General features: G+C 60.6%; 59 protein-coding genes and 1 tRNA gene (2 of these 60 running past the window's edge). 30 read left to right on the forward strand and 30 right to left on the reverse strand.

The genetic code is table 11. The features are described from left to right. Both G6K99_RS23270 and G6K99_RS23495 read right to left on the reverse strand, forming a co-directional pair. Window positions 1-234: the beginning of a glycosyltransferase gene (locus G6K99_RS23270; protein WP_174196229.1), read on the reverse strand. The gene continues 684 nt to the left of window position 1, outside the view; only the first 234 of its 918 coding nucleotides appear in the window; it begins with the start codon at window positions 232-234; the stop codon falls past the left edge of the window. After that, window positions 222-812, reverse strand: a complete 591-nt coding sequence (locus G6K99_RS23495; protein ID WP_174196230.1) for an acyltransferase — start codon at window positions 810-812, stop codon at window positions 222-224. The genes G6K99_RS23270 and G6K99_RS23495 overlap by 13 nt, the downstream gene beginning before the upstream one ends. A gap of 147 nt (window positions 813-959) precedes the next feature. Here G6K99_RS23495 and G6K99_RS07985 point away from each other — a divergent pair, with 147 nt between their 5' ends. From G6K99_RS07985 to G6K99_RS23280, 3 genes are read left to right on the forward strand one after another with little or no spacing between them, the layout of a single operon-like run. Then, window positions 960-1,997 carry a glycoside hydrolase family protein gene (locus tag G6K99_RS07985; protein WP_174196231.1) on the forward strand — a complete coding sequence of 346 codons (1,038 nt, stop codon included), beginning with the start codon at window positions 960-962 and terminating at the stop codon, window positions 1,995-1,997. Further along, on the forward strand, window positions 1,998-2,246 hold the full coding sequence (locus tag G6K99_RS07990; RefSeq protein WP_174196232.1) for a hypothetical protein: 249 nt from the start codon (window positions 1,998-2,000) through the stop codon (window positions 2,244-2,246). Next, window positions 2,164-2,373, forward strand: a complete 210-nt coding sequence (locus G6K99_RS23280; RefSeq protein WP_244631409.1) for a hypothetical protein — start codon at window positions 2,164-2,166, stop codon at window positions 2,371-2,373. The genes G6K99_RS07990 and G6K99_RS23280 overlap by 83 nt, the downstream gene beginning before the upstream one ends. A 526-nt stretch (window positions 2,374-2,899) precedes the next feature. Here G6K99_RS23280 and G6K99_RS07995 read toward each other — a convergent pair. The 3 genes from G6K99_RS07995 to G6K99_RS08005 are packed head-to-tail and all read right to left on the reverse strand — an operon-like array spanning window position 2,900 to window position 3,765. Beyond that, the gene (locus G6K99_RS07995) at window positions 2,900-3,205 is read right to left on the reverse strand and encodes a hypothetical protein (RefSeq protein ID WP_174196233.1); all 306 of its coding nucleotides are present in this window, start codon (window positions 3,203-3,205) and stop codon (window positions 2,900-2,902) included. Window positions 3,206-3,244: 39 nt separating this feature from the next. After that, a complete protein-coding gene (locus G6K99_RS08000; RefSeq protein WP_174196234.1) occupies window positions 3,245-3,448 on the reverse strand; it encodes a hypothetical protein in 204 nt (67 codons plus the stop codon). Beyond that, complete coding sequence (locus G6K99_RS08005) at window positions 3,445-3,765, reverse strand: hypothetical protein (protein ID WP_174196235.1); 321 nt, start codon at window positions 3,763-3,765, stop codon at window positions 3,445-3,447. Before G6K99_RS08005 ends, G6K99_RS08000 begins: the two co-directional genes overlap by 4 nt. A 128-nt stretch (window positions 3,766-3,893) precedes the next feature. On the opposite strand from G6K99_RS08005, the gene G6K99_RS08010 reads away from it, so the two are divergent. Continuing rightward, window positions 3,894-4,508: a hypothetical protein gene (locus G6K99_RS08010; protein WP_174196236.1), complete on the forward strand. Its 615-nt coding sequence runs from the start codon at window positions 3,894-3,896 to the stop codon at window positions 4,506-4,508. Between the two features lie 245 nt (window positions 4,509-4,753). Here G6K99_RS08010 and G6K99_RS08015 read toward each other — a convergent pair whose 3' ends face one another. From G6K99_RS08015 to G6K99_RS08025, 3 genes are all read right to left on the reverse strand, one after another. Then, entirely contained in the window at window positions 4,754-4,939 is a 186-nt protein-coding gene (locus G6K99_RS08015; RefSeq protein WP_062581247.1) for a Flp family type IVb pilin, read from the reverse strand. A 153-nt stretch (window positions 4,940-5,092) separates the two neighbouring features. Next, window positions 5,093-5,347: a hypothetical protein gene (locus tag G6K99_RS08020; RefSeq protein ID WP_244631410.1), complete on the reverse strand. Its 255-nt coding sequence runs from the start codon at window positions 5,345-5,347 to the stop codon at window positions 5,093-5,095. A 177-nt stretch (window positions 5,348-5,524) separates the two neighbouring features. Continuing rightward, on the reverse strand, window positions 5,525-5,959 hold the full coding sequence (locus G6K99_RS08025) for a thermonuclease family protein (RefSeq protein ID WP_174196237.1): 435 nt from the start codon (window positions 5,957-5,959) through the stop codon (window positions 5,525-5,527). A 626-nt stretch (window positions 5,960-6,585) separates the two neighbouring features. Between G6K99_RS08025 and G6K99_RS08030 the strand changes: the two genes are divergently transcribed. From G6K99_RS08030 to G6K99_RS08040, 3 genes are all read left to right on the forward strand, one after another. Beyond that, window positions 6,586-7,764, forward strand: a complete 1,179-nt coding sequence (locus G6K99_RS08030) for a phosphoserine transaminase (RefSeq protein ID WP_174196238.1) — start codon at window positions 6,586-6,588, stop codon at window positions 7,762-7,764. 91 nt (window positions 7,765-7,855) lie between these two features. After that, window positions 7,856-9,451 carry a phosphoglycerate dehydrogenase gene (gene serA / locus G6K99_RS08035; RefSeq protein ID WP_062460720.1) on the forward strand — a complete coding sequence of 532 codons (1,596 nt, stop codon included), beginning with the start codon at window positions 7,856-7,858 and terminating at the stop codon, window positions 9,449-9,451. A 244-nt stretch (window positions 9,452-9,695) separates the two neighbouring features. Continuing rightward, window positions 9,696-10,769, forward strand: a complete 1,074-nt coding sequence (locus tag G6K99_RS08040; RefSeq protein WP_062460715.1) for a Tim44 domain-containing protein — start codon at window positions 9,696-9,698, stop codon at window positions 10,767-10,769. Here G6K99_RS08040 and G6K99_RS08045 read toward each other — a convergent pair whose 3' ends face one another. Beyond that, window positions 10,770-11,210 carry a DUF1810 domain-containing protein gene (locus G6K99_RS08045; RefSeq protein ID WP_174196239.1) on the reverse strand — a complete coding sequence of 147 codons (441 nt, stop codon included), beginning with the start codon at window positions 11,208-11,210 and terminating at the stop codon, window positions 10,770-10,772. 106 nt (window positions 11,211-11,316) lie between these two features. Between G6K99_RS08045 and G6K99_RS08050 the strand changes: the two genes are divergently transcribed. The 3 genes from G6K99_RS08050 to G6K99_RS08060 all read left to right on the forward strand — a co-directional run bounded on the left by G6K99_RS08050 (window position 11,317) and on the right by G6K99_RS08060 (window position 14,058). Next, window positions 11,317-12,450: a mechanosensitive ion channel family protein gene (locus G6K99_RS08050; RefSeq protein WP_092659919.1), complete on the forward strand. Its 1,134-nt coding sequence runs from the start codon at window positions 11,317-11,319 to the stop codon at window positions 12,448-12,450. Between the two features lie 178 nt (window positions 12,451-12,628). After that, window positions 12,629-13,825 (forward strand): tRNA 2-thiouridine(34) synthase MnmA, encoded by a 1,197-nt coding sequence (gene mnmA / locus G6K99_RS08055; protein ID WP_062460702.1) that lies wholly within the window; start codon window positions 12,629-12,631, stop codon window positions 13,823-13,825. Window positions 13,826-13,981: 156 nt separating this feature from the next. Further along, window positions 13,982-14,058: transfer RNA gene (locus G6K99_RS08060), tRNA-Met, on the forward strand. A 141-nt stretch (window positions 14,059-14,199) separates the two neighbouring features. Here the strand turns inward: G6K99_RS08060 and G6K99_RS08065 are convergent. The 6 genes from G6K99_RS08065 to G6K99_RS08090 all read right to left on the reverse strand — a co-directional run bounded on the left by G6K99_RS08065 (window position 14,200) and on the right by G6K99_RS08090 (window position 20,045). Further along, window positions 14,200-14,445 (reverse strand): hypothetical protein, encoded by a 246-nt coding sequence (locus G6K99_RS08065; RefSeq protein ID WP_062460699.1) that lies wholly within the window; start codon window positions 14,443-14,445, stop codon window positions 14,200-14,202. 130 nt (window positions 14,446-14,575) lie between these two features. Next, entirely contained in the window at window positions 14,576-15,625 is a 1,050-nt protein-coding gene (locus tag G6K99_RS08070; RefSeq protein ID WP_174196240.1) for a sn-glycerol-3-phosphate import ATP-binding protein UgpC, read from the reverse strand. After that, window positions 15,625-16,473: a sn-glycerol-3-phosphate ABC transporter permease UgpE gene (gene ugpE, locus G6K99_RS08075; protein WP_062460693.1), complete on the reverse strand. Its 849-nt coding sequence runs from the start codon at window positions 16,471-16,473 to the stop codon at window positions 15,625-15,627. The genes G6K99_RS08070 and ugpE overlap by 1 nt, the downstream gene beginning before the upstream one ends. An 8-nt stretch (window positions 16,474-16,481) precedes the next feature. Continuing rightward, complete coding sequence (gene ugpA, locus G6K99_RS08080; protein WP_062460690.1) at window positions 16,482-17,363, reverse strand: sn-glycerol-3-phosphate ABC transporter permease UgpA; 882 nt, start codon at window positions 17,361-17,363, stop codon at window positions 16,482-16,484. Between the two features lie 68 nt (window positions 17,364-17,431). Then, window positions 17,432-18,736 (reverse strand): sn-glycerol-3-phosphate ABC transporter substrate-binding protein UgpB, encoded by a 1,305-nt coding sequence (gene ugpB / locus G6K99_RS08085; protein WP_062460687.1) that lies wholly within the window; start codon window positions 18,734-18,736, stop codon window positions 17,432-17,434. Window positions 18,737-18,920: 184 nt separating this feature from the next. Continuing rightward, window positions 18,921-20,045 carry a metallophosphoesterase gene (locus G6K99_RS08090; RefSeq protein WP_174196241.1) on the reverse strand — a complete coding sequence of 375 codons (1,125 nt, stop codon included), beginning with the start codon at window positions 20,043-20,045 and terminating at the stop codon, window positions 18,921-18,923. Between the two features lie 409 nt (window positions 20,046-20,454). On the opposite strand from G6K99_RS08090, the gene G6K99_RS08095 reads away from it, so the two are divergent. Continuing rightward, the gene (locus tag G6K99_RS08095) at window positions 20,455-21,900 is read left to right on the forward strand and encodes an aldehyde dehydrogenase (RefSeq protein ID WP_244631411.1); all 1,446 of its coding nucleotides are present in this window, start codon (window positions 20,455-20,457) and stop codon (window positions 21,898-21,900) included. A 50-nt stretch (window positions 21,901-21,950) separates the two neighbouring features. Here the strand turns inward: G6K99_RS08095 and G6K99_RS08100 are convergent, their stop codons facing one another. The 3 genes from G6K99_RS08100 to G6K99_RS08110 form a co-directional block, all read right to left on the reverse strand. Next, window positions 21,951-22,946 carry an MDR family oxidoreductase gene (locus G6K99_RS08100; protein WP_174196243.1) on the reverse strand — a complete coding sequence of 332 codons (996 nt, stop codon included), beginning with the start codon at window positions 22,944-22,946 and terminating at the stop codon, window positions 21,951-21,953. Window positions 22,947-23,061: 115 nt separating this feature from the next. After that, a complete protein-coding gene (locus G6K99_RS08105; protein WP_174196244.1) occupies window positions 23,062-25,008 on the reverse strand; it encodes an AI-2E family transporter in 1,947 nt (648 codons plus the stop codon). A gap of 195 nt (window positions 25,009-25,203) precedes the next feature. After that, window positions 25,204-25,668, reverse strand: coding sequence for a hypothetical protein (locus G6K99_RS08110; RefSeq protein WP_162728260.1), 465 nt, complete (start codon window positions 25,666-25,668; stop codon window positions 25,204-25,206). Window positions 25,669-26,074: 406 nt separating this feature from the next. On the opposite strand from G6K99_RS08110, the gene kdpF reads away from it, so the two are divergent. The 10 genes from kdpF to G6K99_RS08160 all read left to right on the forward strand — a co-directional run bounded on the left by kdpF (window position 26,075) and on the right by G6K99_RS08160 (window position 36,516). Continuing rightward, window positions 26,075-26,164, forward strand: a complete 90-nt coding sequence (gene kdpF, locus G6K99_RS08115) for a K(+)-transporting ATPase subunit F (protein ID WP_062460674.1) — start codon at window positions 26,075-26,077, stop codon at window positions 26,162-26,164. Window positions 26,165-26,197: 33 nt separating this feature from the next. Then, window positions 26,198-27,901 carry a potassium-transporting ATPase subunit KdpA gene (kdpA, locus tag G6K99_RS08120; RefSeq protein ID WP_174196245.1) on the forward strand — a complete coding sequence of 568 codons (1,704 nt, stop codon included), beginning with the start codon at window positions 26,198-26,200 and terminating at the stop codon, window positions 27,899-27,901. Between the two features lie 9 nt (window positions 27,902-27,910). Then, window positions 27,911-28,066: a hypothetical protein gene (locus tag G6K99_RS08125; RefSeq protein WP_156461899.1), complete on the forward strand. Its 156-nt coding sequence runs from the start codon at window positions 27,911-27,913 to the stop codon at window positions 28,064-28,066. A gap of 41 nt (window positions 28,067-28,107) precedes the next feature. Then, window positions 28,108-30,195, forward strand: a complete 2,088-nt coding sequence (gene kdpB, locus G6K99_RS08130; RefSeq protein ID WP_174196246.1) for a potassium-transporting ATPase subunit KdpB — start codon at window positions 28,108-28,110, stop codon at window positions 30,193-30,195. A gap of 12 nt (window positions 30,196-30,207) precedes the next feature. Then, window positions 30,208-30,774: a potassium-transporting ATPase subunit KdpC gene (kdpC, locus tag G6K99_RS08135; protein WP_174196247.1), complete on the forward strand. Its 567-nt coding sequence runs from the start codon at window positions 30,208-30,210 to the stop codon at window positions 30,772-30,774. Window positions 30,775-30,829: 55 nt separating this feature from the next. Then, the gene (locus G6K99_RS08140; RefSeq protein WP_174196248.1) at window positions 30,830-33,532 is read left to right on the forward strand and encodes a sensor histidine kinase KdpD; all 2,703 of its coding nucleotides are present in this window, start codon (window positions 30,830-30,832) and stop codon (window positions 33,530-33,532) included. Further along, entirely contained in the window at window positions 33,529-34,218 is a 690-nt protein-coding gene (locus G6K99_RS08145; protein WP_174196249.1) for a response regulator transcription factor, read from the forward strand. The genes G6K99_RS08140 and G6K99_RS08145 overlap by 4 nt, the downstream gene beginning before the upstream one ends. 75 nt (window positions 34,219-34,293) lie before the next feature. After that, on the forward strand, window positions 34,294-34,965 hold the full coding sequence (locus G6K99_RS08150; RefSeq protein ID WP_174196250.1) for a DUF2161 domain-containing phosphodiesterase: 672 nt from the start codon (window positions 34,294-34,296) through the stop codon (window positions 34,963-34,965). Window positions 34,966-35,172: 207 nt separating this feature from the next. Further along, on the forward strand, window positions 35,173-35,991 hold the full coding sequence (locus tag G6K99_RS08155) for a GGDEF domain-containing protein (protein ID WP_174196251.1): 819 nt from the start codon (window positions 35,173-35,175) through the stop codon (window positions 35,989-35,991). A gap of 99 nt (window positions 35,992-36,090) precedes the next feature. Beyond that, the gene (locus tag G6K99_RS08160; protein WP_062582465.1) at window positions 36,091-36,516 is read left to right on the forward strand and encodes a plastocyanin/azurin family copper-binding protein; all 426 of its coding nucleotides are present in this window, start codon (window positions 36,091-36,093) and stop codon (window positions 36,514-36,516) included. A 107-nt stretch (window positions 36,517-36,623) separates the two neighbouring features. Here the strand turns inward: G6K99_RS08160 and hydA are convergent, their stop codons facing one another. From hydA to G6K99_RS08185, 5 genes are all read right to left on the reverse strand, one after another. Further along, the gene (gene hydA, locus G6K99_RS08165; protein WP_174196252.1) at window positions 36,624-38,042 is read right to left on the reverse strand and encodes a dihydropyrimidinase; all 1,419 of its coding nucleotides are present in this window, start codon (window positions 38,040-38,042) and stop codon (window positions 36,624-36,626) included. Between the two features lie 14 nt (window positions 38,043-38,056). Further along, complete coding sequence (locus G6K99_RS08170; protein ID WP_174196253.1) at window positions 38,057-39,325, reverse strand: cysteine desulfurase-like protein; 1,269 nt, start codon at window positions 39,323-39,325, stop codon at window positions 38,057-38,059. A 26-nt stretch (window positions 39,326-39,351) separates the two neighbouring features. Further along, on the reverse strand, window positions 39,352-40,101 hold the full coding sequence (locus G6K99_RS08175) for an amino acid ABC transporter ATP-binding protein (RefSeq protein ID WP_062460642.1): 750 nt from the start codon (window positions 40,099-40,101) through the stop codon (window positions 39,352-39,354). Continuing rightward, window positions 40,101-40,772, reverse strand: a complete 672-nt coding sequence (locus tag G6K99_RS08180; RefSeq protein WP_174196254.1) for an amino acid ABC transporter permease — start codon at window positions 40,770-40,772, stop codon at window positions 40,101-40,103. Before G6K99_RS08180 ends, G6K99_RS08175 begins: the two co-directional genes overlap by 1 nt. Window positions 40,773-40,850: 78 nt before the next feature. Continuing rightward, window positions 40,851-41,648 (reverse strand): transporter substrate-binding domain-containing protein, encoded by a 798-nt coding sequence (locus G6K99_RS08185; RefSeq protein WP_062582473.1) that lies wholly within the window; start codon window positions 41,646-41,648, stop codon window positions 40,851-40,853. Window positions 41,649-41,805: 157 nt separating this feature from the next. Between G6K99_RS08185 and G6K99_RS08190 the strand changes: the two genes are divergently transcribed. Beyond that, a complete protein-coding gene (locus G6K99_RS08190; RefSeq protein ID WP_174196255.1) occupies window positions 41,806-42,516 on the forward strand; it encodes a FadR/GntR family transcriptional regulator in 711 nt (236 codons plus the stop codon). A gap of 156 nt (window positions 42,517-42,672) precedes the next feature. Continuing rightward, a complete protein-coding gene (locus tag G6K99_RS08195; protein ID WP_174196256.1) occupies window positions 42,673-43,974 on the forward strand; it encodes a sorbosone dehydrogenase family protein in 1,302 nt (433 codons plus the stop codon). A gap of 99 nt (window positions 43,975-44,073) precedes the next feature. On the opposite strand, the gene G6K99_RS08200 is transcribed toward G6K99_RS08195, so the two are convergent. Next, a complete protein-coding gene (locus tag G6K99_RS08200) occupies window positions 44,074-44,664 on the reverse strand; it encodes a TetR/AcrR family transcriptional regulator (protein WP_174196257.1) in 591 nt (196 codons plus the stop codon). A gap of 74 nt (window positions 44,665-44,738) precedes the next feature. On the opposite strand from G6K99_RS08200, the gene bdcA reads away from it, so the two are divergent. The 5 genes from bdcA to G6K99_RS08225 all read left to right on the forward strand — a co-directional run bounded on the left by bdcA (window position 44,739) and on the right by G6K99_RS08225 (window position 49,179). After that, window positions 44,739-45,452: an SDR family oxidoreductase gene (gene bdcA, locus G6K99_RS08205; protein ID WP_062460623.1), complete on the forward strand. Its 714-nt coding sequence runs from the start codon at window positions 44,739-44,741 to the stop codon at window positions 45,450-45,452. 165 nt (window positions 45,453-45,617) lie between these two features. Beyond that, a complete protein-coding gene (locus G6K99_RS08210) occupies window positions 45,618-46,418 on the forward strand; it encodes an alpha/beta hydrolase (protein WP_062460619.1) in 801 nt (266 codons plus the stop codon). A gap of 9 nt (window positions 46,419-46,427) precedes the next feature. Next, a complete protein-coding gene (locus tag G6K99_RS08215; protein WP_092659955.1) occupies window positions 46,428-46,799 on the forward strand; it encodes a hypothetical protein in 372 nt (123 codons plus the stop codon). A 204-nt stretch (window positions 46,800-47,003) separates the two neighbouring features. Further along, window positions 47,004-47,960, forward strand: coding sequence for an SDR family oxidoreductase (locus G6K99_RS08220; RefSeq protein ID WP_082476460.1), 957 nt, complete (start codon window positions 47,004-47,006; stop codon window positions 47,958-47,960). Between the two features lie 55 nt (window positions 47,961-48,015). Continuing rightward, on the forward strand, window positions 48,016-49,179 hold the full coding sequence (locus tag G6K99_RS08225; protein ID WP_062460610.1) for a zinc-dependent alcohol dehydrogenase: 1,164 nt from the start codon (window positions 48,016-48,018) through the stop codon (window positions 49,177-49,179). Window positions 49,180-49,281: 102 nt separating this feature from the next. Here G6K99_RS08225 and G6K99_RS08230 read toward each other — a convergent pair whose 3' ends face one another. Both G6K99_RS08230 and G6K99_RS08235 read right to left on the reverse strand, forming a co-directional pair. After that, entirely contained in the window at window positions 49,282-49,659 is a 378-nt protein-coding gene (locus G6K99_RS08230; protein WP_174196258.1) for a PH domain-containing protein, read from the reverse strand. A 31-nt stretch (window positions 49,660-49,690) separates the two neighbouring features. Further along, window positions 49,691-50,134, reverse strand: a complete 444-nt coding sequence (locus G6K99_RS08235; protein ID WP_113165507.1) for a hypothetical protein — start codon at window positions 50,132-50,134, stop codon at window positions 49,691-49,693. A gap of 160 nt (window positions 50,135-50,294) precedes the next feature. Between G6K99_RS08235 and msrA the strand changes: the two genes are divergently transcribed. After that, entirely contained in the window at window positions 50,295-50,798 is a 504-nt protein-coding gene (msrA, locus tag G6K99_RS08240) for a peptide-methionine (S)-S-oxide reductase MsrA (protein WP_174196259.1), read from the forward strand. Between the two features lie 95 nt (window positions 50,799-50,893). On the opposite strand, the gene G6K99_RS08245 is transcribed toward msrA, so the two are convergent. After that, the gene (locus G6K99_RS08245) at window positions 50,894-51,328 is read right to left on the reverse strand and encodes a pyridoxamine 5'-phosphate oxidase family protein (RefSeq protein ID WP_174196260.1); all 435 of its coding nucleotides are present in this window, start codon (window positions 51,326-51,328) and stop codon (window positions 50,894-50,896) included. Window positions 51,329-51,527: 199 nt separating this feature from the next. On the opposite strand from G6K99_RS08245, the gene G6K99_RS08250 reads away from it, so the two are divergent. Then, window positions 51,528-52,037: a sigma-70 family RNA polymerase sigma factor gene (locus G6K99_RS08250; RefSeq protein WP_062460596.1), complete on the forward strand. Its 510-nt coding sequence runs from the start codon at window positions 51,528-51,530 to the stop codon at window positions 52,035-52,037. A 21-nt stretch (window positions 52,038-52,058) separates the two neighbouring features. Here G6K99_RS08250 and G6K99_RS08255 read toward each other — a convergent pair whose 3' ends face one another. The 3 genes in view from G6K99_RS08255 to coxB are tightly spaced (each overlapping or abutting the next) and all read right to left on the reverse strand, a layout consistent with a single transcriptional unit that may run on beyond the window. Then, the gene (locus G6K99_RS08255; RefSeq protein WP_174196261.1) at window positions 52,059-52,403 is read right to left on the reverse strand and encodes a hypothetical protein; all 345 of its coding nucleotides are present in this window, start codon (window positions 52,401-52,403) and stop codon (window positions 52,059-52,061) included. Further along, the gene (ctaD, locus tag G6K99_RS08260) at window positions 52,404-54,911 is read right to left on the reverse strand and encodes a cytochrome c oxidase subunit I (protein WP_174196262.1); all 2,508 of its coding nucleotides are present in this window, start codon (window positions 54,909-54,911) and stop codon (window positions 52,404-52,406) included. It abuts the gene before it with no gap. After that, on the reverse strand, window positions 54,908-55,013 hold the end of the coding sequence (coxB, locus tag G6K99_RS08265) for a cytochrome c oxidase subunit II (RefSeq protein WP_371816179.1). It continues 635 nt past the right edge of the window; 106 of the gene's 741 nt are visible here — the last part of the coding sequence; its start codon lies beyond the right edge, outside the window; it ends in the stop codon at window positions 54,908-54,910. The genes ctaD and coxB overlap by 4 nt, the downstream gene beginning before the upstream one ends.

The following is a 55,013-nucleotide window of genomic DNA, read 5'->3' on the forward strand; positions in this document are numbered from 1 at the left end:
ACGGCGGATCAACGGAAGATAGGGCAAGTCAGAATCTCTCACCTCAACCCCATTCGCTTCGAGCCAGCGCGTGAAGTCGTTGCGCTCTCCCGTGTACATCATGATCGGTTGCAGCTTCGTATTCTGGGTAGCGGTTAGAACCGCAATCTTTGTGTGGAGCGCGATGTCGCCATGCGTTCCGCCCTCGTTCAGTGCAAAATATACTTTCATGATGCCTCGCTTCACGCTTCCCACGTGATGTTTTCTCTAACGACCCGCGCCGGCGTTCCAGCGATTACGCAGTTTTCCGGGAATTCCTTGCTGACAAAACTGCCATATCCGACAACTGAGCCATTTCCAACAGATGCCCCGCCCCACAACGAGACATTTGCTGCGACCCAGACGTGACTTCCGATTTTGATGTCGCCCGGTGGATTCACGCGTTCCTTCGTCTCCATGTCGTAGATCTTGTGGATCGTGCTGCAGGATAGGGTCACGTCGGAGGCAAACAAGCATCGTTCACCGATCGAGACCTTGGCGGGCTCGTGGATGTTTATTGATGACCGGACATTGAATGAACTGTGCTCCCCGATCCGGATGGAACTGGGGGCAAGCATGTGGAACGATTGCTGGTTGAGATAGCAAGTTTCCTCGATGGCTAGGGCGTTATCGCCAGTCATGAGGACGTGGATATGACCAATGAAGCCGGGCTTGGCGATGTTCAGGACATTCCCTCTACCCTTAAGTTCAATCAAACCGCTGCCCTGAGACAGGAAGTCGGGGTGGATGTCGATTATGTTCTGCCCTGGGTACTCTTCTCTCACTTCGATCACGTGAGCATTTCCTTCGCCCGTAAAGTTGCCGCGTATTTCGATATTCGACAGACCCGGCCGTAGCAACTGGAAAACACTCAGACTTTCTGCGGTCGTCTGCGCATCCGCGCTTGCAACCCGATACCCCACCCAACACCGGAGACCACCATGACCACGCTTCGCACCAGCGCTGCGGGCCGGAAGGCTATTGCGCAGCATGAAGGAACACGCCTGACCGCCTATCTCGATTCGGTTGGCGTTCTCACGATCGGGGTCGGGCACACCTCTGCTGCCGGCCCGCCTATCGTCAAGAAGGGCATGAAGATCACCGCAGCCGAATGCGATGAAATCCTGGCGCGCGATTTGGCTGCAGTCGAGACTGACGTCAACCGGCTCGTGAAGGTTCCGATCAGCCAGAACCAGTTCGACGCGCTGGTCTCGCTGGTGTTCAACATCGGGGGCACGGCCTTCCGGAAGTCCTCGCTGCTCAAGAAGCTGAATGCGGGTGACGTCTCTGGCGCCGGCGCTCAGTTCCTCGTCTGGAACAAGGGCACGGTCAACGGCAAGAAGGTCAAAATTCAGGGCCTCACCACGCGCCGGCAGGCTGAGCGGGCACTGTTCCTCTCCGGGGGCGCGAAAGCCGCTCCTGCACCAGCTGTGCCAGAACCAGCAGCATCCACAGCGAAGACCGTCACCGTCGAGATCGTGCAGCGCAAGCTCTATGACCTCGGCTATACCGAAGTCGGCAGCCGCAAGCCTGATGGTTCGTTCGACGGCAAGCTCGGCGGCATGACGCAGGCAGCGATCCTCATCTTCCGCGCGGACAATGGCCTGCCATCGGTTGGCACCATCGATCAAGATCTGCTGACCGCACTCGACACCGCACCGAAGCGCAAGCTTGCGCGCAACGATGCAACGGCGGGAGAGGTGCGCCAAAGCGTGCCCGAAGTGAAAAGTAATTGGCGCATCAAGATCGGCGCCATCGTCGCAGGCGGGTTCTCCGCGGCCGGCGCGCTGTTCGACGGCATCGTGTCAAACCTCGGCACAGCTCGGGGCTATCTCAGCGACATGTCTGAATATGTCGGTGATGTGCCTGGCTGGGTAAAGTTCGGCATGCTCGTCGCTCTCGCTGGCGGCGCCTACTACATCGCCCAGCGCGGCGAGCGGAAGGGTGTCGAGGCGTTCCAAGTAGGGGCACGTCGATAGATGTCCTCCACTCTCCGCATCATCATCATCTTCCTCTTCCTCACAGTCACCGCGATCATCGGCGCCGCGACATGGATCTACCATGCCGGCGGCGAGAGCAAACTCAACTCAATCGAAAGGCAGAACAATGAAGCAGGCAATCAGTCTGACCGGGCTCGCGGCGATTATGATGTGTGCATTGATGGCGGCCGGGTGTGGGACTTCGGCTCCGGCAAGTGCACCAGGCCTACGGCGCGTCGTGGGAACTGACCTGATCGGGGCGAGGGGTGCAACGCCGTCTGATCAACGAAAGATTGACCGAACAGCGGTCGGCCTGTGCAGTGGGGGCGTATGGACCTCTCAAGAGTGCGCCAAGCATGGGCAGGAAGTTGAATGAAATAGACTATTCATGACCGTATAAATATCTCCACGCATTCCTTGCAGATACTTTAAGATCTCTGAATTAGTTGCACAACTATATATCAGTGCTACGATGCGGCATCATGTTGGATGGGGGTCTACATGGCTGAGCTCGAAAGGATAATTGAATACCTTAAGTTTCTGATAGAGATGTCCAGTCGCGACCGTAGCAAAGACATGCTTTCGTACCTGATGTCGATGGCTTTGGTTGAGGCGGAAGACGAGCTTCGGAGGCGAATAGAGCGTTAGGACGAGACTTACAAATAACAGCCTCTAAGTTGTGGCTGCGCTATTTGACGACATTGCGTCTTCCCTGCGTGCCAAACAGTCCAGCTACAGCGACAACGGCGCTTGCTAGCAAGATCAGCCCGATCGCCAGTATCGTCAGCGCTATCCACCCGGCCCGCCGAGCCGCGGAGGACAGCCGCGCGAAAATAACGTTTCTCATGGTTGAACTTGGGATCAGCTATCGAGGAAGCATAAGAAGCGTATTCCTCGCCGATTTAAGCCGAGCTTGCAAGCTTCGTTAGAGGCCAGCCGCTTGGCGGTGGCGTGGCCCCTAGCTTTTCCGCACGCTGGTCCAGCTTCTCGGCAGCCTTTGCCCGCGCGTCTTCATATGAGTCGGCCGTCACGGTGACGATCCAACGACCGGCCCGAAAACGATAGGTGTTCTTCGGAGGATACATCCGGTGTCTGGATCCTGCTACAAATGCCATCCACGCCACGCGCCGATCGATCCCCTTCTTGGTTTCGTCTGAAAGCAAGTCCCACCAGGCATTGAAGCCTGCGCTTGTATCCGATTTCGCCATGATACTCTCGCTTACTCTGTTGGTCGTTATAGCCGGCATTCACCGCAGCACCTCTGCAATCTCGGCCGCTTCGCTGCGCGCCTGGTTCGGTTTGTGCGGGTAATGCTCCCAGCACCACCAATGCGGCTCTCCTCGACTGTTTGAGAAGCCAAAGCCGCCCCACTCCCGGCATGAGGGGATGCTGCACCAATGGATGTAGAGCTTCGTCGGCCCGTTTAAGGCAGTCCTGCTTTCGTCACTCATCGCCGGGGCTCCAGAAGGATGTGTGCCTTCAACAGGCAGGGGAACCTCGCCTGGCACTTCTCCGTCCCCGCATGCTCGCATCCCATGGCCAGCACGCGCCGGATCTGGACGAACTCGGCGTCCGCTCCGAATTTCTTGACCAGGCTTTTGTGGCTGAAAACGCCCTGACGGGCGCATGGGGTGCAGACCATATCGATTGTTTCCGAGCGATAGTCTTTCAAGGTGGGGAGGGGCATCTCAATCTCGGGCACAGTTTCGCAGCCGCGCCGAAGCGCGTTTGACCTGCGTTTAGGTTGGGTGTCGTTTTCTGTTCTCATATTGTTCTCATTGACGTGCTGGAGTCAACCACGTCTCGGGACATCTTTCGACAACCGGGTCGCCTTCGTGAGGCGGCCTTTTCTTGAATCGCATTGGAAGGGCATGGGGCGTGATGAATGGAGACGACATGAATAACGGCGGTCCGGACGTGAACCGCATCTACCAAGATGCAATGACAGCGCAGCTCGGGGAGCGGGTAACGAACTTGAACCGCCGGCAGTCCGATCTCGAAACGGAGATGCGTTCGGGGTTCAAACAGATCGAATCATCAATGTCGTCGATGTCGACCGAGATGCGCAGCGCCGTGTCCGCTCTGTCGTCGAACATCGCAGAGCGCAACAAGCCACAGTGGCAGGCGATCGCAGTCGCCCTGTCGTTTTGCACGATCGTCGGCGGGCTAGTCTACTGGCCGATCAAGGAAGACAATTCTGGGGTCAAGGCATCGATCCTTCTCATCACCGAGCGAATGGTGACGCAGAAGGAGCTGGAATGGCGAACGGCCCGCGGCGTTGAAGATCGCCAGCGAACAGAGGCTTCAGTTAAAGAGATCCGGGAAAGCTTGGTGCCCCGCGCCGAGCATGAGCGCGTCTGGCAGAACTACACCAACAAGGATGAAGATTTGCAGCGCCAGGTCGACGAACTGAAACAATCCCAGGGTAGCGTTTATGGGGCCCGAGATGTCATCCTCGACTTGAGGCAGCGCCTCGATCGCGTCGAACGTGAGCGGATCGGCCAGCCTTGATCGCGAGTGACCATGTTGAACGTGGACGGATCAGGCGGCCGCGCGTGAGCGGATCGGTCCGCCGTGATGGCAACAAAAAACCGAACAACGGAGATCCCATTGTTCGGCGAGTTGAGTGCTGGACGCTTGGATTGATGTCCAGTTTTTGACGTACGATCTGGACGTTAATCAGGAGTGAAGAGCTGACGCGAATACTTGAGTTTGCGCGCCTTCTTTCAGTCAGACCACGTCGCAGCCGCTATCGATTAGCAAGTGGTGGCGGCAGATCCACAGCTGAGCTTCTTCGAAAGGTTCGTGAACTGGTTATTCAGTGCGCCGCCGAGCGTGGTCGCCCCAGCGATCAGCGCAACTGAGATAAGAGCCGCGATGAGACCGTATTCGATCGCAGTAGCGCCCGACTCGTCCTTCATAAAGCGTGCAAAAACAGACATGCAATCCCCCGTAATTCGTGTCGTGGAACGGGTTGTCCCTACGTGTCATGTTTCTACCTAAAGAACACATCCGTTCCGTTAATACGATTGGTTAAATTGTAGTTGTGTCGCGATTTGACATGGCGCCTGTTTTCTGGTCGCCAGCCAACCTCCCTACTGACCATCCGGTGGCGGATAGCTCCTACCGATCGAAACAAGATACTCGGTGATCTCCTCAAGAAGGTGGTCACGCGTCCCGTAGGCTTCCGTGATCTGGGATAGCTTCGGCCTGACCTCTTCAAGCCGGTCATGAGGAAGGTCCGCATCGCCGATGATATAACCTACGCCCGCAATCCCTGTGATGTTGCAGCCAGTCGCGACCACATCGTTGACGAACGCGGGGATCTCCTCAGGATTCATTTTGCGCATCGCACTCCGCCTTTCGCGGTGAACAATAGCGGGTAATGGCAATGGATTCGACTAGTAGAACTGCTGGTGGGCCGCTGGCCTTGCGCGGTTCCGGTTCATCTGACCAGAACGTTTCGAGGAACCACGGGAACGCCTCGGCCGCTTCAAGCGACAGTGCGGCCAGCCCTAGTTGTTACATCACCGCCCGTTGCCTTGCAGGCCGTTGCACCACCGGTTACCCTTGTTCGGCCATTGCTGCGCGAGTCCTTCGCTGATCAATACCTTCCCGGCATCTCTGCCGTCGGGCAGAATGACATGCACCAGGTTGCGGCGATCCGAAGTGCGATCCTTTGCTCCGCTGTCGTCTAGTTGATACCCTTTTGACATAAGCGCCTGCAGCCGCAGCTTCGCTTTCTCTCCTAAATGCTTCTCATGATCGCACTGCGCTTCGAACGTCTCTGGCGTGTCGATATCAAGCAGGCGCATCTTTATGCCGTTCTGCCACAGGGTATCACCGTCGACTACGCAGGTCACTCGCCGCTCGGCGCGGTTTCCGCCCTTGCAAATATCGATCGCGCCTGCTGGCGTTGCCCAGCTAAGGATCGCGATTGTTGTTACTGTCGTGAATCTCATTTTATTCCCGATATCTCGTCCTTGCGGCAGGTCAGCGATTCGCGGTTCTGCGGGTCGGCATCGACGGCGTGACGAAAAAAACTGAGATCTTGCGACTGCCGCATCTGGGACAACGCAGGCGCTCAGATACGCGATCGATTGGAAAGTCGCGCCCGCGAGTAGCGACCAATGTCGTCATGTCGAGATTGTACTTCCAGTCGCATTTGCGGCTACTGCTGCCAGTGTCAACAAGTCCATGGCGGCAGGCGGCCGAGAGCTGCCAACCCTGATTGAATGCGTCGCCTATGGTCCCGATCTCGCTCATGACGGCGAACCTAGATTGGTCGCCGAAAAAGAACAAGGCGAGAACAAACGAATGTCAAATTTTCTTCGTCGGTCTTGGGTAAGGGCTTGCCGAGAGCGCTCTCAAGTCCCGGTCACCGTGAACGTCAAGAGAACATAGGTGTGTCAGCCATGTGTCAACTGGGGCAACTCGTTCCCGAGCCGTTCTGCAAGATGCAGCACGAATTTGCATGGTCGGTTTCAAAATATCACCAGTAGACTTGCGCTTTTCTCGGCTTTCCACTATCCACGGCGGCGGGACACTCCTCCCCAACGAGGAGCCAATTACCTGGAAGGGTATACATATGGCCACTGCCGCAAAGCCGGACCTGCGTCCGAATAACGCCCATTTTTCTTCTGGCCCTTGCTCGAAGCGCCCCGGTTGGTCGCTCGACGCTCTCTCCGATGCCCCGCTCGGTCGTTCGCACCGCGCCAAGGTTGGCAAGGACAAGCTCAAGCAGGCCATCGATCTCACCCGTGAAGTTCTGAACGTTCCGGCCGATTACCGTATCGGCATCGTTCCCGCATCCGACACCGGCGCCGTTGAAATGGCGATGTGGTCGCTGCTTGGCGAACGCGGCGTCGACATGGTCGCCTGGGAGAGTTTTGGTGCCGGCTGGGTCACCGACGTGGTCAAGCAGCTGAAGCTGAAGGATGTCCGCAAGATCGAGGCCGATTACGGCGTTCTTCCCGACCTTTCCACTATCGATTTCGACCGTGACGTGGTCTTCACCTGGAACGGCACGACGTCTGGCGTTCGCGTTCCGAATGCCGACTTCATCCCTGATGACCGCAAGGGCCTCACCATCTGCGACGCAACGTCGGCCGCATTTGCGCAGGACCTCGATTTCGCCAGGCTCGATGTCACCACCTTCTCCTGGCAGAAGGTGCTGGGCGGCGAGGGTGGCCACGGCATGATCATCCTGTCGCCGCGCGCTGTCGCCCGTCTTGAAAGCTACGTCCCGGCGTGGCCGCTTCCAAAAATCTTCCGCATGACCTCGGGCGGCAAGATTTCCGAAGGCATCTTCAAGGGCGAGACGATCAACACGCCGTCGATGCTCTGCGTCGAGGACTATATCGATGCACTGCAGTGGGCAAAGTCGCTCGGCGGCCTCAAGGCGCTGATCGCCCGTGCCGACGCCAATGCGAAGGTGATCTTCGATTTCGTGGCGGCCAACGACTGGATCGCCAATCTGGCGCAGGTCGATGAGACGCGCTCCAACACCTCGGTCTGCCTGAAGATCGCCGATGCCGATGTCGCCGCTCTCGACGCTGACGCACAGGCAGCCTTTGCCAAGGGCGTGACCTCAATCCTCGAAAAGGAAGGCGTCGCACTCGACGTCGGCGCTTACCGCGACGCACCGTCGGGCTTGCGCATCTGGGCTGGCGCCACCGTCGAAGAGGCGGACATGAAGGCGCTGATGCCGTGGCTCACCTATGCGTTCGAAACGCAGAAGGCCGCGCTGTCCAAGGCCGCTGCCTGATCGAATTCCGGTGCCGCCGCTCACCCGTCTAGGGACGCGGCACCGTTTCATCCGCATTTAGAGATTACACCCCTTATCAGGAGCCCAACCCATGGCACCTCGCGTTCTCGTATCCGACGAACTCTCCGAAACCGCTGTCCAGATCTTTCGCGATCGCGGCGTCGAAGTCGATTTCCAGCCGAAGCTCGGCAAGGACAAGGACAAGCTCGCCGAAATCATCGGCAATTACGATGGCCTCGCCATCCGTTCCGCCACAAAGGCGACCGAGAAGCTGATCGCTGCTGCGACCAACCTCAAGGTCATCGGCCGCGCCGGTATCGGCGTCGACAATGTCGACATCCCGGCTGCCTCGAAGCGCGGCATCATCGTCATGAACACGCCGTTCGGCAACTCGATCACGACGGCTGAACACGCGATCGCGCTGATGTTTGCCGTTGCCCGGCAGTTGCCGCAGGCCGATGCCTCGACGCAGGCCGGCAAGTGGGAAAAGTCGAAGTTCATGGGTGTCGAAATCACCGGCAAGACGCTTGGCGTCATCGGCGCCGGCAATATCGGCGGCATCGTCTGCAAGAAGGCGATCGGCATCGGCATGCATGTCATCGCATACGACCCCTTCCTCTCGGCTGAACGCGCGCTGGACATGGGCGTCGAGAAGGTCGAGCTGGACGATCTACTGGCGCGCGCCGACTTCATCACCCTGCATGTTCCGATGACCGACAAGACCCGCGGCATTCTCGGCAAGGAAAACCTTGCCAAGACCAAGAAGGGCGTGCGGATCATCAACTGCGCCCGCGGCGGTCTCGTCGATGAGGCAGCGCTTGCAGAAGCCATCAAGTCCGGCCATGTCGCCGGTGCCGGTTTCGACGTGTTCGAAGTCGAGCCTGCGACGGAAAGCCCGCTGTTTGGCCTCGACAACGTCGTGTGCACGCCGCATCTGGGCGCCTCCACCACGGAAGCCCAGGAGAACGTTGCGCTGCAGGTGGCTGAACAGATGTCGGACTATCTGGTCAAGGGTGCCGTTTCCAACGCCATCAACATGCCCTCGATCACCGCTGAAGAAGCACCGATCCTGAAGCCGTTCATCCGTCTTGCCGATGTTCTCGGTGCCTTCGTTGGTCAGGTCACGGAAGATCCGATCAAGGAAATCGAGATCCTGTTTGATGGCGCAACGGCCGGAATGAACACCAAGGCGCTCACCTCCGCGCTTCTGGCTGGTTTGATCCGTAACCAGGTGGCAGACGTGAACATGGTTTCCGCGCCGATCATGATCAAGGAAAAAGGCATCGTCCTGTCCGAGGTCAAGCGCGACAAGACCGGTGTCTATGACGGCTACATCAAGCTGACGGTCACCACCGACAAGCAGAGCCGTTCCGTCGCCGGCACCGTGTTTTCGGACGGCAAACCGCGGTTCATCCAGATCAAGGGCATCAACATGGACGCCGATGTCGGCGCCAACATGGTCTACATCTCCAATACCGACGTACCCGGCATGATCGGCTTCATGGGCACCACGCTCGGTGATGCCGGCGTCAACATCGCCAACTTCCATCTCGGCCGGGAGAAGGATGGCGGCGATGCGATCGCGCTGCTTTATGTCGATGGTCCTGTTTCGAACGACGTGCTCGCCCGCCTGACCGCCAACCCGGCGATCCGTCAGGCCCGCCAGCTGGTCTTCAACGTCGAATAAACCATCCTCCCGGATGACCAAGACAAAGCCCGGTGCCAGCGCGCCGGGCTTTTTCGTTGTGATCAAGCCGATGTGATCGGTCCATACGCTAAATCTCCCGCTGGTTGTATTTGCATCGCTTGGCTCCCGTTTCATCGTCCGATATCTACTTCGGCGGGAAAAGATGGTGGTGGCTCTAAAATTCTCGCCTGCCACTCTCTATATCTAGGATCACGACCGCATCGGGCGGCCAGAGGAGAAACCAATGTTATCCAAGCTTCGGCGTTTCCAGAAACTCTTCGCGATCTTCGCGGTCGGAATGGCAGTTTCGCTAACAGCCGTCGATATGGCGGAGGCGCGCCGCGCCGGCGGCGGTTCCAGCTTCGGCAGCCGCGGTACACGCACATTCGCACCGCCGCCGACCACGAACACGGCACCGGGCACGGCGACCGGCATCAATCGTTCGATGACGCCCAACACGCAGCAGAACGCAGCGTCTCCTGCTAACGGCGCAGGCGCCCAGGCGGCTCAGCCGCGTCGTGGCCTGTTCGGCGGCATGGCTGGTGGTCTTCTCGGCGGTCTGGCTCTCGGTGGCCTGTTCGGCATGATGATGGGCAACGGTTTTGGCGGTATGGCCGGCATGTTCGGCATGCTGTTGCAGATCGCGCTGATCGCGGGTCTTGCCATGCTGGCCTTCCGCTTCTTCGCCCGTCGTCGCCAGCAGCAGCACCCGGCGGGTCCTGCGGGCAACGCGCGCGATAACGGTTTCGGCGGTAACAGCCGTGACAACAATAACCATGCCTACCAGGCACCGCAGAACAACGGTGGCGGCTTCCAGATCCCTAAGATCGGTTCTGGCGGCGGTGCGATGGGTGGCTTCGGTGCCACGCAGGCTGCGTCTGCTCCGCGTCAGGCGGGTCCCGACACGGATGAAGTCGGTATCACCGGTCGCGATCTCGGCCTCTTTGAAAAGATGCTGACGGATGTCCAGGCTGCCTATGGCGCGGAAGACTACGCGAAGCTTCGCAATCTCACCACGCCGGAAGCCATGTCCTATCTGGCTGAAGAGCTTGGTGAAAACGCCACCAACGGCGTGAAGAACGAAGTCCGCGACGTGACCCTGTTGCAGGGCGACCTTTCGGAAGCCTGGCGCGAAAACGGCCAGGAATACGCAACGGTTGCGATGCGCTACTCGAGCGTCGACTTCCTGAGCGATCGCAACACCGGCGCTGTCGCCGAAGGGGATCCGAATGCCGTCACGGAAACGGTCGAGATCTGGACCTTCGTGCGCAAGCCGGCCAATGACTGGAAGGTCTCGGCCATCCAGTCGGCTGCCTGATCAGCCAATCCCCAGCAGCGCGATCGTCTTGTCGTCGCGCTGGCCGCCGAAGAACTTCTCAAGGGCTCGCTCGAAAGGCGAGCCCTTTTCTGTTGCGGCTTTATCGAACAGCGTCATCGAACTGCAAAACTTCATGTCGTCGGGGAACCCGAGGATGGTGCGCGCCGAAAGTCCTTCATGCGGAAGCATGGCGTGCGTGCATTCGAGGAGACGTGGTCCAAGCACCGGATGGTCGAGATAGGTCTGGGCTTCTTCCAGAGAGGTAAGTGCGAAGCGTTGTGACATGATTGAGGGACCAAGACCGGCGATCTGCGGGAAAATGTACCACATCCAGTGCGACTCTTTGCGGCCGTTTCGCAGTTCGCTCATGACCTGCGCGTAGACCGGATCTTGTGCATCCACGAATCGGGTCAGATCGGATTTTCCGTTATCGACAGTCATGCCGCGCTCCTCGCATCATCTCCCAACGGCCGCCATGAAGACACCGCAACTGTGAAATTTTTGCGGCAGGGGTGTTTCATGCTGCACTGCACCCTAAATCGGTTGGATGGATTTTTTGATTACAGAGTTTCGTCAATATACCGACTGGCTGCCGAACTGGATGGTGAGCGTCGGCCTTCTCGTGGGCGCGGTCCTGATTGGTCTGGCGATCCACCGTTTCGCGTTCGGTATCTTCAAGCGGCTGGTGGAAGACAAGGACCTGTTCTGGCGATCGCTGGTGTCGCGCGGGCGCCGGCCGATGCGTTTGACGGTTCTGACATTCACTGTATCGTTTGCATCATCTATCGCACCGCTTGCGGCTCGACCGGCCGAAATCATCCGGCATGTGCTGCTGCTGGGTTTCATCCTCGTGCTCGGCTGGGTCGCAAAGACGGCTTTGCATATTTGGATGACGGTCTATCTGCGCCGCTTCAAGCTGGATGCGGAAGACAACCTCCTTGCCCGCACCCACGTGACCCAGTCGCGGATTGCCGAGCGCATTGCCGGCGCGATGATCGTCATCGTCACGGTTGCCGCGATGCTGATGACCTTCCCGGCCGTCCAGCAATACGGCGTCAGCGTTCTCGCCTCCGCCGGTGTCGCCGGTATCGTGCTGGGTCTTGCCCTGCAGCCCATGCTGAAAAACATCTTTGCCGGCATCCAGCTTGCCATTACGCAGCCGATCCGCATCGACGATGCGCTGATCGTCGAAGGGGAGTGGGGCAATGTCGAGGAGATCACCTCGACTTATGTGGTGGTGAAGCTGTGGGACTGGCGGCGCATGATTCTGCCGCTCTCCTATTTCATCGAGAATCCGTTCCAGAACTGGACCCGCGAAGGTTCGGCCCTGATTGGCACTGTGATGATCTATCTCGATTATTCCGTTCCCGTCAGCGCCATCAGGCGCAGGGTCGAGGAAATCGCAAACGAGTCGAAGATCTGGGACAGGCGCGTGGTCAATGTTCAGGTGACGGATTTCAAGGAAAGCGTGATGGAGATCCGTATTCTGGTCTCCGCCAACAACGCGCCGAAGACGTTCGACATGCGTTGCGAGATGCGCGAGAAGATCATCGACTTCGTTCAGCGGGAATATCCGGCAGCGCTGCCTCGTCTAAGGGCCGAAGGTGCGAGCAACAGCAACGGGCACGCAAACGGCGCCGTCGCGGAGACGGCCCTGCGTCACGCGAACTTCCAGTCCTGATGTTGCTGCTCTCTGACACTGAGGGCGCAGATGGGGTGAACGGGCTTCTCTTGCGCGCCAGCTCATTCCTTTCTATATCCTCTTTCTGAAAGCCTTTGCGCGGACGATCCCGCACATCTGGTGCCACTCTGCCGTCGTGCTTGCTGCCGCGGCCTGAGAGACTTTAAGAGAGTACCCCGTGAATACGCTGGATTTTGACAAGAAGCCGGAAGATACGCGTGTCGTGGTCGCCATGTCGGGCGGCGTGGATTCCTCCGTCGTGGCCGGCCTTTTGAAGCGCGAAGGCTATGACGTGATCGGGATCACGCTTCAGCTCTACGATCACGGCGCTGCCGTCCACCGCGCAGGATCCTGCTGCGCCGGCCAGGATATCGACGATGCCCGCCGGGTCTGCGAGACATTGGGCATTCCGCATTACGTTCTCGACTATGAGAAGCGGTTCCGCGAGACGGTGATCAATCCGTTTGCCGAAGCCTATGCGATGGGCGAAACGCCGGTTCCCTGTGTTGCCTGCAACCAGACGGTCAAGTTTGCCGATCTTTTGGCGACCGCGCGCGAGCTCGGCGCCGATGCGCTGGCAACCGGCCATTACATCCGTTCGGCGCCGAACCCCACGGCCGACAATCCGGGCCGCCGTGCGCTGTTCAGGCCGATCGATGCCGACCGCGACCAGAGCTGGTTCCTGTTTGCGACAACGCAGGAGCAGATCGACTACCTCCGCTTTCCGTTGGGTGGCATGGGCAAGGCGCAGGTGCGCGAGCTGGCCGAAGACATGGGGCTGGTGGTTGCCAAGAAGGCCGACAGCCAGGATATCTGTTTCGTCCCTGCCGGCAAATATGCCGATATCATCGCCAAGGTGAAGCCGAACTCGGCTTTGGTGGGCGATATCGTCCACATGGACGGCCGCGTGCTGGGCCGCCACGAGGGGATCGTCCATTACACGATCGGTCAGCGCAAGGGTCTGGGCGTTGCGACAGGCGAGCCGCTCTACGTGGTTTATCTCGATGCCCGCTCGCGCCGCGTCATCGTCGGGCCGAAGGAAGCACTCGATACGCACCGCGTCTATCTGCGCGACGTCAACTGGATTGGCGACGGGACGCTGCAGGATGATGCGGGCAACGGCTTTGCGTGCTTTGCCAAGGTACGCTCGACGCGCCCGCCGTCACCTGCCACGCTGCATACGGATGAGCGCGGCGTCTATGTCGATCTGGCGATCGGCGAGCAGGGCGTGGCACCCGGTCAGGCCTGCGTTCTCTATTCCGCAGAAGGTGCCGATGCGCGCGTCCACGGCGGCGGCTTCGTCGAACGGTCCGAACGAGCGGCCGATGCCGAGGCATCGTTGCGGGCGCTTCTGGCGACCCCTGTAGCCGCTTGAAAGACCGGTTTTATTCGGCCTGGAGAATGAACGAGGGATCGGGAAAATAGCGGCTCAAATCTCGCCGTTTTTCTCCCATCCTGCGCTTGACACTTCAGTGACGCGGGTTCTATAAGCCGCACATCCAAACGGATCGAGACACTCGATCCACCCTGTGGCGGGGTAGCTCAGTTGGTGAGAGCGCAGGATTCATAACCCTGAGGTCGGCAGTTCAATTCTGCCCTCCGCTACCAAATTTCCCAGATTGTCCGAATGATATTCTGCTGCTTCAAGCTCGAGATATGCGAGCGTTCGCTCGGCTGAGTTCTTCAGCACGGTCTCGTGCTAAATCCTGCAGCTGGCCAGTTTTCACAGGTAGCGGCTGTTCTGCTCGATCACTTCGCGCGCGCGGCTAACGCCTTCGCCCGCTTCATCCTGGCGAGGCGTTTCTTTGCGAGGTTGCGGCGGTGCTTGCGAGCTCTGATCTTGAGCTTGGCCTCCCGGTTCTCCAGTCTTCGCTGCAGGCGGACCTGATCGCGGAAGTGCTTGTCGTACGCAAGCGCGCGCGCGCGAACTGCGAAGAACACGGCTGCAATCAGAAGGACCAGGAAACCCAGCAGTGTTACGAGAATGGTGACCATTATTGCGATGCGAACCTTTTTGCTCGCATGAGTAATAGCTCACTTTCCGATAGGGTCAATGTCGCGAAGTTGCAGGAGTGCGCAGGCGTCCGTCGAGAGCGCACTCCTGCGCATCTTTGCGCGTCCCGGATCAACCGGTACGTTCGATGCGCTTTCCGGCGCTGTCGAAAAGATGAAGGTGGTGGGGCGCTGTCGTCACGGGCAGTTTCTCGCCGATCGCGATGCGGGAGCGGCCGGGGACCCGGAAGACAAGAGGGCTTCCGTCCGACGTCGCACCATGGACATAGCTTTCTGCTCCGACCAGTTCGACAGCGATGACCTCGACCTCGGCTCTGAAAGGCGAGGTAACCTCTCCCTCGGCAATCACGATGTCTTCCGGGCGAATGCCGACGGTGGCGACAGTGGAGGGAAGGCCTTCGGCCACGCTCCAGCCGCCGGCCTTGCCGAGCGTCATCAGGTTCATCGAGGGCGATCCGATGAAGGTTGCAACGAAGGTCGTTGCGGGTTTCTCGTAGAGCTCGATCGGCGTGCCGACCTGCTCGATCCGGCCGGCGTTGAGAACGACGAGGCGGTCGGCGAGCGTCATCGCTTCCATCTGGTCGTGGGTGACGTAGATCGACGTCGTGGCCAAGGACCGCTGCAGACGGCGGATCTCGACCCGCATCTGCACGCGCAGTTTCGCGTCGAGGTTCGATAGCGGCTCGTCGAACAGGAAGGCTGCGGGCTTGCGCACGATCGCGCGGCCCATCGCCACACGCTGCCGCTGGCCGCCGGAAAGCTGCCGTGGCTTGCGGGCGAGGAACGGCTCGATTTCGAGTGCGCGCGCTGCCTCGGTGATGCGCCGTTCGATCTCGTCCTTCGAGGTTCCGCGATTCTTCAGACCGTAGGCAAGGTTCTGCTTGACCGTCATGTGCGGATAGAGCGCGTAGTTCTGGAACACCATCGCGATATCGCGCTCGGCCGGTTCCATGTCGTTGACGCGCTTGCCGTTGATGATGACGTCACCACCGGTGATGCTTTCGAGCCCGGCAACCATGCGCAGCAGCGTGGACTTGCCGCAGCCGGATGGGCCGACCAGAACGATCATCTCGCCGTCTGCGATGTCCAGTGACACGCCCTTGATGGCGTCGATATTGCCGCCATAGACCTTGCGGACGTCTTTCAGTTCAATTGTTGCCATTACTTTTCGGTCTCCACCAAACCTTTGACGAACCAGCGCTGCATGAGCACCACGACGATGACGGGAGGGATGATTGCCAGGATCGCCGTGACCATGACGTAGTTCCAAGGAGTTGATGCATCAGTGAAATCGACCATGCGGCGCAGGCCGATGATGATCGTGTTCATCTCCGCACGGTCGGTGACGAGCAGCGGCCAGAGATACTGGGTCCAGCCGTAGATAAACAGGATGACGAACAGGGCCGCGATATTGGTCGTCGACAGCGGCAGCAGGATATCGCGCATGAAGCGGAACGGTCCTGCATTGTCGATCCGCGCCGCCTCGACCATTTCGCCGGGAATAGTGAGGAAAAACTGGCGAAACAGGAAGGTCGCCGTTGCCGATGCCATCAGCGGCAGGGTGAGGCCGGCATAGGTGTTGAGCAGGCCTAGATCGACGATCACCTTGTAGGTCGGCAGGATGCGCACTTCGACCGGCAGCATCAGGGTGATGAAGATCATCCAGAAGAAACCCATGCGGAACGGGAAGCGAAAGAAGACGATCGCGAATGCCGACAGGAAGGAGATGATGATCTTGCCGACGGCAATCGCGACCGCCACCACGAAGCTGTTGAACAACAGCCGCTCCAGACTGACGCCGACGACGCGTTCGACGCCGCCGGAGATGGACTCGCTGTAGTTCTCGACCATATGGCCGCCAGGCAGCAGCGACAGCGGTGGTCGGATGATCGCGCTCGACGTCGCCGTCGAGGCAATGAATGTGTAGTAGATGGGGAAGGCGACGATGATGATCCCAAGGATCAGCATCAGATGCGCCATCAGGCGTGCGACAGGACGGTTCTCGATCATCTGATAATTTACCCGTAATGGACGCGTCGCTCGACGAAGCGGAACTGGAAGGCGGTCAGCGCGATGACGATGACCATCAGGATCACCGACTGGGCCGCAGACGAACCGAGGTTGAGGTTCACGAAGCCGTCGTTGTAGACCTTGTAGACCAGCGTTTCGGTAGCCTTTGCCGGTCCGCCGCCGGTCACCGAATGGATGATGCCGAACGTGTCGAAGAAGGCGTAGACGGTGTTGACGACCAGAAGGAAGAAGGTGGTCGGCGCAAGCAGCGGGAAGACGATCGTCCAGAACCTTCGGCTCCCTCGCGCGCCATCGATCGCGGCGGCTTCGAGCAGGGATTTCGGGATTGCCTGCAGGCCGGCGACGAAGAACAGGAAATTGTAGCTGATCTGTTTCCAGGCGGCTGCCACTACGACGAGGGACATGGCTTGATCGCCGTTCAGCAGCGGGTCCCATGCAATGCCGTTGCGCCGCAGGATATAGGCGAACGTGCCCATGGCCGGGTTGAACATGAACAGCCACAGCATGCCGGCAACCGCCGGCGCCACCGCATAGGGGATGATCATCATCGTGCGGTAGAAACCCTTACCACGCACGACGGTATCGGCAGCTGTCGCCAGCAGAAGCGCGACACCCATGGAAAGCAGCGCGGTTGCCACGCTGAAGACGACGGTGACGCGGAGCGCGTGAAGATAGCTCTCGTCGGCCAGGATGGCGGAAAAGTTGGCGAAGCCGACAAAGCTGCTCTGCAGCCCGAACGGATCTTCGCGCATGGCCGACTGGTAGAGCGCCTGGCTGGCTGGCCAGAAGAAGAACACGACGGTCAGGACAATCTGCGGCGCCACCAGAAAATACGGCAGCACCTTGTTGGGAAATACGACGCTTTGCACGGGCAGGCTCCGTTGAAATGCTGCAGGCCGCCCGCGACAGTCGCCGGGGCGGCCCTTATGCTTACCGCTTACTTGCCGATGGCTTGCTGAATGGCGGCATTGCCCCGCTGGACAGCCTTGTCGAGGGCGGCCTTGGCATCCTGCTTGCCGGCGAGCATCGATTCGAACTCTTCGTTCATGATGTCGCGGACCTGCGGCAGGTTGACGAGGCGAACGCCCTTGGAGTTCTCGGTCGGAGCCTTGCCCATCATCTGCAGCAACGGCGTTTCGCGCGCCGGGTTCTTCTCGTAGAAGCCGGATTTCTTGGTATCCTCGTAGGCTGCCATCGTGACCGGCATGTAGCCGGAGACCTGGTGCAGCCGCGACTGGATCTTGGTCTGCGACAGGAAGTTGAAGAAGGTCGCGACCCCCTTGTATTCGGCATCGCTCTTTCCGCCGAAGACCCAGAGGCTGGCGCCGCCGGGGATGGTGTTCTGCGGGCGTCCCGGACCTTCTGCATAGGGCAGCTGGCCGATGCCGTATTTCAGGCCGGACTTGACGATGTCGCCCAGACCGCCGGAGGATTCGGTCAGGATGGCGCATTCTCCTGAAGTGAACAGCTGCTTGGCTTCCGATGTGCGGCCGCCGTAACGGAACGTGCCGTCCTTGGCGAGATCGGCGATTGCCTGGAAATGCTTGACGAAGGGTTCAGCGTTGAAGGCAAGCTTGACGTCGGTGCCGCCGAGGCCGTTTTCATTGCTGCCATAGGAAAGGTTGTTCCAGGCCGCAAAGTTTTCCGTCTGGATCCATGTGAGCCATGTCGAGGTAAAGCCGCAGGGAGCAGCACCGCTGGTCTTGATCTTCTTGGCAGCGTCAAACACCTCGCCCCAGGTTTTCGGCGGCGTGTCGGGGTTGAGCCCGGCCTTCTCGAAGATATCCTTGTTATAATAGAGGATCGGCGAGGACGAGTTGTAGGGGAAGGACAGCATCGTGCCGTCAGGCTTCGAATAGTAGGCAACGATCCCCGGCAGGTACTGGCTCTTGTCGAATTTGAAGCCGCCCTTTTCCAGAACGTCCGCAACCGGCACGATGGCACCCTGGGCGCCCATCATGACGCCGCTGCCGGCGTCAAACACCTGCATGATGGCCGGTGGCTGCTTGGCGCGGAAGGCGGCGATGCCGGCGTTCAGCGTTTCCGGGTAGGTGCCCTTGAAGACAGGCATGACTTTGAAGTCCGACTGGCTTTCGTTGAATTCCTTGGCGAGCTGGTCGACAACCTCGTTGTTGGCGCCGGTCATGGCGTGCCACCACGAGATTTCCGTTGCGGCCATCGCGGTTGATCCCATCAGAAACGATGCGGTCGCCAGAATTGCCGAGCCTGTAATGACTTTCATGAAAATTCCTCCCTTGGCATGAATACCGGTCGAGATCCTCCAATCCCGATCGACGCACCGTGTCGATGACGGCGCATTGGCGGCGACTATGTGTTGGCAAGAGCGCCCGCGTCAACACCTGTCGTTCGCGGCGGGCCGATGGTTGTGGATAGAGAAAGCAGATGAAGCGGTGTCGCTTCAGCCTTCAAAGCGGCTGACCGGCCCGAAGCGTGATCCGGGTCAGTTCGGAGGGAACACCGATCCGCAGCGCGAAACCGGGCCAAATGCCCGTGCCGTTGTTGACGTAGAGGGTCATCCCACCGATCTGATAGCGGCCCGAAACAAAGCCGTTGTTGGCGCGTGCGACCACGCGATCAAGGCCGACAACCATGCCGCCATGGGTATGTCCCGACAGTTGGAGGGCGATCCCCGATGCGGCGGCTTTCTGTGCCAACCTGGGCTGATGGTCGAGAAGAATGATCGGCGCGTCGGCGGGAGCGCCCGCAGTAGCCGTATTGAGGTCCGGGGCCGGCGCTCCGTGGCCGCGTGCCGAAAGGTCCGTGACACCGACCAGCACGAGCCTGCCGCTCCCTCGCGTCAGCACCACGTGGGCATTCTGAAGCATCGTCATGTTCAAGGTTGCGAGGTGGCGCATCCAGTCCCGGTAATCGAAGAAGTATTCGTGGTTGCCAGGGATGGCATAGACCCCATCGCGCGCCCGCAGGTTTGCCAGCGAAGCGACGTCGCTGCGGCGGTCTGCGACGCTGCCGTCGATGAAGTCTCCCGTGATGACAATGAGGTCCGCATCGAGCGCGTTGGTTTTCGATACGACCGCCTCGGCCCATTTCGCTGGGAACAGCCGGCTGATGTGGAGATCGGTCAGCTGGACGAGGCGATAGCCCTCGAATTCCGGCGGCAGGTTTGCGATTGCAATCTCGATGTCGTTGAGTGGCGGTACACGGATTGCCTGGCTGATACCATAGGCGGAAAGGCAGAGCGCGACGCCACCCATAGCATAACGGAGCCCGGCGGGTGCGGCGGGGAAGTGTCCGTTGAAGGGCATGATCAGGAGCGAGGCGACATCGAGTGCGATCTGGAAGACGGCCACGAAAACGATCGCGCCAAACAGGAGGTTGAACGCAATGATCAGCGGTCGCGGAAACTCCGGCGAAAAGACCGAGCCGGAGGAGAGCCGGCTGAAGAAATGGTATTGCGAGGCGATCAGCAGAAGCACCGCCACTGCCACCTTCGCCGACCAGTGCCAGGGCAGCGGCTGAATGAAGCGGAGGACGACAATCAGCCAGGGCAGTCCAAAGATGAGATGAAACATTGGGTACTTTCAGTTGCGCATGTCGACTGCGGCGCCGGTTCCGCAATCCTACCTATCCCTCGTCGATAGGGTGTGAAAGAGCCGAGCGGGCCGTGTCTGCTCGAAGTAGCGCAGATCAGTCCCGTATCTTTCCGTTTGACGGCTTGAGGCAAGTGCCATGTTCGTGGCTGCGGCTGTTTGATCCTCCCCTTGAGTCGCGGCTGGAGTTCGTTAACATGCCTGTTGGAGGAGGGGCTTCGCTTCTCGATGGAAACCGCGGAAACTGACGGTCAGACTGTGCGAAGTCATGCGCAGGCTGACTGTTTGTTCGCGCGATCGGTCGAGAAAGCGGACGTGTGATGCCGTCGTTTACGGCTGTGGCGCATCCCTCGAAGCTGGCTATCTGTTTTCCCAAAAAAAGGACGCGACCTTGGACATCAAACAGATCATCGGCGGCCAGTTGGCCGACGCCATTTCGGGCAAGACGTTCGAACGGATCAATCCCTTTACGGGCGATGTCGCGAGCCGATCGCCGGCGTCCGGCATCGAGGATGCCAAGGCAGCCGTCGCCGCAGCGCAGACCGCCTTTCCGGCATGGTCGACGACCGGTCCCGGTGCGCGTCGCGCGCTTCTCAACAAGGCGGCCGATGTTCTTGCGTCCAAGGGTGGCGAGCTCACCGAGCTGATGACCGCCGAGACCGGCGCGACCGGCGGATGGGCCGGCTTCAACGCGCATCTTGCGGCAAACATGCTGCGGGAAGCCGCGGCCATGACGACCCAGATCCAGGGTGAGATCATCCCGTCGGACAAGCCCGGAAACCTGTCGATGGCGATGCGCCAACCGGTCGGCGTCTGCCTTGGCATCGCGCCGTGGAATGCACCGATCATTCTCGGCGTGCGGGCCATCGCCATGGCGCTTGCCTGCGGTAACACGGTCATCCTCAAGGCCTCCGAAGCATGCCCCGGACTGCATGTCGCGATCGGCAAGGTGTTTATCGAGGCCGGTTTCCCGGATGGAGTCGTCAACGTCATCACCAATGCACCCGAGGATGCCGCCGTCGTTGTCGAAGCGCTGGTTTCGGCACCCGAAGTCCGCCGCGTCAACTTTACCGGTTCCACCAAGGTCGGCCGCATCATCGGCGAACTCTGCGGCCGCCATCTGAAGCCGGCGCTTCTCGAACTGGGCGGCAAGGCACCGATGCTCGTGCTTGAGGACGCCGATATCGATGCGGCCGTCAACGGCGCGATCTTCGGCTCGTTCATCAACATGGGCCAGGTCTGCATGGCGACCGAAAAGCTGATCGTCCACGACAAGATCGCCGACGAATTCGTGGCTAAACTGTCCGAGCGCGCAGCCAAGCTTCCGGCGGGCGATCCCCGCGGTCACGTCGTGCTCGGTTCGCTGGTGACGATCGGTGCCGCGGAGAAGATGGAAGAGATCATTGCCGACGCGATCGCCAAGGGGGCCAGTCTCACCGCGGGCGGCAAGCGCACCGGCAGCGTCGTGGAGGCTACGGTGCTCGATCACGTCAAGCCCGGCATGCGCATCTATGACGAGGAGTGCTTCGGTCCGGTCAAGCCGATCATCCGGGTCAAGGACGAGGAGGAGGCGATCCGGATCGCCAACGATACTGAATACGGTCTCTCGGGTTCGGTCTACAGCCGCGATATCCAGCGCGCGCTCGCCGTCGCCGGCCGGGTCCAATCGGGGATCTGCCACATCAACGGCCCCTCTGTCGCGGATGAGGCGCAGATGCCGTTCGGCGGTGTCAAGGGCTCCGGCTATGGCCGCTTCGGCGGCAGGGCGGCGATCAACGAATTCACCGATCTGCGCTGGATCACCATCGAGGATCCGCACCAGCACTATCCGTTCTAGCGCGAACGCGGCTGAAGAGGGAGGCTGGCCATTGCGCACGGCGCGCGGGGTTACCTCGTGACGTCGATCACGATCCGGCCGCGCACCTTGCCGGCGATGATCTCTTCTGCCAGTTGCGGCAGGTTGGACATCGGTTCCGTTCTGGTCATGGCGGCAAGCTTTCGGCTGTCGAGATCGCGGGCAAGGCGCGACCAGGCGGTGAGGCGCTGTTGGCGCGAGGCCATGACCGAGTCGACCCCGATCAGGGTGACGGCGCGCAGGATATGCGGCAGGACCGTCGCTGGCAGGTCGGGTCCGCCGGCAAGGCCGCAGGCTGCGATTGCGCAGCCCCGCATGGTCTGCGACAGGGCGTTGGCAAGCGTCGTCGAGCCGACGCTGTCGATGCCGCCGGTCCAGCGCTCCGTCTGCAGCGGGCCGCCCTTTTCGGCAAGCGTCGCGCGATCGATGAAGCTGGTGGCACCGAGCGAGGCCAGATAGTCGTGGGTTTCGGGGCGACCGGTCGAGGCTGTGACGACGTAGCCGCGCGCCGCCAGAAGCGCGATCGCCACCGAGCCGACGCCACCGGCGGCGCCGGTCACGAGGACTTCGCCTGCGCCGGGTTTAATCGAGCCCCATTTTTCAAGCGCGTCAACGCAGAGTGCCGCGGTATAGCCCGCCGTGCCGATTGCCATCGCCTGTTCCATCGTGAAGGCGTCGGGCAGCAGGATCAGCCATTCCGGTTTGACCCGCTGGTAGCGGGTATAGGCGCCCCATTCCGTTTCTGACAGGCCCCAGCCGTTCACGACCACCTTGTCGCCCGGCTCCCAATCCGGGGAGCGTGATTCGACCACGGTTCCGGCAAGATCGATGCCGCCGACCATCGGCATCCGGCGGGCGATCCGGCCCTTGCCGGTGATGGCCAGACCGTCCTTGTAGTTGACCGTCGAATAGGCAATCTCGACCAGAACGTCATTGTCAGGCAGATCGGCGAGGGAGATTTTTCGGAAGGCGCCTTTCGGCTTGCCGTCGACGGTATCGATCACCATGGCGGTAAATGTCTCGGTCATGTCCATGCCTCCCGGGCTCTTCAGGTCTTGACGAGTTGATCCTTGTCTATCCAGCTGTCTATGCGCGTCGGCATCAGGGACCCCACAGGTTAGGCCTGCCTACGGGGTGCTCCGATCAGGCGACGAGCGGCGTGGTCTTGCGCTCGCGAGGCCGGCCGATCCGCTTCGGCGCCTTGATCTCGACCGCCTGGGCGGTGGTCAGCGCGCCACGAACCGCATCGGAAATGGTGGTGACGACAAAGTCTGCATCGATGTCCTCTGTAGCAAGGGGGCTTTCCCGCTGACCGTCAACGCCGGTGATCATGATCCCCACCCGAACCGACGGCTTCTGTCGCTTGAACCGGCGGACGGCCTGGCGGGCGTGGGCTTTGGAGCCGCCATTGAGGAAAGCGATGAGGACCGTGTCGACGTCGGTCAGGTTCATCAGGCTTACCGTCTTTCCGCTCACGGCCGTGTGGTCGGCCTGAGACACGGTGGCGCCCTGAATGGCGAGAACCTGCGACAACATGGCGGCCGCTGCATCGTCGATCGCGCCTCTGCCGCCGAGGCAGAGAACGGATTTCCCTTCGCCGCTGGGCAGGTCGATTTCACCGGTGATCTGCTCTGTGACAGCGGCTTCGCCTTCGACCGGATCGTCTTCCGCTTCTTCCTCGATCGCGATCTCCGCCAGATTGCCAATCAGCGTCTGGGTGGTGGAGGCAAACAGGGCAATCTGGGCCTCGCTCATCACGCCGCGCTGCCGGTCGAGTTCACCCAGCCTGAGTGCAGGCAGTCCGACTTTTTCATAATAGTCGACGAGATACTCCTCCTCGAGAAAATCCTCCGCGTTGTCGGTCGCCTCGTTGGGATCGCCGGCAAGCAGTCTCTGGTAGAGTTTTTCCTGCGGTTGCAGAACCGGCTCATTGCCGAGCAGCACGTCGAGAAAGCTGAATTGCGGGACGTAGCGACCGAGAACGACGAGACAGACGGTGAGGGGCGTCGACAGCATCAGTCCGACAGGCCCCCAGAGCCACGACCAGAAGATGGCCGAGACGATGATGGCGAGCGGCGAAAGGCCCGTATGGCTTCCATAGAGCCACGGTTCGACGACGTTGTTGCTGACGAGTTCGGTGACGATAAACAGTGCGGCGACCCAGGCAACCAGCGACCATCCGGGGGCAATCGCCAGTGCCAGAAACAGCGGCAGGATCATGCCGATGACCGGACCGATGTAGGGGACAAAGCGCAGGACGAGCGTCAACAGTCCCCACAGGATGGCGTTCGGAATGCCGAGCAGCCAGAGGCCGATCGAGATCGGCAAGGCATACAGCGCGTTGACGACCAACTGCATCAGCAGATATTTGCCGACGCGTTTTCCCGCGTCCTGAAGAGCCGCCGTTGTCCTGTGGAGATCGCCGAGGCCGACAAGGCGTATGAACCGGTCGCGCAGTTCCTCCCGCTCAAGCAGCATGAAAATCACGAGGACGATAACCAGACCCGCGGTTGCAAAGGGACTGATGAGTGGCAGAATGAAATTGCCGAGCGTTTCGATCGGGTTGGCGCGGGTTACGATCTCGACAGGCATCGGATCGCGACGCTTGATCTGTGGCGGCGCGTCTTCCTTGCTCTCTTCCGCGTTGTCCTGCAGTTCCGAGCCGATGCGCTCGACGACCTTGCTGAGATGTTCGAACACGCCGTTGCCGGAGCCCGCCTGGCTGAGAGAGTGCACCTTAGCGACGATGTTGCGCTGATAGGTCGGAATATTGTCCGCGAGATTGGCGACCTGTCCGGCAACGATGAAACCGAAGGCTGCAATGACAAAAAACGCCGTGGCGACGGCGAGGAGGACGGCGGCGATCCGCGGGACGTAGCGCTTGCGCAGGAAACTGACGATGGGTGCGAGCGTGAAGGTAAGAAGGAGTGCGAGCGCAAGCGGCACAAACACTTCCTGGCCGACATAGAGGATCACCGCCACGCCGATGAGAATAAGGATCGTTCGGCCCGAAAGGGTCGGCGCGCTCAGCCCTACAGGCTTGTTCGCGATCCCCGCCGCTGCGATAGCCCCTTTACTCATGTCGGTCATAGCCGTCCCCGATTGAATGCGCTGCTGCCAGAAGCCAGGCATGACAGTGTAAATGCGCTTGGAACAAAACTTATCGAGCGGTGACGCAAAAATAATTCGCGACAGCCGTTTGCGGGTCACGCTGACGGGGAAAGTGGAAGCGTTCAAGCCAAGCAAAACCGCAAGTCGTTGCGGCACGGTTTGTCCCAGAAACGATTAGCTGGACGCAAATCGCGAGAGCGAGACCTCGGCCGACCATTCGAGGTCGCTGGGGTTGTAGTGGACGTCCCGTTCGGAAAACGACAGCGGATTGAGGCCGTAGCACTCGGTCCAGCTGCCGCCCGGTTCGATGATCTTGTCGCTTCGAAGCGTTGCCCTGTAGATCAGCGAGCTATGGCCCGCCTGGCGCGCACTCAGCGTGAAGGATGTCGCGAGCAGCTGTCTGTCCGCGTTGTTGGTGAAGGTAACGGATACGGGCGCGCCGGGTGCCTTGCATGTCTCGCCGCCGGAGCTTGCGACCACGGCGACGGATTGATTGGTCGGCACTTTCGAGTTGATCTGTCCCGACATCAGCCAGAGGCCGACATAAAGCACAGCCAGAACGGCCACCGCCGCTATTCCAGCCCGTCGCGAGTACAGGTAGAGAACCACGACGGCTGCTGCGCCTATTACCCAAATCATCGCGCACCTGTCTTTTCCGGAGTGATATCAACTCCGTATATGTAAGGATTTGGAGGTTAAACCGCAACGGGAACTCCGCAAAGGCCAAGCCTTAAGCGGCCGACGGCAAGATACCGACACGCGAGCGTGCGGGCAAATTCCTATGCGGTTTATATTTCTTAGGCATCTGGGCCATCTCGAATCCCTATGGGGTTCCGCCGCATATTGAGGACGAGACGGATCGTGATCGTCTCCAGCCGGAGAGAGAATGACGCGTTATCAGAACGACGCCCTTCCTGGCTGACACCACGAACAACCAGGATTCCAGAACAATGATGGACCTTATTCTCGTCGCGGCGACTGTTGGCTTCTTCGGTCTCTGCTCGGTCTATACCCGTGCCTGCGACAGGCTTTGAGGAGGGATGCCATGACCCTCGATTATATCCTCGGCGGCGGTGTGACCGTCTTCCTCGCCCTCTACCTCACCTATGCTCTCATTCGCCCCGAACGCTTCTGACCAAAGCTTCAGCTTGCCCGAAAGTCTCTACCCATGACCTTCAACGGATGGCTACAGATCCTCGTCTATTGCGGGATCCTCCTTCTGCTCGTCAAACCGCTCGGGGCCTATATGACCCTTGTGTTTTCCGGCGGGCGCACCTTTCTCTCCCCCGTGTTCGGTCCGATCGAACGCGGGCTTTACGCGCTGGCCGGCACCAGCGAGCGTGAAGAGCAGCGTTGGACCGCCTACGCGTTTTCCGTGCTGATGTTCAATCTCGCCGGTTTCCTGCTGCTCTACGGTATCCTGCGGCTGCAGGACGTTCTGCCGATGAACCCGGCAGGTCTCGCATCGCCCGGACCGGAATTGTCGTTTAACACCGCCGTCAGCTTTGTCGCCAACACCAACTGGCAGAGTTACGGCGGCGAAAGCACCATGTCCTATTTCAGCCAGATGACTGGTCTTGCGGTGCAGAACTTTGCGTCGGCTGCGACAGGCATGGCGATCGCCATCGGCCTCATTCGCGCGTTTTCGCGGGCATCGGGCAAGGCGATCGGCAATTTCTGGGTCGATACGACCCGCGCCACGCTCTACATCCTCTTGCCGCTCTGCGTCGTGCTGACGCTCATCTATGTGTCGCTCGGCGTTCCACAGACGTTCGGTTCTTACGTCAATGCCACGACGCTTGAAGGCGTCCAGCAGACGATTGCGGTCGGCCCTGTCGCGTCGCAGCTTGCGATCAAGATGCTCGGCACGAATGGCGGCGGTTTCTTCAACGCCAATTCGGCGCATCCTTTCGAAAACCCCGACAGCATCTCCAACATGATCCAGATGCTGTCGATCTTTGCGATCGGTGCCGCCTTTACCAACGTGTTCGGCCGGATGGTCGGCAACCAGCGCCAGGGCTGGGCGATCCTCGCCTCGATGGGCATCCTGTTTCTGGCCGGCGTCGCCGTCGTCTACTGGGCGGAAGCCTCCGGAAACCCGATCATGCATACGCTCGGCCTTTCCGGCGGCAATATGGAGGGCAAGGAAGTCCGCTTCGGCGTCGTCATGTCGTCGCTGTTTGCAGTCATCACCACGGCTGCCTCATGCGGTGCGGTCAATGCCATGCATGGCTCGTTCACGGCGCTCGGCGGGCTTATTCCGCTCATCAACATGCAGCTCGGCGAAGTCATCGTCGGTGGTGTCGGCGCAGGCTTCTACGGCATCGTGCTGTTCATCATCGTCGCCGTCTTCGTGGCGGGTCTGATGGTTGGCCGTACGCCGGAATATCTGGGCAAGAAGATCGAGGGCAAGGACATGAAGATGGCTCTTCTCGCCATTCTCTGCCTGCCGCTCGCCATGCTGATCTTTACGGCTGTCGCCAGCGTGTTGCCGTCGGCGGTCGCCTCGATCGGGACTGCCGGTCCGCACGGCTTCTCCGAGATCCTCTATGCCTATACCTCGGCTGCCGCCAATAACGGCTCCGCCTTCGGGGGACTGTCCGCCAACACGCCCTGGTTCAACATCACGCTCGGCATCGGCATGCTGATGGGCCGCTTCCTGGTCATCATTCCGGCGCTGGCAATTGCCGGTTCGCTGGTCGCCAAGAAGACGGTTCCGGCGTCTGCCGGCACGTTCCCGACCGACGGCCCCCTGTTTGTCGGTCTGCTGGTCGGCACGATCATGATCGTCGGTGGCCTTACCTTCCTGCCGTCACTGGCGCTCGGTCCCGTCGTCGAGCACCTGATGATGATCGCCGGCCAAACGTTCTGAGGTCGCACCATGCGTAACCGTCAGACGCACCCCGCACAGTCACCTCCCGTCACGCCAAAGCGTGGCGGGATGGTCCCCCGCTGGTGGTGCGGATCGAACGCCATTCTCGTGATGATGACGGCAGTGCTCGCCATCGTCGCAACACTAGAAATCCTTCGTGGCTGACCTTTCCCCGGTCGCCTCCCTTTCCAAGGCTGGAGCCTCATATGAGCCAGGCAAAATCCGATAGCGCACCAAGATCCGCAAGTATCCTGGACAAGCGCATCCTCGTTCCGGCAATCGGCGGTGCTTTTACCAAGCTGAACCCGAAAACCCTCGTCAAAAACCCGGTCATGTTCGTCGTGGCCACGGTGTCTGTGCTGACCACCGTTCTGTTCCTGCGCGATCTTGCCGCCGGCAGCGACGACCTGGGCTTCTCCCTGCAGCTCAACATCTGGCTCTGGTTCACCGTCCTGTTCGCCAATTTCGCGGAAGCCGTTGCCGAAGGACGTGGCAAGGCGCAAGCAGAATCGCTGCGCAAGGCCCGCACGGAGGTCCAGGCGAAACTTCTCACCGGCAAAGAGCGGACCGACTACCAGATGGTCGCCGGCACCACTCTCAAGCTGAACGACATCGTTCTGGTTGAAGCCGGCGACATCATCCCCTCGGATGGGGAAGTGATCGAAGGCGTCGCCTCCGTCAACGAAGCAGCAATCACGGGCGAATCCGCCCCTGTGATCCGCGAATCCGGTGGTGACCGCTCGGCCGTCACAGGCGGCACGCAGGTCCTGTCCGACTGGATCCGCGTGCGCATCACGGCCGCTGCCGGCTCGACCTTTATCGACCGGATGATTTCGCTCGTCGAAGGCGCCGAACGTCAGAAGACCCCGAACGAGATCGCGCTCAACATCCTTCTCGCCGGCATGACGCTGATCTTCGTTCTGGCAACCGCGACCATTCCGGCGTTCGCCTCCTATGCCGGCGGCTCCATTCCGGTCATCGTGCTGGTCGCGCTGTTCGTGACACTGATCCCGACGACGATCGGCGCGCTGTTGTCGGCGATCGGCATTGCCGGCATGGACCGCCTGGTGCGCTTCAACGTGCTCGCCATGTCCGGCCGCGCGGTTGAGGCTGCCGGCGATGTGGATACGCTTCTGCTCGACAAGACCGGCACGATCACGCTCGGCAACCGCCAGGCGACGTCCTTCCGTCCGGTCAAGGGCGTATCGGAACAGGATCTTGCCGATGCAGCCCAACTGGCCTCGCTTGCCGACGAAACGCCTGAGGGACGTTCCGTCGTCGTGCTTGCCAAGGAAAAATACGCGATCCGCAGCCGCGACATGGCGAGCCTCAAGGCAACCTTCGTCCCGTTCACGGCACAGACCCGTATGAGCGGTGTCGATCTGGACGGAGAGCAGATCCGCAAGGGTGCGGTCGATTCCATCCTTTCCTATATCCGCCAGAATGCCGTGGCCGGTGGGCCCGTCACGCAGGACGCCGTCTTGGTGGAGTGCCAGGCAATCGCCGACGAGATCGCCAAGGCTGGCGGTACGCCGCTGGCCGTTGCCCGCGGCGGAAGGCTGCTCGGCGTCATCCAGCTCAAGGATATCGTCAAGGGCGGCATCCGCGAGCGGTTTGCCGAATTGCGCCGCATGGGCATCCGCACCGTGATGATCACCGGCGACAATCCGATGACTGCGGCAGCGATTGCGGCCGAGGCAGGGGTCGACGACTTCCTCGCCCAGGCAACGCCGGAAAACAAACTGTCGCTGATCCGCGAGGAGCAGGCCAAGGGCAAGCTGGTCGCCATGTGCGGCGACGGCACCAACGATGCGCCGGCGCTCGCTCAGGCCGATGTCGGCGTGGCAATGAATACCGGCACGGTAGCGGCCCGCGAAGCCGGCAACATGGTAGATCTCGACAGCGATCCGACCAAGCTCATCGAAATCGTCGAGATCGGCAAACAGTTGCTGATGACCCGCGGCGCGCTCACGACGTTCTCGATCGCCAACGACATCGCCAAGTATTTTGCGATCATTCCGGCCATGTTCCTGGCCTTCTATCCGCAGCTCGGCGTTCTCAACGTGATGGGACTGGCGACACCGCAAAGCGCCATCCTGTCGGCGATCATCTTCAACGCGCTGATCATCGTTGCCCTGATCCCGCTGTCGCTGCGCGGCGTCAAATACCGCGCCGTCGGTGCCGGCGCTCTGCTGTCGCGCAACCTGCTGATCTACGGCCTCGGCGGTATCATCCTTCCCTTCTTTGCCATCAAGGCGATCGACATGGTCATCACGACCATCGGTCTTGCCTAAGGAGCTTTCGTCATGTTGAAACAGATCCGTCCGGCAATCGTCATGATCGTTGCCGTCACCGTCATCACCGGCCTCATCTATCCGTTTGCCATGACCGGCATCGCCCAGGCGATCTTCCCCGTCCAGGCGAATGGCAGCCTGATCGAACAGGATGGCAAGGTCGTCGGCTCCGCGCTGATCGGCCAGGCCTTCACCGGCGAGCAGTATTTCCATGGTCGCCCGTCGGCTGCAGGCGATGGCTATAACGCGGCCTCGTCGTCCGGTTCCAACCTCGGCCCGACCAGCCAGAAGCTGATCGACCGCGTGAAGGCCGACACGGAAGCTGCGAAAGCGACCAACCCGGGCGCGGATGTGCCGATCGACCTCGTCACCGCATCGGGCAGTGGTCTCGATCCGCATATCTCGCCGGAAGCGGCGCTGTTTCAGGTACAGCGTGTTGCAAGGGCGCGCAGCATGGATGAAGGGGCCGTTCGCGCCCTAGTCGAGCGGCATATCGAACAGCGGGAACTGGGCTTTCTGGGTGAGCCAGTGGTGAATGTGTTGGCGCTGAATATGGCGCTCGACGCCGAGAAGTCGTAGTTGAACGAGCGGCGGTCAGTTTGGCCGCCGCTCGTTTGCGGAACGAAAGACCTCCATGCCGGACGCAAAACACGAAGGCGCAAGCAGACCATCACCGGACGCTCTTCTCGAGTACGCCCGGCAGGAGGGGCGTGGCCGGCTGAAGATCTTTCTCGGGGCCGCACCCGGCGTCGGCAAGACCTACGAAATGTTGATGTCCGGCCGCAGCCGAAAGGCCGACGGGATCGATGTGGCGATCGGCGTGGTCGAAACCCATGGACGCAAGGAAACCGAAGCGCTGGTCGAGGGCTTCGAAATGATCCCGCGCCGCGTGTTCGACTATCGCGGCCAGCAGCTCGACGAGATGGATCTCGATGCGATCCTTGCCAGGAAGCCCCGTCTGGTGCTGGTCGATGAACTGGCTCACACCAACGCACCCGGAAGCCGCCATCCGAAGCGCTACCTCGACGTCCTCGAAATTCTCGCCAGTGGCATCGACGTCTTTTCGACGCTGAATATCCAGCACGTCGAGAGCCTGAACGATATCGTCGCGCAGATCACGCGTATCCGCGTTCGGGAAACGGTGCCGGACTCGGTGATCGACCGCGCCGACGATATCGAAATCATCGATATTACGCCGCAGGATTTGATCAAGCGTCTGCATGACGGCAAAGTGTATTTGCCGACGACGGCGCGGCGTGCGGTCGAGAACTATTTCTCTCCGGGAAACCTCACGGCGCTGCGCGAGCTGGCGCTGCGTCGCACGGCGCAGCGGGTCGACGATCAGCTTCTCAATCACATGCAGGCGCACGCCATTGCGGGTCCCTGGGCTGCGGGCGAACGTATTCTTGTTTGCCTCGATCATGGCCGAAACGGTGCGGCACTGGTGCGCTACGCAAGACGCCAGGCCGACAGGCTGCGGGCACCCTTGACGGCGCTGCATCTGGAGACACCCGGTTCCGCCAATCTGGGCGAGGCCGACAAGGACCGGTTATCGGCTGCGATGCGGCTTGCCGAACAGCTCGGCGCCGAAACCGTGACGCTACCCGCCTCCAGGGTGTCGCGGGAAATCATCGCCTACGCGAATGCCAACAACTTCAATCACCTGATCATCGGCAAGTCCACCAAGCCGCGCTGGCGGGAGCTATTGGATGGGTCGATCACCCACGATCTGATCCGCTATTCCGGGGCGATCAGCGTTCATGTGATGTCCGGCGGCAGCGAAGAGGCCGTATCTCCAGGTGTGCGGACGGCGCTGCCGGCGAAGAAGCTCAATCCGAAACATTACATCCGCGCATCGCTGTTCATGACGGCGGCCGTTGCCATCGGCACGCTGCTCGACCGGGCGCTCGACGTGCAGAACCTGGCGCTCGTCTTTCTGATGGGCGTGCTCGCTTCGGCAATCCGGGGAGGGCTGGGGCCGGGTCTCTATGCGTCCTTCATCGGCGCTCTCGCCTTCAATTTCTTCTTTCTCGAGCCGCGCTTCACGTTCACGATCCGAGATCCGGAAAGCGTCGTTGCGCTTCTCTCGTTTCTTGGAACAGCCGTTGTCGCGAGCAATCTGGCCGCTTCGGTTCAGCGGCAGGCGATCGCTGCCCGGCAGAGAGCCCGCACGACCGAGGATCTCTATCTGTTCTCGAAGAAGCTTGCTGGAACCGGGACGCTTGACGATGTGCTCTGGGCGACCGCGTTCCAGATCGCCTCCATGCTGAAGGTTCGGGTCGTCATTCTGTTGCCCGAGAACGACACCCTTGCCGTCCGGGCAGGCTATCCGCCTGATGACACGCTTGTCGATGCCGACATCGCGGCTGCGAAATGGACATGGGAACACAATCGTCCGGCCGGCCGCGCGGCCGATACGTTACCCGGGGCAAAACGCCTCTACCTGCCGTTGCGCACAGGACGCGGCGCGATCGGCGTTGTCGGCCTCGACAACGACCGGCAGGGACCATTGCTCACCCCGGACCAGCAGCGTCTGTTCGATGCGCTGGCCGATCAGGCAGCACTCGCGATCGAGCGTATTCAACTCGTCGCTGACGTCGACAAGGCAAAGCTTGCCGCCGAAACGGACAAATTGCGCACCGCACTGCTGACCTCGCTTTCGCACGATCTGAAGACACCGCTTTCAGCCGTGCTCGGGTCGGCGAGCACGCTCAAGGATTTCGGGGCGAACCTGACCGATCACTCGCGAGATGAGCTTCTGACCACCGTGATCGAGGAGTCCGAGCGGCTCAACCGGTTCATCGTCAACCTGCTCGATATGACGCGCATCGGCTCCGGCGCCATGGAGCCAAACTTTGCGCTTCATTATGTCGGCGATATCGTCGGGACGGCCTTGAAGCGGGCACAGAAAATCACCGCGGATCACAAGCTGAAGGTGGCTATTCCATCCGAAATGCCGATGATCAGAAGCGATCCGGTCCTTCTGGAGCAGGCACTCTTCAATCTCATCGACAATGCGGCCAAATATGCGCCAGAGGGTACAACGATCGAGGTTCTGGGCTGGTCAGATGCGAAATACGTCACCCTTGCCGTTCTGGACGAGGGGCCGGGGATCCCCGATGCCGACCTGGAGCGGGTGTTCGACACGTTTTACCGGGTGCGCAAGATCGATCATGTCAAGGCCGGCACGGGCCTTGGACTGTCCATCAGCCGTGGTTTCATCGAAGCGATGGGTGGGCGTCTGACGGCGGGAAACAGACCAGCGGGTGAGGGCGCGATCTTTACGATCCGTATGCCAATTCCGGCCCAGCTGCAGATTGACGGAGACATGCGATGAACCAGGCCGCCACGAGAATTCTGGTCGTCGATGACGAGCCGCCGATCCGCAAGCTGTTGCGGGTCGGGCTTTCGACGCAGGATTTCGTCATCATCGAAGCCCCGAACGCGAGGACCGCAATGGAACTCGTGGCCGCGGACCAGCCCGATCTCGTTCTGCTGGATCTCGGCCTGCCTGATATGGCCGGGCACGATCTTCTGGCGAAATGGCGCGCCGAGGGGCTGACGCTGCCGATCGTGATCCTGTCGAGCCGGACGGATGAGGAAGGGATCGTCAAGGCGCTGGAAATGGGTGCCGACGATTACCTTACCAAGCCGTTCAACATGAACGAACTGATTGCGCGGATCCGGGTTGCGTTGCGCCACCGGCTGCAGACCCAGGGCGAAAAGCCGATCTTCCAGACGGGTGACCTCAGTGTCGATCTCGTGCGGCGCGTGGTCAAGGTGAAGGGCGAGGAGGTAAAATTCTCGCGCAAGGAATACGACATCCTGCGGATCCTCGTGCAGCATGCGGGGCGCGTGCTGACCCACCGGTACCTCATCGATCAGGTCTGGGGGGAGGTCACTGACATCCAGTATCTGCGCATCTACGTGCGCCAGATCCGCCAGAAGATCGAGGAAATGCCCGACCAGCCGCGATACATCCTGACCGAAACGGGCGTCGGCTACCGGCTAGCCGAAAGCTGAAATCCGGCCGCGGGGTGATCTGGCCGGTTGATCGGTGTATGTCTGCAGCCTGATTCCCGACTGTGATGCGCATCCATGGAAACCTCCCTCTATCTACCGGTCAAATCCTTCCTCGAGACTGCAGGCTATGTGGTGAAGGGCGAAGTCGGCGGCTGTGATCTCGTTGGTCTGAGCGAGGGCGATCCGACCGTCGTCGTGATCTGCGAGCTCAAGCTGAGCTTCAATCTCGAGCTCATTCTGCAGGCGGTCGACAGGGCGGCTATCGCGGACGAGGTGTGGATTGCGGCAAAGCTTTCGCTGAAGGGCAAGGGCCGCGAAACGGACAAGCGCTACCGCGACCTCTGCCGCCGGCTTGGCATCGGTATTCTCGGCGTTTCGGCCGGGGGCGATGTCAGCGTTATCGTCGGGTCCGTGTCGCCGATGCCGCGGACCAATCCGAAACGACGTTCAAGGCTGATGCGCGAACACCAGAAGAGACGCGGCGATCCCGTGCTTGGTGGGAGTACGCGGGTTCCCGTCATGACCGCCTATCGCCAGCAGGCGCTTAGCTGCGCCGCCGTTGTCTCCGGCGGTCCGTCCCGCGTGCGCGATATCAGGGCGGTTGCCCCGGATGCAGGCAAGATCCTGCTTTCCAACGTTTATGGATGGTTCGAGCGGCTCGACAGAGGCGTCTACGGCCTCACCGACGCTGGCCGTGAAGCACTGCAGAGATGGCCCCAGCCGGATCCCCGGTCTTCTGACGTTTGATTACCGGCAGGGGCTCCCACGACCACGCCAATGTTCCATGGCTGCATCAGTTTTATGAGGAAATGCGAGAATTATTTGCGACACTTAATCGCGAATTAACTTGTGTTCGGATTCACGAAGTCTCAATGCGTTTGTAGTTCAGTGTGGCGAGCTGAAAGCCGCCAGGCGCGTCCGCGTGGTCGCTTCGAACCGTATTGGAATTATCGCATGCTTGCTTTGATCGACCGCTACATCAAGCAGGCCTGTGCGTCGGACCGGTTCGAGACGCGACGCAAAGTCCTCGCATTCGCATTGCTCATGACCGTTTGCGTCACCGTTGTTGCCGACATGCTCAACGTTGCGGCCCACTACACGCTTCATGCCTTGGGATGGCTGCCGTATGACGTCGTGCCCGCCGCAACGGTTGGGGTTATCATCTCGACTGTCGTTGCATCGGCGCTGACATTTTCGATCGTCTATATCGTTGGTCTAGCAATTCATCACCTCACGATCTCCCGGGCGGCTTTCGAGCATTTGAGCCGAACGGACATGTTGTCGGGGCTGATGAATCGGCGAGCGTTCCTGGATGAGGTGACGCGCGCTCCCGCCGCATCTTCTCTCATCCTGTTCGATATCGATAAGTTCAAGGCGATCAACGACCGCTTTGGCCACGATATCGGGGACCAGGCCATCATTGCAGTTGCGCATCAGCTCGCCGAGATCTTTTCGCAAAGTCGTGCCGTCGCCCGGATCGGTGGTGAGGAGTTCGCAGTCCTCGTGTCAGCGCTTTCGCCGACGGAGCGTCTCTCGCTCGCGCACCGCTGCAGGGCCCTGATTGCTGCGCGGCCCATACAAGCGGGCAAAAGGCAGGTCGATATCACGGTGTCCGGTGGCGTTGCGGACCAGGAGGACTACCCTACGTTCGAGGATCTCTACAAGGCCTCCGACAAGGCGCTGTTCGTTGCCAAGGCGTCCGGGCGCAATTGTGTCGTTCACAGCAAAGACATCGCGGTCATTCTCGACGCGCATAAGGTGGCCACGATGTAACGGCCTGTCCGGTAGGCGGCGAGAACACGCTCCAATTCGTTCAGGCCGCTGTCAGCTTGCCGTCATACCCATCCGGTGATGACAACCGGAGGTAAACCCATGCTCACAATCCGAAACACCGCTATTGCACTTGCCCTTTTCGTTGCTGCAACGCCTGCACTGGCCGGCTCTATGGTCAAGGTTGTCGAGTCCGGCGAAGCGGGTGAGCCGATGACGTTGACGATGGATCAGACGACCGTTCCGGCAGGCGACACAACGTTTATGGTCCACAACGACGCGACGACCGAGGAGCACGAAATGGTGCTCGTCAAGTTGAAGTCGCCAGATCAGACACTTACCGTGGTCAAGGCCAAACATCGCGTCGATGAGAAGACGCTGAAAAGCCTTGGCGAAGTTGCCGATCTGAAGCCCGGTGCCGACGGCCAGTTGAAGGCCAAGCTCGTCCCCGGAACGTATATGCTCTTTTGCAACATCAAGGGCCATTACGAAGCCGGCATGCATGCGACCCTCACGGTGACGAAGTAATCACCGCTTGCTTGTGGGCTCCGCCGCCTCGTAGCGGCGGCCAAGTCACGATCGGACCGTCAGGCAGACGTGGTGGCCAGCGAAAGGCGTTGCAGCTGTGCAACGCCTCAGGTTGAACCGCGGCTCGATGTCAGAGACGAGCGGTTTCGCGGGAGATAGCGGCCGCGGCTTTTGGGCCCGGTCAGCTCTCCGTCCTTGACGATGGTCCTGCCGCCCAGCAGCATTTGCACCGGCCAGCCGCGGATATCGAGACCTTCATAGGGCGTATAGTCCGCGCCGTGTTTCAGGAGGTCGTTCGTGACGGTGACGCGCTTGTCCGGATCCCAAAGCGCGATGTCTGCATCGGCGCCGATCGCGATCGTGCCCTTGCAGGGATAGAGACCGTAGAGTTTGGCATGATTGGTCGAGGTCACGGCAACGAACGTGTTGATGTCGATGCGGCCCTTCATGACCCCTTCGGAAAACAGGATCGGCAGGCGGGTGGCGACGCCCGGTATGCCGTTCGGGATCCAGCGGAAATTGCGCTTGCCCTTTTCGTTGAGCTTGCCTTCCGGATCATCGAAGCGGAAAGGGCAGTGGTCGGAGGAGAACAGGTCGAAGACACCCTGTTCCAGTCCTTCCCAGCAGGCATCCTGGCTGGCCTTGTCGCGCGGCGGCGGGGAGCAGACGAATTTGGCGCCCTCCATCTCCGTCTGGTCGAGATCATCGGCCGTCAGCATCAGATATTGCGGGCAGGTTTCGCCGGCGATCTTCTGGCCGCGCTTTCGGGCGCGGCGGATCTCTTCCATCGCCTCGCGGTTTGAAACGTGGACGATGACGATCGGCACATCGACGATTTCGGCCAGCGACAGCGCCCGGTGGGTGGCTTCGCGCTCGGCGGCGATTGGTCTGGTCGTGGCATGGAATTTTGGCGCGAACTTGCCCTCTTCCTCATGCCGGCCGATCAGGTAGCGGATCGCATCCTCGTTCTCGCAATGGACCATGACCAGCGCGCCGGTGCGCCTTGCGGTGTCGAGCGTGGCCAGGATCTCGTCGTCGCGCAGACGCAGACCCTCATAGGTCATGAACACCTTGAGCGAGGTATAGCCGTCCTCGACAAGTGCCGGCAGTTCCTGGCCGAGGACGTCAGGCGTCGGATCGGTGATGACCAGATGGAAGGCGACGTCGACATGGCATTTGCCGTCTGCCTTGGCGTGATAGATCTTCAGCGCCTCGCGCAACGTCTGGCCCTTCTCCTGCATGCAGAAGGCCAGAACCGTGCTGTTGCCGCCGATCGCCGCCGACCGGGTGCCCGAGTCGAAGTCGTCTGCCATGACGATGCCGTCGCCGGACGGCTGGTCGAGATGGACATGGCTGTCGATACCACCCGGCAGAACGAACAGTCCTGTCGCGTCGATCACCTCATCGGCTTCGGTAAGCTCTGCCGCAAGGGCAGCGATGCGGCCGTCCTTGATGCCCACATCGCTCACGAACGTGTCGCTCGCTGTGACCACCGTGCCGTGTCTGATGACCGTATCGAAGCGCATGATCCGTTCCTTCTTCAAGCGGCGGCGGCCGCGCGACCGGCGTCGGTTGCGAGGATCCGATCGAGTGCTGCGGTAAAGCGATCGATCTCGTCCAGCGTGTTGTAATGGACCATCGACACGCGAACCATGCCGCCGTGGTCGGTCAGCTCAAGGTATTCGGCAAGCCGGCGCGAGTGGAAATCGCCGAAGCGGATGGCGATCTTCTCGCTGTCCATTGCCTTGCAGACTTCGCCGGCGTCGCGGCCATCGAAGCGGAACGCGATCGTCGGGACCCTCGTGCTACCGTTGTTTGTCGTCTGGCCGACGATGCGGCAGTCGTTGCGCGAGCGCAAGTAAGCGAGAAGGCGTTCCACCAGCAGGTTTTCCTGGGCGGTGATCGCTGCGAAGGCCGCTTCGATCTTCTGGCGCACGGTGCCGGTCTCGCCGGCCTGTTCGCCGAGCGTCGTCAGGTAATCGACGATGCCGCAGGTGGAATAGGCAAGCTCGTAGTTCGGGTTGCCCGGCTCCAGCTTGCCCGGCACTTTGTCCTTGCCGTAAAAGTAATGGTAGAGCGTGTCGAGCTCGGCCAGCAGATCGTATTTGCCATACATCAGCGCGTAGTGCGGACCATAGGTCTTGTAGAGGCTGAAGACGTAGTAATCGACATCCAGCGCCTGCACGTCGACGGCGCGGTGCGGGGCATAGGCCACGGCATCGACGCAGATCTTTGCGCCACGGGCATGCACGAAATCGGCGATCTCTCTGATCGGGTTGATCGATCCGAGGATGTTCGACACGTGCGTGACACAGACCAGCTTGGTGCGATCGCTCATCAGCGGCGCAAGGTCGGCGAGATCGAGCGTCAGCGTATCCTTGTTGAGCGGCCAGAACTTGAGTGTGATGCCGCGCTCCTGCAGCCGGTCCCAGGGGCCGATATTGGATTCGTGATCGCTGACCGTGACGATGATCTCGTCGCCGGGCGAAAGCTGGCTCTGCATGGCACGGGCAAGGTTCTGCAGCAGCTGAGTGGTGGAAGCGCCGAAGACGATTTCTTCCGGACGCGAGGCGTTGACCAGGTTCATGGCCGCGGTGCGCGACTCATAGAGCGCTGCGGCTGCCGCCTGCGATACCGCGTAGGAGCCGCCGATCTGGACGTTCTTCTCGATCAGGAACGTGTTGATGCGCTCAACGGCACCTTTAAGGATCTGCGACCCTCCGGCGTTGTCGAACAGCGTCCAGCCGCGGGCGAGGCCGGGGAACTGGCTGCGCACGTAATCGAGATCGAGTGGAGATTTGGTGTTCATCCCTGTAGTCCTGCGTTTGTTGTTCTTCAATGATTGAGTACGGCGCGCAAGAAGCTGCGTGTCCGTTCTTCCCTAGGATTGTCGAAGATCTCGGCCGGCGTGCCCGCCTCGACAAGCCGTCCCGCATCCATGAAGATCACCCGGTCGGCGACCTGGCGGGCAAAGCCCATCTCATGGGTGACGATGATCATGGTGACGCCGGTGCCGGCGAGCTTGCGCATCACGTCCAGCACTTCGCCGACCATTTCGGGATCGAGCGAGGAGGTCGGCTCGTCGAACAGCAGCACGCCGGGTTCCATGGCGAGCGCCCGGGCTATTGCCACGCGTTGCTGCTGGCCGCCGGAGAGCTGGCCGGGGAACTTTTCCGCCTGTTCAGAAATGCCGACCCGCGCCAGTAGTTCGCGGGCTTTGCGCTCGGCGTCTTCTGGCGATGCCTTCCTGACGCGCATCGGTGCCAGCATGACGTTTCTCAGCACCGTCATATGCGGGAAGAGATTGAACGACTGAAACACCATGCCGACTTCGGCGCGGACTTTCGCAAGCGCCGGTCCCGGTGCGACGCGGGTGCCGTCAACGGTGATGGTGCTGTCCGGCGAGAAGGCTTCGAGGTGGTTGATGCAGCGGATCAGCGTCGATTTGCCGGAGCCGGAGGGGCCGATGATGCAGACCACTTCGCCTTCGGCCACATCGAGATCGATATCGTGCAGAACGGTGAATGTGCCATAGGCCTTGTTCAGGCGGCGAATCGAGATCAAGGGGCCGGTTGTCTTCGCCATCAGCGTTTCCCCCGGCTGTAATGCTTTTCGAGACGCGCAACGACGGCCACCATAGGCCAGAGCAGCGCGATATAGATGAGAGCGGCCCCGATCAGCGGCGTCGGGTTGGCGTTGAGCGCCTGCGCCTGGGTTGCCTGCTTGAGAAGATCCGGCATGGCGACGACGGAGGCAAGCGCCGTGTCCTTCATGACGTTGATGCAATTGTTGGTGAGCGGCGGAATGACGATGCGGATCGCCTGCGGCAGGATGATATCCATCATCGTGCTGCGGCCCGACAGGCCAAGGGCTGATGATGCCTCGAACTGTCCGCTCGGAATGGCCTCGATGCCGGCGCGAAAGATCTCGGCGGTATAGGCGGCGGAGACGAGCGACAGCGCGGTTACGGCCGACAGGAACGGCGACAGGCGGATGCCGACGAAGGGGAGGGCGTAGTAGACGACAATCAGCAGCACCAGCAGCGGTATCGAGCGGAAGATGTCGATATAGATGCGGATCAGGACCTGAAAGAATGACGGCGCATAGAGCCTTGCCACCGCCAGAAACAGTCCGCCTGCAAGGCCGACCAGAATGCTGGTAATGCCGATCTGCAGCGTCACGACCAAGCCCCAGAGCAGCTGCGGCAGACTGTTCAGGAAGACCGGTATGTTGAAGAATGTATTGAGAAGGTTCATGCCGGATCGGCTCCCTTGGCAAGCCGACGGAGCGTTTGGCGCTCCGCCGGATGCAATTCAAGCTTGCTCTGGTGAGCCTTACTTGGCCTTCGGCATGTCGAGGACGGCGACGGTCGAGGTCGTGTCTTCGGCCTTTGCACCGAACCATGTCTGGTGGAGCTTGGCGATAAAGCCTTCGCCCTTCAGTGTGGTGATGACGGCATTGACTTCGGTTGCCAGCGGATCGCCCTTGTTGAACATGATCGAGTATTTCTCGCCGGTCGGGATGCGCTCGACGACCTTCAGTTCCGGCTTGTCCTTGGCGTAGTAGAGCAGGGCCGGGATGTCGGAGATGTAGCCATCGACGCGGCCGGCAACGAGATCGAGCATGGCCGGCTGCAGGCCTTCGAAGCGGCGGATTTCGCCGAGCTTGTATTCGCCCTTGTGGCTGTCTGCCCACATGTCGCCGGTCGAGCCCGTATCGACGCCGACGACCTTGCCGCTCATGCCCTTGAGGCCGGTGATGCCGGAAGCGGCCGTGACGGTCAGCGACTGGTCGCTGTCGTAATAGGGTTGGGCGAAGGACACAGACTGCAGGCGCTTTTCGGTGATGGTGATCGACGACACCGCCATGTTGATGCGGCCCGACTGTACCGCCGGGAACAGGCCGTTGAACGGCGTGTTGACGAATTCGACGGTCTTGCCGAGGCGCTTGGCGATTTCGTTGACGAGATCGATCTCGAAACCGGTCACCTTGCCGCTGGCGTCTTCGAATTCCCACGGCACATTGCCGATATTGGCGCCGACGGTAAGATCGGCGGCATGAACGCCGATTGCGCCGAGCGCTGTAAACAGGCCGGCGAGAACTGTGGTTTTGATGCGTGACGCGTGTAGCATTGAGAGAACCCCTTGTTTTTATGATGAGACGCAATCTATGTTGGTCTAACTGGTCAGACCAGTCCGACCAAACAAGCACGGCACTTTGGGCTTTGCAAGATAGCTCGGGGAAAAATATATCTGACGCGCCACAGGGGCCCAACTGGAATAGGTTCGCATGCTCAACAAAACGCTCGTTCCGCAGTCGGTGGCCCGCGAAATCCAGACGATGATCCAGGCCGGCCAGTTGAAGACCGGGGAGAAGATCCCGTCGCAGCGGGAGTTTTCGCAGAAATTCGGGATCAGCCGGGCATCGCTGCGCGAGGCGCTGCTGACCTTGGAAACGCTAGGATTGCTGAAGACTGAAGCCGGACGCGGCACGTTCGTGACTGCGGGCTCGAACTCGGTCTCTGACGGAGGCATCAGCCAGTCCGGCCACATGGCGCCCTGGCGTTACTCGGACAGCTATTCGGTGTTCGACGTGTTCCAGACCCGCATCCTTCTGGAAGGCGAGATCGCGCGGCTGTCGGCTGGACGCCTGTCGCAGGCACAGCTCGAGAAGATGGAAATGGCGACGCAGACGATGGAGGATTGCTGGGCGCGCCAGGACCTGCTTGCAAACGTCGAGGCGGATCTCGATTTCCACGGCACGATCGTTTCGGCCTGCGCAAACACGATGCTCAAGGCCCTCTATCAGACGGTGCGCGACCAGGTCACCGAGACCCAGCGGCAGCCGATCCCGATGACCGATCCCGAACGGATGCGGCAGTCGATCGCCGAGCACCGGCGCATCATTGCGGCCCTGAGATCGAATGATGCTTCTTTGGCGAAGAGCGAAATGGAAACGCATATCCGCAACACGGCACGCTGCGCCGGTCTTCAGCCATAGGCAGGAATGGGCCGTATCCGATGGCCGAAGGGTCACCGGGCGGCAACCCGAGCCGCGGTGGATGCTCTGATAAATTGTGCTTCTGCCCTCTAGTGTCTTTTGCATAAAGGCTTTAGCGTTCGGGCTCTTCGAATTCCTCAATGCCAGAGTTCCCCCATGACTGAGCCTTCTCTGTTTGCCCGCGTCGTCGCCTTTATCGGCCAGGGCGCCGTTCTCATTCGTCATTCGGGGGATGGCCCGCGACAGCCGGTGTTCGGCACGACGCCGGCTATTCCAGCCGCAAAGCCGCAGGGCAAGATCCCGACCTTGAAGATGCCGACAGCCAAGGGCTGGGAGGGCGATCACAAGCCGACGGCTGCGGCGGGCCTCAAGGTCAACGCCTTTGCGCGCGGGCTTGTGCATCCGCGCAACATGCATGTTCTGCCGAATGGCGATGTGCTTGTGGCAGAATCGATGGGCGAGCGGGGCAATCCGCGCAGCCTGTTCGACCATGCCATGTCGGCGACAATGCAGCGGGCGCGTGCTTCCGGCGACAGCCCCAACCGCGTGACGCTGCTGCGCGACGCCGATGGCGACGGCGTGGCCGAGCAAAGTTTCGCCTATATCGAAAACGTACGCCAGCCCTATGGCATCGCGCTTGTCGGCGACACGCTCTATGTGGGAGCAAGCGACGCGCTTCTGGCCTATCCCTACGAAGCGGGCGCGACGAAGATTACCGCGCAGCCGAAGAAGCTGATGGATCTGGTTCCCGGCGGACACTGGACGCGCAACCTGATCGTCAGCAAGGACGGCACCAAGCTTTATGTCGCTGTGGGATCGCTCAGCAATATTGCCGACGAAGGCATGGGCGTTGAAGAAAACCGCGCCTGCATTCACGAATACGACCTTCAGACGGGCCAGTCGCGCATCTTTGCCGGCGGTCTTCGCAATCCCGTCGGCATGGCCTTCGAGCCCGAAGGCGGCATGCTGTGGACGGTTGTGAACGAACGTGACGGGCTGGGCGATGAAACGCCGCCGGATTATCTGACATCGGTTCGCGACGGCGGGTTCTACGGCTGGCCCTACTGCTACTGGAACCGGGTCGTGGACGACCGGGTTCCGCAGGATGCCGCCAAGGTGGCATCCGCGCAGCAGCCCGATTATGCGCTGGGCGGTCATACGGCGTCGCTCGGGCTCTGCTGGTTGCCTGCGGGCACGCTGCCGGGCTTTCCGGCGGGGATGGCCATCGGCCAGCACGGGTCGTGGAACCGCTCCAAGCTTTCCGGCTACAAGCTCGCCTTCGTCGCTTTTGAGAACGGCAAGCCCGTGGGAATGCCGCGCGAAATCCTCACCGACTTCCTGTCCAAGGACGAAAAGCACTCCTTCGGCCGTCCGGTCGGAGTGGCTCTCGCCGCCGACGGTGCCGTGCTGATGGCGGACGATGTGGGCGATGTCATCTGGCGCGTCACCGGCGCTTGATCGCGCGACGTAGAACATTTGAGTTGATTGCTGCGTGCCACCCGATGGGTGCGCAGCAATCGCGTTCCGTCGCTGCAGGCCCGACCGCAGCGGCGATGATCAATCCGCAAGCTCTTGCGCCAGGATCCGTCCGGCAAGGCGAGCAATGGCCATGAGGCGGTCCAGTTCCAATCCGCTGCGGGCCTTGGCCGAGAGGCCGGTCATCGTGGTCGAGACGAAATCCGTCAAACTTTCCGCCTTTTCCGGATGACGGGCTCCGATAAAGCCGCGGATCACATCCTCCGCCGCTGCCTGCAATGCACGGGTCGCCGCGCGTGCCTCCGGATCATCGCAATGGGTTCCCTCCAGGACAAGACAGCCCGCGGCCGCGGGGTCGGCTGCATAGCGCCGGCAGGCATCTTCCAGCACGGCCGCAAGGCATTCCGCAACCGGACGGTCGGGCCTCAGGATATCAGCAAGCGGAACTGCCGCCGTGAGCGAGTAGCGATCGAGAACGCGCGCGTAGAGCCCGGCCTTGTTGCCGAAGGCGGCATAGAAGCTGGGCGGATTGATGCCGAGCGCTTGCGCGACATCGGCAACGCCCACGGCATCATAGCCGCGGGCATGGAACAGTTTTTGCGCAATCTCCACACCTTGGTCGGCATCAAAACGACGTGGGCGACCGCGGGTACGCGGAATATCTGTAGTCATTATTACAAAATACCTTGACGATGAACCCTGATGATTTATGTAGCAGACATTACTGTATTTCTCAAGGATCTCAGATGACGACTTTTCAGGGAAAATCCGTTCTGGTTCTCGGCGGTAGCCGGGGTATCGGCGCCGCCATCGTGCGGCGGTTTGCAAACGACGGTGCCAACGTGACCTTCACCTATGCCGGCTCTCGCGCGGCGGCGGATGAGCTGGCGGCAGAGACCAAGACTACGGCTGTTCAGACCGACAGCTCCAGCCGCGATGCCGTGATTGCCCGGGTGCGCGAAAGCGGCCCGTTGGACGTGCTGGTGGTCAATGCCGGGATCGCTGTCTTCGGCGATGCGCTTGAACAGGATCCGGACGCGATCGACCGGCTTTTCCAGATCAATATCCATGCGCCCTATCACGCCTCGGTCGAAGCGGCGCGTCAGATGCCGGACGGCGGGCGGATCATCGTCATCGGTTCCGTCAATGGTGACCGGATGCCCATTCCGGGCATGGCCTCCTATGCGGTGAGCAAGTCTGCCCTGCAGGGACTGGCCCGCGGGCTGGCGCGCGATTTCGGGCCACGCGGCATCACCATCAACGTCGTTCAGCCGGGGCCGATCGATACGGATGCCAATCCGGAAAACGGACCGATGAAAGACCTGATGCACAGCTTCATGGCGATCAAGCGCCACGGTCGTCCGGAAGAGGTTGCCGGAATGGTCGCCTGGCTCGCCGGCCCGGAGGCGGGGTTCGTCACGGGGGCAATGCACACGATCGACGGGGCGTTCGGAGCGTAATCCCGGCATACCCCATCCGGGGCGACATCGCATAAGGCCAGTCGCACGACTGGCCTTACACCTCTGGACTCAGCAATCTGCGATCTGCTTGCCCAAGTCTTTCAGCGCGTGGGAACAACGGCGCGGGTTTTCGGTTCCTCTCTCTCAGAAAAGAGAGGATTATAGATGACGCAGATCGTTTTCGTGCATGGCATGTTTCAAAATCCCAAAAGCTGGGACAACTGGGTTCGCTACTTCAGCGACAAAGGCTACGACTGCAGCGCCCCGGCATGGCCTCTCCACGATGGCGATCCGAAGGCATTGCGCGACAACCCGCCAGCCGGGCTCGGTGAGCTGAGCCTCGATGCCATCTATGCATCCATCAAATCGGCGGTCGCAGGCCTCGATAAGCCTGTCGTCATCGGTCACTCTGTCGGCGGCCTGATCGCGCAGAAGCTGCTCGCGGATGGCCACGTCTCGGGTGCAGTGGCGATCTCGTCGGTTGCGCCGAATGCCATGCTCGATTTCGACTGGGGCTTCATCAAGAACAGCGCCATCATCACCAATCCGCTGAAGGGCGACGAGCCGGTCTACATGGACGCAAAGACGTTCCATGGCTCCTTCGCCAACACGCTGTCGGAAGAGCAGGCGGCTGTCGAGTTCGAGAAGACGGCGACCCACGACAGCCGCAACGTTCTGCGCGACTGCATGGGTTCGTCCGGCAAGATCGATCTCAGCCGTCCGCATGAACCTTTGCTTCTGGTTGCCGGCGAGAAGGATGAGATCATTCCCGCCGATCTCAACGAGAAGAATTTCAAGGCCTACGAGAATACCGGCAGCGTGACCGACTTCCGCGAGTTCCCCAACCGTGGCCATTACATCTGCGGCGAACCCGGCTGGGAAGAGGTCGCCGCCTATATCGACGGCTGGCTTCAGCAGAACCGGTTCGACGTCGACAACCGTATCTATGCTCCAAGCGCGATCTGAGGGACAACCATGACCAATATCAAAGCACGCGGGTTCGAAAGCACCGCTCTTCTAAATGAACATCTCGACGAGTTGGACGACGTCGCCTATGGCGATCGCGGCGCATCGGCCGGGGCCATGTCCGGCAGCGAAGCCGAAATGGAGCGGCTGCGTCGGGAAGTCGTCTATCTGCGCAACCGGATTGCCGAGATCGAAGGCGAGGGCCAGACCCGGCGTGCATCGCCGTCCTCCCAGACCCCAGAAAATTCGTGGGTGAAGCTGATCGGAACCGCCACCGCAACCTTCGTTCTTGGTCGGCTTGCACAACGGTTGCGGCTTGGACCCGTGGGGACGGCTGCCGTTCCGCTGATCGCCGGACAGCTTCTCAGCCGTATCCGCTGAACCACTGACATATTGCACCGGCAGCAGAGCTGCGGCCGGTGCATTCTTTGCATGGATTACGCCTGGTCTGGTGGCTGAACGAAGCCTCCCGTGAAGATAGACAGGCGAATGTGGGAACACTCCCCGTCCACCTTAGTTCTTGGGTTATAATCCAGGAACATTATCGTGCCGACATTCCCATCGCTCATTCTTTCCCGCCGACACATGCTTGCGTCCACCACAGCGGCGCTCGCCGCTTCGGCGTTGCCGGCATTTTCTCAAGATACGACTGTAAAGGCATCCAGTATGGAAGACCCGACGACCAAGTACCCGCAGCCTCCGTTTCAGAAGCAGACCCAGCCATTTCCAGGACTGGCCGGCAAGATGACGCCGAAGCCGGATCACGGTGAGACGTCTTACAAGGGGTCTGGCCGGCTGGCTGGTCGCAAAGCTCTGATCACCGGCGGCGATTCCGGGATGGGCCGTGCGGCTGCCATTGCCTATGCCCGCGAGGGTGCCGATGTCGCGATCAACTATCTGCCCGATGAAGAGCCGGATGCCAAAGAAGTCATCGCCCTGATCGAAAAGGAAGGTCGCAAGGGCATCGCACTTCCCGGCGATCTGCGCGACGAGGCATTCTGCGTGAAGCTCGTCGAAGATGCCGCAAAGGCTCTGGGTGGTCTCGACATTTTGGTCAACAACGCGGGCCGTCAGCAGCAGGCCCAGTCGCTGTCGGATATCACCACCGAAGCCTTCGACGCGACGATGAAGACGAACATCTACGCGATGTTCTGGCTGACCAAGGCGGCGCTCAAGCATCTGCAGCCGGGATCGTCGATCATCCAGACGACGTCCGAACAGGCCTACGATCCGTCCGAGAACCTGGTCGACTATGCCATCACCAAGGCGGCCGGCATGAGCTTCACGAAGTCGATGGCCAAGCAGCTCGGCCCGAAAGGCATCCGCGTCAACGGCGTTGCGCCGGGCCCGGTCTGGACGCCGCTGCAGGTGTCGGGCGGTGCGACGATGGAAAAGCTGGTCGAGTTCGGTGGCGATACGCCGCTCGGCCGACCGGGTCAGCCTGCCGAGCTTGCGTCGATCTACGTCCAGCTTGCCGACAACGGCGCAAGCTTCTCGACGGGACAGATCTACGGTGCTGCCGGTGGCAGCGGGCAACCTTGAACATGAACATGCGCATGAACACCAACGCGAATGCAACACGACCGGAGGTTAGAACGTGAAAGCTCTTACATGGCACGGCAGCGGTGATATCCGCTGCGAAGAAGTAGACGATCCAATCATTCAGCATGACCGTGATGCGATCATCAAGGTCACGAGCTGCGCCATCTGCGGCTCGGATCTTCACCTTTATGGTGGTTTCGTTCCCGGCATGCACGCAGGCGACGTGATGGGCCATGAAACGATGGGTGAGGTGGTCGAAGTCGGCCGCGGAAACTCGAAGCTCAAGGTTGGCGACCGCGTGGTCGTGCCGTTCACGATTTCCTGCGGCGAGTGCCGTCAGTGCAAATGGGGTCAGTTCTCGCTTTGCGAACGATCCAACCCCAACGGCGCGATGCAGGCCAAGCAGATCGGTTATCCGACGGCCGGCCTGTTCGGCTTCTCGGAAATGTACGGCCAGATCCCGGGCGGCCAGGCCCAGTACCTGCGCATTCCCTATGCCGATGTCGGGCCGATCGTGGTGCCGGATGGATTGACCGATGAACAGGTCCTGTTCCTCTCCGACATCTTCCCGACAGGCTACATGGCGGCCGAAAACTGCGACATCAAGCAGGGCCAGACGGTTGCCGTGTTCGGTTGTGGTCCAGTCGGCCTGTTTGCGATCAAGTCGGCGTTCTTGCTCGGTGCAGAGCGCGTGATTGCGATCGACACCGTGCCGGAGCGCTTAGCGCTTGCTCAACAGTCCGGTGCCGAGACGCTTGACTATGCGGATGAGGATCTGCAGCAGCGCATTCTCGACATGACGAACGGTCTTGGGCCGGATGCGGTCATCGAGGCGGTGGGTCTTGAGAGCCATGGCGCCGGTGGCGTGATGGAAACGCTTCAGACCAAACTGTCGGCAACCGAGCGTCCTTACGCGCTCAACCAGGCCATCCTTGCCTGCCGGCCCGGTGGTACGGTCTCTCTTCCCGGCGTGTTTGTCGGTCCGGCCGTTCCGACGTCGCTGGGCGCCTTCATGGGCAAGGGCCTGACGCTCAAGACCGGTCAGACCCACGTTCAGCGTTATCTCGAGCCGCTGATGAAGCTGATCCAGGATGGCAAGATCGATCCGTCATTCCTGATCACGCACCGCATCGGACTTGAGGAAGGTCCGGAGGCCTACAAGACGTTCCGCGACAAGCAGGACGGCTGCGTCAAGGTCGTGATACGCCCGAACGGCTAATCAAATCGAATGGCCTGCGGCATCTGCCGCAGGCCATTCTCTTGTAAGTATGAAGAGGATGCGGCGAGGCACCGGGCATTCAGCCGTTTTGATACCTTGATTTTAACGGAAGATGCCGGTCGCGAGCGCGCGCTGTATGCCGCGCACATCGGTGCCCTTTTTCAGCGTTTTCGCAATCGGGCTGTCGCTACCCGATACCCAGATTTTCAGCTCCGAATCCAGATCGAACGTTCCCGCAGTCTCGACCGAAAACCGGGTGATCGACCGGTAGGGAATAGACATGTAGTCGACCTTACTTCCCGTCATGCCCTGGATGTCGACCATAATGATGCGATACTGGGTGAAGACGAAGAAATCGCGGATGAGTTTGAAGGCGAGTTGCGGCTGTTCTCCATCGATCAGCACGCCATCGAGGCGCTTGTTGAGGTCTGCCGGGTCGACTGTCGATCCATGGCCCAGAAATGCGTCAAAAAGGCCCATGATTGCAATCTCCCGGCAAAGGTTTTGGGTCTCAGTCCTGAAGCGGCTTGATCGTCTCGATCACACCACCGGCGTCGATGACGCCGCGAGAGAGATCGGTTCGGCCACGCGCAATTTCAATGACGGTGTAGAGCTTTTCATCCCGGAACGCGCTGGCGAAGTCGGTGCTGACGCCTTCGGCGGGCGCTGCGTCAACTTGCTGGAAGTCAACTTCCTGGCTGGTCGCGACAATCCTTGCATCGCCGGCAGTCCTTGCGGCAACCGTGACTGCGCCCTGCATGGGAGCATTCTGCCACCGCGGATCGTCGCTACGGGCGGTCGGTTCGAGCCTGTAGATGTTGAGCGTTTCGCCGGGCGTGGTCGTCACCGACGCGTCTCTGATCTGGGCCTGGCTTTCGACCGATTGCCCAACCCTTGTCTCGCTGATCGAGGTGTCCGAGAATTTGTCACCGTGGATGTCGTCGATATCAGACATTGCGTTTTCTCCTGCAAGGTTCCCGAACTGACGGCGGGTTGCACAGTTCCACTGCTCTGCTCGTTTACCGACAAGTGCTGCGATCAGTCGTTCGAGCCGTCTGGTTAAATGCGGAAGGCGACACCATATATTGGCGAGACGGACGAACAGGAGATACATCATGACAACCGAACGCGCGGTTTTAGCAGGCGGCTGCTTTTGGGGAATGCAGGATCTGATCCGCAAGCTTCCCGGTGTCCAATCCACACGCGTGGGATATACGGGCGGAAGTGTTGCAAACGCGACCTATCGCAATCACGAGGGCCACGCGGAGGCGATCGAGATCAATTTCGATCCGACCAAGACGACCTACCGCGACCTGCTGGAGTTCTTCTTCCAGATCCACGATCCAAGCACCCGCAATCGGCAGGGTAACGACGTCGGCTCGAGCTATCGCTCCGCGATCTTCTTCACCAGTGACGAACAGAAGAATGTTGCCGCTGACACGATCGCCGATGTGAATGCGTCCGGTATCTGGCCGGGCAAGGTCGTGACGGAAGTCGTGCCTGAGGCAGAATTCTGGGAGGCAGAGCCTGAGCATCAGGATTATCTGGTGCGAATCCCCAATGGCTATACCTGCCACTTCCCGCGGCCCAACTGGCGGCTGCCGAAGCGTGCAGCGTAACGGGTCGCCCGATAACATTATCCCGAAACGCACTTGGGCCCGGTGGAAACACCGGGCCCAAGTCGGAATGCCATCCCACGTAAGGACAGATCAGCTTACAGCGAGATCTGGCCTTCGTCGCTGCCGTCCCAATAGCGGATCGTCTTAGCCGTCACGCGGATCATCACGACACCGGGAGTGTCGATCCCTTCCGGGAAATACCGGTTGAGGTCCTTGGTCCAGTGATCCTTGAATGTCGCTTTGTCGGTGATGAGCGTTGCCGAGCCTTCAACGCCGACAAAGAGCGGCGAACCACCCAGCATGCCGACTGCGCCCGTATAGGTAAGGCCGACTGCGCTGTCGGCGCGGATTTCCGCAATCTTTCTCGACTGCTCGTAGGCGAAGAAATAGCTGTCGCCGTCGTACTCGACGTCGCCGTTGTTGCTCATCGGCCGCGAAGTGAGATTGCCTGATGATGTCGTGGTGGTCAGCATGGCAAAGTCCAGCTTTGCCATCTTCTTCGACAGGTCGTGCAGCGTAAGTTCGGACATGGTTGCTCCAGGTGTTGCTCGAATGGAGTAGGAACTGGCGGTTCTCTCGTTGGTTCCGGTGCGCCAGTCTCGGGCGCCATAGACCGGCATCCGGTCACCTACCTACGTACGTTAACGTACCCTTCCCGGATTGGGCGTCATCGAACGGAACGATGAGCGCAACTGCGACTTGAGTTACCTCTAGTAGGAGGAGACGAGAATGGATGCCGATCTCAGATTGCACCACGAAGTCGTAGCACTTATTCCAGCGCTGAGGCGCTTTGCGATGCGCTTCCATCGAAACGCGACCGATGCTGACGACCTTGTCCAGGAAACCTTGCTCCGGGGCCTCGCGGCGCTGCCTTCGTTCGCCACCGGGACCAACCTCAAATCATGGTTGTTCACCATCATGCGCAACACCCATCATACCGCCTTTCAGCGGGCAAAGCGCATGAGCATCGGAACCGAAAATCTCGAGCACCTCATGCCTGCAGCGTCTTCGCCCCAGGAATGGGCAATCCGCAAGAGCGAGTTCGACCGGGCACTGATGGCGATGCCGGAGACGTACCGGGATGCCTACAAGCTGGTGATCGAGGACGGCCAGTCCTATGACGTTGCAGCTGATAAATGCAATGTCGCCGTCGGTACGGTGAAGAGCCGGATCAGCCGCGCAAGGCATTTCCTCGCCGCCCAGATGGGCGAGACTGTTTCCACCGTGGCATCGATCTGAATGCCAGATGACCGGATAGCGTCAGGCTGAACACAGTGTCAGCCAGACGACGCCGGTGAAGCAGAAGGCGGTCGAGAACAGGGCTGCGATCGACACGTAGATCGCAACGCCGTTGATGAAGCTGGACGTCTCGGAAACCGGTGCCTTCAGGCGTGATCTTAGCTGGCGCAGCAGGATGACGACAACCGCCGCAACGCTGGCGATCATCATCGTTATCAACAGCAGCCGGAGCGGCGATGTCCAGGCTCCAAGGTTGCCACTCTGCCAGTCCAGGCTGCAGCCGGTCGCCTGAACCGCGTAGATCGTCAGGAATGCACCACTCCAGACCACGAACGCCGAGATAGCAAGCAGAAGCGGGTGGCGCATCTAGAGGCCTCCCTCGCCGATCAGGCTTTGCAGCGCCAGATAGAATGCCGCGGCACTGATGCCTGCTGCTGCCGTATAGTCATGCCAGAGCCTGCCAATCCTGAGATCGATGGAGAGAATAGCCTTCCTGTTTCCAAGGCTCGTCCACAGAGCGTGGGCTGCAAACACGGCGCCGATCGTCCCGTGCAGGGCGGCATAGATGAAGATCACGAACACGGAGGCGATCGCGGCGTGGCCTGACGGGGCGGGAAGGACCAGCAACGCGATGGCGAGGAACAGCCCGGTCGAAATCAGGTGTCCGAGCAGCGCCAGCGCGCTGCCCACCGTCACTGCCCCGTTGCGACGTGCGGCCAGACGACCTCCGACACAGCTCATGATCACCCCGCCGACCGCGAGCGCCAACAGCTTCACGTCGACGACAAAGCCGGCCGGCGGCCAGTTGGGGGCGGAAACCCACAGGAAAAGGCAGCCGAACAACAGGGATATGTAGAGCGTCGCATCAGCGACAAGCGTGAGAACCATCGCCAGATAGGATGGCGGTGTGCTCGCATGGAGGTGAACCGGCACGCTCAGGCCGTGGCCGATCGGAACGAGATCGTTTTCCACGGGCAGCGGATCGCGGCGTGTCCAGAGCCAGAAACATACGATGACGGCAATGAGCGCGACCGGTATTGCCCAATAGAGCTTGAAGAGCATCACCAGGAAGAACGCGCCCGTGGCGATTGCAGTCCAGAGCGGCAGGTATGTCTGGCGCGGCAGCATCACCACCTGGTCCGGCTCTCCCGTTACCGGATCCACGCCCAGCACTTCCATGCGATCATTGCGCGGCATGCCGAGGTAGCCGCGGCCAGACGCAAGGTAGGGGCCGAGCGTATCGGGATCGAGCAGGTCCGCGCGTTTGTTCACCCTCGGAATGGAAGCGAAGTTGTAGGACGGAGGGGGTGTCGGCATCGCCCATTCCAGCGTCCCGGCCTTCCACGGATTTCGTCTGAACGGCCGACCGAACTTGAACAGAAGGATGAAGTCGAGCGCCACCAGCGCAAACCCCATCGCCATGATGAAGCTTCCCATCGACGAGATGAAATTCAGGGTCTCCCATCCGAACTCGGTCGGATATTCAAAGACACGCCGCGGCATGCCGAGCAGACCGGTCAGATGCATGAAGAAGAAGGTGACGTTAAAGCCGATGAAGATCATCCAGAACGCCGCATTCGACAGGTGTTGAACGGGCTGTTTTCCGGTCAGATGCGGCAGCCAGTAATAGGCCATGGCCAGCATCGGGAAGATAAAGCCGCCGACGAGAACGTAATGCAGGTGGGCAACCACGAAATGGGTGTCGTGGGCCTGCCAGTCGAACGGCACCATGGCCAGCATAACCCCCGTCAGGCCCCCGATGACAAAGACGAAGAAGAACCCGAAAATATGCAGCATCGGAATGGAAAAGCGCGGGCGTCCATGCGCCATGGTGGCGAGCCAGGCGAAGATCTGGATCGCCGTCGGCACGGCGACCAGCGCACTCGCCGCCGAGAAAAAGGAGAGCGCTACATGCGGTATGCCGACCGTATACATGTGATGCACCCAGAGGCCGAAGGACAGAAACGCCATCGAGACGATGGCCGCGACAATCACCCGGTAACCCGCGAGCGGCGTGCCCGAGAGCACGGGGAGAATGGTCGAGATCGCGCCGGCTGCGGGAAGAAAGATGATGTAGACTTCCGGGTGACCGAACAGCCAGAACAGATGCTGCCACAAAAGCGGATCGCCGCCGCGTGTGGGGTCGAAGAACGGCAGGTCGAAGGCGCGCTCCACCTCGAGCAGGATCGATCCGAGGATCAGCGGCGGAAATCCGACCAGCATCATGGTTGCGACCACGAGCATGTACCAGGCGAAGATCGGCATCCGGTCAAGCGACATGCCGGCGGCGCGGATCTTCACGATCGTCACGATGATCTCGACGGCAGCGGAGAGGGCAGAGATCTCCACGAAGGTGATGCCGAGCAGCCAGACGTCGGAATTGATTCCGGGAGAATAGACCGATGAAGATAGCGGCGTGTACATGAACCAGCCGCCGGAGGGCGCAACGCCGCCGATCAGCGCGCCGATCAGGATCATGCCGCCGAACAGGTAGCACCAGTAGCCGTAGGCCCCGAGACGGGGAAAGGCGAGGTCGCGGGTGCCGAGCAGTTTCGGCAAGAGGTAGATCGCCATGCCCTCGAAGAAGGGGATCGCGAACAGGAACATCATGATGGTGCCATGCATCGTGAACACCTGACCGTAGGTCTCGGCGTCCATGAACACGCTGTTGGCGGAGGCAAGCTGGGTGCGGATCAACATTGCCAGGATGCCGCCGATCGCAAAGAACACGAGAGCGGTCAGCATGAAACGGACGCCAACCACATTGTGGTTGACGGCAGCGAGACGACCCCAGCCGGGCTTTCCAGCCCATAAGCGGTCCAGCGCGCGATGCAGCTCGATCGGATTGTGGCCGGGTGACGTGGGTTCGTTCATCGGGTGACTTCCCCAATGATTGCCTTTTCGAAATCGTCAGCCGTGTGCGCCTGTACCTCGAAGCGCATGCCGGCATGTCCGGTGCCGCAATATTCCGAGCAG

Origin of the sequence: Neorhizobium sp. AL 9.2.2 (assembly GCF_013317225.1) — a bacterium.
Taxonomy (GTDB): domain Bacteria; phylum Pseudomonadota; class Alphaproteobacteria; order Rhizobiales; family Rhizobiaceae; genus Neorhizobium; species Neorhizobium soli.

Excerpts from the sequence above, each read along its gene's own strand:
- G6K99_RS07985 (WP_174196231.1), top strand. The coding sequence starts at position 960 with ATGACCACGCTTCGCACCAGCGCTGCGGGCCGGAAGGCTATTGCGCAG.
- G6K99_RS07990 (WP_174196232.1), top strand. The coding sequence starts at position 1,998 with ATGTCCTCCACTCTCCGCATCATCATCATCTTCCTCTTCCTCACAGTC.
- G6K99_RS23280 (WP_244631409.1), top strand. The coding sequence starts at position 2,164 with ATGATGTGTGCATTGATGGCGGCCGGGTGTGGGACTTCGGCTCCGGCA.
- G6K99_RS07995 (WP_174196233.1), bottom strand. The coding sequence starts at position 3,205 with ATGGCGAAATCGGATACAAGCGCAGGCTTCAATGCCTGGTGGGACTTG.
- G6K99_RS08000 (WP_174196234.1), bottom strand. The coding sequence starts at position 3,448 with ATGAGTGACGAAAGCAGGACTGCCTTAAACGGGCCGACGAAGCTCTAC.
- G6K99_RS08005 (WP_174196235.1), bottom strand. The coding sequence starts at position 3,765 with ATGAGAACAGAAAACGACACCCAACCTAAACGCAGGTCAAACGCGCTT.
- G6K99_RS08010 (WP_174196236.1), top strand. The coding sequence starts at position 3,894 with ATGAATAACGGCGGTCCGGACGTGAACCGCATCTACCAAGATGCAATG.
- G6K99_RS08015 (WP_062581247.1), bottom strand. The coding sequence starts at position 4,939 with ATGTCTGTTTTTGCACGCTTTATGAAGGACGAGTCGGGCGCTACTGCG.
- G6K99_RS08020 (WP_244631410.1), bottom strand. The coding sequence starts at position 5,347 with ATGCGCAAAATGAATCCTGAGGAGATCCCCGCGTTCGTCAACGATGTG.
- G6K99_RS08025 (WP_174196237.1), bottom strand. The coding sequence starts at position 5,959 with ATGAGATTCACGACAGTAACAACAATCGCGATCCTTAGCTGGGCAACG.
- G6K99_RS08030 (WP_174196238.1), top strand. The coding sequence starts at position 6,586 with ATGGCCACTGCCGCAAAGCCGGACCTGCGTCCGAATAACGCCCATTTT.
- serA (WP_062460720.1), top strand. The coding sequence starts at position 7,856 with ATGGCACCTCGCGTTCTCGTATCCGACGAACTCTCCGAAACCGCTGTC.
- G6K99_RS08040 (WP_062460715.1), top strand. The coding sequence starts at position 9,696 with ATGTTATCCAAGCTTCGGCGTTTCCAGAAACTCTTCGCGATCTTCGCG.
- G6K99_RS08045 (WP_174196239.1), bottom strand. The coding sequence starts at position 11,210 with ATGACTGTCGATAACGGAAAATCCGATCTGACCCGATTCGTGGATGCA.
- G6K99_RS08050 (WP_092659919.1), top strand. The coding sequence starts at position 11,317 with ATGGATTTTTTGATTACAGAGTTTCGTCAATATACCGACTGGCTGCCG.
- G6K99_RS08065 (WP_062460699.1), bottom strand. The coding sequence starts at position 14,445 with ATGGTCACCATTCTCGTAACACTGCTGGGTTTCCTGGTCCTTCTGATT.
- G6K99_RS08070 (WP_174196240.1), bottom strand. The coding sequence starts at position 15,625 with ATGGCAACAATTGAACTGAAAGACGTCCGCAAGGTCTATGGCGGCAAT.
- ugpE (WP_062460693.1), bottom strand. The coding sequence starts at position 16,473 with ATGATCGAGAACCGTCCTGTCGCACGCCTGATGGCGCATCTGATGCTG.
- ugpB (WP_062460687.1), bottom strand. The coding sequence starts at position 18,736 with ATGAAAGTCATTACAGGCTCGGCAATTCTGGCGACCGCATCGTTTCTG.
- G6K99_RS08090 (WP_174196241.1), bottom strand. The coding sequence starts at position 20,045 with ATGTTTCATCTCATCTTTGGACTGCCCTGGCTGATTGTCGTCCTCCGC.
- G6K99_RS08100 (WP_174196243.1), bottom strand. The coding sequence starts at position 22,946 with ATGACCGAGACATTTACCGCCATGGTGATCGATACCGTCGACGGCAAG.
- G6K99_RS08105 (WP_174196244.1), bottom strand. The coding sequence starts at position 25,008 with ATGACCGACATGAGTAAAGGGGCTATCGCAGCGGCGGGGATCGCGAAC.
- G6K99_RS08110 (WP_162728260.1), bottom strand. The coding sequence starts at position 25,668 with ATGATTTGGGTAATAGGCGCAGCAGCCGTCGTGGTTCTCTACCTGTAC.
- kdpF (WP_062460674.1), top strand. The coding sequence starts at position 26,075 with ATGACCCTCGATTATATCCTCGGCGGCGGTGTGACCGTCTTCCTCGCC.
- kdpA (WP_174196245.1), top strand. The coding sequence starts at position 26,198 with ATGACCTTCAACGGATGGCTACAGATCCTCGTCTATTGCGGGATCCTC.
- G6K99_RS08125 (WP_156461899.1), top strand. The coding sequence starts at position 27,911 with ATGCGTAACCGTCAGACGCACCCCGCACAGTCACCTCCCGTCACGCCA.
- kdpB (WP_174196246.1), top strand. The coding sequence starts at position 28,108 with ATGAGCCAGGCAAAATCCGATAGCGCACCAAGATCCGCAAGTATCCTG.
- kdpC (WP_174196247.1), top strand. The coding sequence starts at position 30,208 with ATGTTGAAACAGATCCGTCCGGCAATCGTCATGATCGTTGCCGTCACC.
- G6K99_RS08140 (WP_174196248.1), top strand. The coding sequence starts at position 30,830 with ATGCCGGACGCAAAACACGAAGGCGCAAGCAGACCATCACCGGACGCT.
- G6K99_RS08145 (WP_174196249.1), top strand. The coding sequence starts at position 33,529 with ATGAACCAGGCCGCCACGAGAATTCTGGTCGTCGATGACGAGCCGCCG.
- G6K99_RS08150 (WP_174196250.1), top strand. The coding sequence starts at position 34,294 with ATGGAAACCTCCCTCTATCTACCGGTCAAATCCTTCCTCGAGACTGCA.
- G6K99_RS08155 (WP_174196251.1), top strand. The coding sequence starts at position 35,173 with ATGCTTGCTTTGATCGACCGCTACATCAAGCAGGCCTGTGCGTCGGAC.
- G6K99_RS08160 (WP_062582465.1), top strand. The coding sequence starts at position 36,091 with ATGCTCACAATCCGAAACACCGCTATTGCACTTGCCCTTTTCGTTGCT.
- hydA (WP_174196252.1), bottom strand. The coding sequence starts at position 38,042 with ATGCGCTTCGATACGGTCATCAGACACGGCACGGTGGTCACAGCGAGC.
- G6K99_RS08170 (WP_174196253.1), bottom strand. The coding sequence starts at position 39,325 with ATGAACACCAAATCTCCACTCGATCTCGATTACGTGCGCAGCCAGTTC.
- G6K99_RS08175 (WP_062460642.1), bottom strand. The coding sequence starts at position 40,101 with ATGGCGAAGACAACCGGCCCCTTGATCTCGATTCGCCGCCTGAACAAG.
- G6K99_RS08180 (WP_174196254.1), bottom strand. The coding sequence starts at position 40,772 with ATGAACCTTCTCAATACATTCTTCAACATACCGGTCTTCCTGAACAGT.
- G6K99_RS08185 (WP_062582473.1), bottom strand. The coding sequence starts at position 41,648 with ATGCTACACGCGTCACGCATCAAAACCACAGTTCTCGCCGGCCTGTTT.
- G6K99_RS08190 (WP_174196255.1), top strand. The coding sequence starts at position 41,806 with ATGCTCAACAAAACGCTCGTTCCGCAGTCGGTGGCCCGCGAAATCCAG.
- G6K99_RS08195 (WP_174196256.1), top strand. The coding sequence starts at position 42,673 with ATGACTGAGCCTTCTCTGTTTGCCCGCGTCGTCGCCTTTATCGGCCAG.
- G6K99_RS08200 (WP_174196257.1), bottom strand. The coding sequence starts at position 44,664 with ATGACTACAGATATTCCGCGTACCCGCGGTCGCCCACGTCGTTTTGAT.
- bdcA (WP_062460623.1), top strand. The coding sequence starts at position 44,739 with ATGACGACTTTTCAGGGAAAATCCGTTCTGGTTCTCGGCGGTAGCCGG.
- G6K99_RS08210 (WP_062460619.1), top strand. The coding sequence starts at position 45,618 with ATGACGCAGATCGTTTTCGTGCATGGCATGTTTCAAAATCCCAAAAGC.
- G6K99_RS08215 (WP_092659955.1), top strand. The coding sequence starts at position 46,428 with ATGACCAATATCAAAGCACGCGGGTTCGAAAGCACCGCTCTTCTAAAT.
- G6K99_RS08220 (WP_082476460.1), top strand. The coding sequence starts at position 47,004 with ATGCTTGCGTCCACCACAGCGGCGCTCGCCGCTTCGGCGTTGCCGGCA.
- G6K99_RS08230 (WP_174196258.1), bottom strand. The coding sequence starts at position 49,659 with ATGGGCCTTTTTGACGCATTTCTGGGCCATGGATCGACAGTCGACCCG.
- G6K99_RS08235 (WP_113165507.1), bottom strand. The coding sequence starts at position 50,134 with ATGTCTGATATCGACGACATCCACGGTGACAAATTCTCGGACACCTCG.
- msrA (WP_174196259.1), top strand. The coding sequence starts at position 50,295 with ATGACAACCGAACGCGCGGTTTTAGCAGGCGGCTGCTTTTGGGGAATG.
- G6K99_RS08245 (WP_174196260.1), bottom strand. The coding sequence starts at position 51,328 with ATGTCCGAACTTACGCTGCACGACCTGTCGAAGAAGATGGCAAAGCTG.
- G6K99_RS08250 (WP_062460596.1), top strand. The coding sequence starts at position 51,528 with ATGGATGCCGATCTCAGATTGCACCACGAAGTCGTAGCACTTATTCCA.
- G6K99_RS08255 (WP_174196261.1), bottom strand. The coding sequence starts at position 52,403 with ATGCGCCACCCGCTTCTGCTTGCTATCTCGGCGTTCGTGGTCTGGAGT.
- ctaD (WP_174196262.1), bottom strand. The coding sequence starts at position 54,911 with ATGAACGAACCCACGTCACCCGGCCACAATCCGATCGAGCTGCATCGC.